This window comes from Massilia sp. TS11, assembly GCF_022012445.1.
In the GTDB taxonomy this organism is placed as follows: Bacteria; Pseudomonadota; Gammaproteobacteria; order Burkholderiales; family Burkholderiaceae_D; genus Telluria.
Map to the genome: position 1 here is coordinate 57,672 of NZ_JAKLTS010000003.1, position 56,357 is coordinate 114,028.

The 56,357-nt window shown below is 61.4% G+C and carries 55 protein-coding genes (1 of these 55 only partly in view); 21 read left to right on the forward strand and 34 right to left on the reverse strand.

Annotation, left to right across the window (positions count from 1 at the left end; genetic code table 11):
- Positions 1 to 4,747, forward strand: partial view of an RHS repeat-associated core domain-containing protein gene (locus tag LZ005_RS05760; protein ID WP_237805613.1) — the final stretch only. Its footprint begins 5,951 nt before the window's first position; the window shows 4,747 of its 10,698 coding nt (coding positions 5,952-10,698); its start codon lies beyond the left edge, outside the window; it ends in the stop codon at positions 4,745 to 4,747.
- A gap of 8 nt (positions 4,748 to 4,755) precedes the next feature.
- Complete coding sequence (locus LZ005_RS05765; RefSeq protein ID WP_237805615.1) at positions 4,756 to 5,148, forward strand: hypothetical protein; 393 nt, start codon at positions 4,756 to 4,758, stop codon at positions 5,146 to 5,148.
- Positions 5,149 to 6,559: 1,411 nt separating this feature from the next.
- Here the strand turns inward: LZ005_RS05765 and istB are convergent.
- Positions 6,560 to 7,372 (reverse strand): IS21-like element helper ATPase IstB, encoded by an 813-nt coding sequence (gene istB / locus LZ005_RS05770; protein WP_237805617.1) that lies wholly within the window; start codon positions 7,370 to 7,372, stop codon positions 6,560 to 6,562.
- Entirely contained in the window at positions 7,362 to 8,864 is a 1,503-nt protein-coding gene (gene istA / locus LZ005_RS05775; RefSeq protein WP_237806120.1) for an IS21 family transposase, read from the reverse strand. Before istA ends, istB begins: the two co-directional genes overlap by 11 nt.
- A 12-nt stretch (positions 8,865 to 8,876) precedes the next feature.
- Between istA and LZ005_RS05780 the strand changes: the two genes are divergently transcribed.
- The 14 genes from LZ005_RS05780 (at position 8,877) to LZ005_RS05845 (ending at position 23,261) form a co-directional block, all read left to right on the forward strand.
- Entirely contained in the window at positions 8,877 to 12,734 is a 3,858-nt protein-coding gene (locus LZ005_RS05780; RefSeq protein WP_237805619.1) for an RHS repeat domain-containing protein, read from the forward strand.
- Positions 12,731 to 13,039, forward strand: a complete 309-nt coding sequence (locus tag LZ005_RS05785; protein WP_237805621.1) for a hypothetical protein — start codon at positions 12,731 to 12,733, stop codon at positions 13,037 to 13,039. Before LZ005_RS05780 ends, LZ005_RS05785 begins: the two co-directional genes overlap by 4 nt.
- Positions 13,040 to 13,798: 759 nt before the next feature.
- Positions 13,799 to 14,335: a hypothetical protein gene (locus LZ005_RS05790; RefSeq protein WP_237805623.1), complete on the forward strand. Its 537-nt coding sequence runs from the start codon at positions 13,799 to 13,801 to the stop codon at positions 14,333 to 14,335.
- On the forward strand, positions 14,328 to 14,840 hold the full coding sequence (locus LZ005_RS05795) for a hypothetical protein (RefSeq protein ID WP_237805625.1): 513 nt from the start codon (positions 14,328 to 14,330) through the stop codon (positions 14,838 to 14,840). The genes LZ005_RS05790 and LZ005_RS05795 overlap by 8 nt, the downstream gene beginning before the upstream one ends.
- Entirely contained in the window at positions 14,837 to 17,149 is a 2,313-nt protein-coding gene (locus LZ005_RS05800; RefSeq protein WP_237805627.1) for a cohesin domain-containing protein, read from the forward strand. The genes LZ005_RS05795 and LZ005_RS05800 overlap by 4 nt, the downstream gene beginning before the upstream one ends.
- 3 nt (positions 17,150 to 17,152) lie before the next feature.
- The gene (locus tag LZ005_RS05805; protein ID WP_237805629.1) at positions 17,153 to 17,626 is read left to right on the forward strand and encodes a type II secretion system protein; all 474 of its coding nucleotides are present in this window, start codon (positions 17,153 to 17,155) and stop codon (positions 17,624 to 17,626) included.
- Positions 17,626 to 17,997, forward strand: coding sequence for a type II secretion system protein (locus LZ005_RS05810; protein ID WP_237805631.1), 372 nt, complete (start codon positions 17,626 to 17,628; stop codon positions 17,995 to 17,997). The genes LZ005_RS05805 and LZ005_RS05810 overlap by 1 nt, the downstream gene beginning before the upstream one ends.
- Positions 17,997 to 18,449 (forward strand): type II secretion system protein, encoded by a 453-nt coding sequence (locus LZ005_RS05815; protein ID WP_237805632.1) that lies wholly within the window; start codon positions 17,997 to 17,999, stop codon positions 18,447 to 18,449. Before LZ005_RS05810 ends, LZ005_RS05815 begins: the two co-directional genes overlap by 1 nt.
- A gap of 12 nt (positions 18,450 to 18,461) precedes the next feature.
- Positions 18,462 to 18,878, forward strand: a complete 417-nt coding sequence (gene gspG / locus LZ005_RS05820) for a type II secretion system major pseudopilin GspG (RefSeq protein ID WP_237805634.1) — start codon at positions 18,462 to 18,464, stop codon at positions 18,876 to 18,878.
- Positions 18,879 to 18,882: 4 nt separating this feature from the next.
- Positions 18,883 to 20,073 (forward strand): type II secretion system F family protein, encoded by a 1,191-nt coding sequence (locus LZ005_RS05825; protein ID WP_237805636.1) that lies wholly within the window; start codon positions 18,883 to 18,885, stop codon positions 20,071 to 20,073.
- Positions 20,070 to 21,734, forward strand: coding sequence for a GspE/PulE family protein (locus tag LZ005_RS05830; RefSeq protein ID WP_237805638.1), 1,665 nt, complete (start codon positions 20,070 to 20,072; stop codon positions 21,732 to 21,734). The genes LZ005_RS05825 and LZ005_RS05830 overlap by 4 nt, the downstream gene beginning before the upstream one ends.
- Complete coding sequence (locus tag LZ005_RS05835; RefSeq protein ID WP_237805640.1) at positions 21,715 to 22,455, forward strand: hypothetical protein; 741 nt, start codon at positions 21,715 to 21,717, stop codon at positions 22,453 to 22,455. Before LZ005_RS05830 ends, LZ005_RS05835 begins: the two co-directional genes overlap by 20 nt.
- Positions 22,456 to 22,457: 2 nt before the next feature.
- Positions 22,458 to 22,973 (forward strand): hypothetical protein, encoded by a 516-nt coding sequence (locus LZ005_RS05840; RefSeq protein ID WP_237805642.1) that lies wholly within the window; start codon positions 22,458 to 22,460, stop codon positions 22,971 to 22,973.
- 27 nt (positions 22,974 to 23,000) lie between these two features.
- Positions 23,001 to 23,261 carry a hypothetical protein gene (locus tag LZ005_RS05845; RefSeq protein ID WP_237805644.1) on the forward strand — a complete coding sequence of 87 codons (261 nt, stop codon included), beginning with the start codon at positions 23,001 to 23,003 and terminating at the stop codon, positions 23,259 to 23,261.
- A 641-nt stretch (positions 23,262 to 23,902) separates the two neighbouring features.
- Here LZ005_RS05845 and LZ005_RS05850 read toward each other — a convergent pair.
- The 3 genes from LZ005_RS05850 to LZ005_RS05860 all read right to left on the reverse strand — a co-directional run bounded on the left by LZ005_RS05850 (position 23,903) and on the right by LZ005_RS05860 (position 24,849).
- Entirely contained in the window at positions 23,903 to 24,175 is a 273-nt protein-coding gene (locus LZ005_RS05850) for a hypothetical protein (RefSeq protein ID WP_237805646.1), read from the reverse strand.
- Positions 24,176 to 24,326: 151 nt separating this feature from the next.
- Positions 24,327 to 24,593, reverse strand: a complete 267-nt coding sequence (locus LZ005_RS05855) for a hypothetical protein (RefSeq protein ID WP_237805647.1) — start codon at positions 24,591 to 24,593, stop codon at positions 24,327 to 24,329.
- 1 nt (position 24,594) lies between these two features.
- Positions 24,595 to 24,849: a hypothetical protein gene (locus tag LZ005_RS05860; protein ID WP_237805650.1), complete on the reverse strand. Its 255-nt coding sequence runs from the start codon at positions 24,847 to 24,849 to the stop codon at positions 24,595 to 24,597.
- Positions 24,850 to 24,937: 88 nt separating this feature from the next.
- Between LZ005_RS05860 and LZ005_RS05865 the strand changes: the two genes are divergently transcribed.
- Positions 24,938 to 25,150 carry a hypothetical protein gene (locus tag LZ005_RS05865; RefSeq protein WP_237805652.1) on the forward strand — a complete coding sequence of 71 codons (213 nt, stop codon included), beginning with the start codon at positions 24,938 to 24,940 and terminating at the stop codon, positions 25,148 to 25,150.
- Between the two features lie 7 nt (positions 25,151 to 25,157).
- Here the strand turns inward: LZ005_RS05865 and LZ005_RS05870 are convergent, their stop codons facing one another.
- From LZ005_RS05870 to LZ005_RS05880, 3 genes are all read right to left on the reverse strand, one after another.
- Positions 25,158 to 25,625: a hypothetical protein gene (locus LZ005_RS05870; RefSeq protein ID WP_237805655.1), complete on the reverse strand. Its 468-nt coding sequence runs from the start codon at positions 25,623 to 25,625 to the stop codon at positions 25,158 to 25,160.
- 587 nt (positions 25,626 to 26,212) lie between these two features.
- Positions 26,213 to 26,956 carry a hypothetical protein gene (locus LZ005_RS05875; RefSeq protein ID WP_237805657.1) on the reverse strand — a complete coding sequence of 248 codons (744 nt, stop codon included), beginning with the start codon at positions 26,954 to 26,956 and terminating at the stop codon, positions 26,213 to 26,215.
- 17 nt (positions 26,957 to 26,973) lie between these two features.
- The gene (locus LZ005_RS05880) at positions 26,974 to 28,044 is read right to left on the reverse strand and encodes an integrase domain-containing protein (RefSeq protein WP_237805658.1); all 1,071 of its coding nucleotides are present in this window, start codon (positions 28,042 to 28,044) and stop codon (positions 26,974 to 26,976) included.
- 1,088 nt (positions 28,045 to 29,132) lie between these two features.
- Between LZ005_RS05880 and LZ005_RS05885 the strand changes: the two genes are divergently transcribed.
- From LZ005_RS05885 to LZ005_RS05895, 4 genes are all read left to right on the forward strand, one after another.
- A complete protein-coding gene (locus LZ005_RS05885) occupies positions 29,133 to 30,173 on the forward strand; it encodes a PRTRC system protein D (RefSeq protein WP_269106544.1) in 1,041 nt (346 codons plus the stop codon).
- Positions 30,166 to 30,402 (forward strand): hypothetical protein, encoded by a 237-nt coding sequence (locus LZ005_RS05890; RefSeq protein ID WP_237805662.1) that lies wholly within the window; start codon positions 30,166 to 30,168, stop codon positions 30,400 to 30,402. The genes LZ005_RS05885 and LZ005_RS05890 overlap by 8 nt, the downstream gene beginning before the upstream one ends.
- 62 nt (positions 30,403 to 30,464) lie before the next feature.
- Complete coding sequence (locus LZ005_RS21750) at positions 30,465 to 30,875, forward strand: CFI-box-CTERM domain-containing protein (RefSeq protein WP_307727776.1); 411 nt, start codon at positions 30,465 to 30,467, stop codon at positions 30,873 to 30,875.
- Positions 30,872 to 31,399 carry a PD-(D/E)XK nuclease family protein gene (locus LZ005_RS05895; RefSeq protein ID WP_237805664.1) on the forward strand — a complete coding sequence of 176 codons (528 nt, stop codon included), beginning with the start codon at positions 30,872 to 30,874 and terminating at the stop codon, positions 31,397 to 31,399. Before LZ005_RS21750 ends, LZ005_RS05895 begins: the two co-directional genes overlap by 4 nt.
- Before the next feature lie 223 nt (positions 31,400 to 31,622).
- Here LZ005_RS05895 and LZ005_RS05900 read toward each other — a convergent pair whose 3' ends face one another.
- From LZ005_RS05900 to LZ005_RS06025, 26 genes are all read right to left on the reverse strand, one after another.
- On the reverse strand, positions 31,623 to 32,234 hold the full coding sequence (locus LZ005_RS05900; protein ID WP_237805666.1) for a hypothetical protein: 612 nt from the start codon (positions 32,232 to 32,234) through the stop codon (positions 31,623 to 31,625).
- A gap of 78 nt (positions 32,235 to 32,312) precedes the next feature.
- Positions 32,313 to 32,981, reverse strand: a complete 669-nt coding sequence (locus tag LZ005_RS05905; RefSeq protein ID WP_237805668.1) for a hypothetical protein — start codon at positions 32,979 to 32,981, stop codon at positions 32,313 to 32,315.
- A gap of 23 nt (positions 32,982 to 33,004) precedes the next feature.
- On the reverse strand, positions 33,005 to 35,800 hold the full coding sequence (locus LZ005_RS05910) for a conjugal transfer protein TraG N-terminal domain-containing protein (protein WP_237805670.1): 2,796 nt from the start codon (positions 35,798 to 35,800) through the stop codon (positions 33,005 to 33,007).
- An 11-nt stretch (positions 35,801 to 35,811) separates the two neighbouring features.
- Positions 35,812 to 37,221 carry a conjugal transfer protein TraH gene (locus tag LZ005_RS05915; RefSeq protein WP_237805671.1) on the reverse strand — a complete coding sequence of 470 codons (1,410 nt, stop codon included), beginning with the start codon at positions 37,219 to 37,221 and terminating at the stop codon, positions 35,812 to 35,814.
- Complete coding sequence (gene traF / locus LZ005_RS05920) at positions 37,218 to 38,042, reverse strand: conjugal transfer protein TraF (RefSeq protein WP_237805673.1); 825 nt, start codon at positions 38,040 to 38,042, stop codon at positions 37,218 to 37,220. Before traF (LZ005_RS05920) ends, LZ005_RS05915 begins: the two co-directional genes overlap by 4 nt.
- Positions 38,039 to 38,401, reverse strand: a complete 363-nt coding sequence (locus LZ005_RS05925; RefSeq protein WP_237805675.1) for a hypothetical protein — start codon at positions 38,399 to 38,401, stop codon at positions 38,039 to 38,041. The genes traF (LZ005_RS05920) and LZ005_RS05925 overlap by 4 nt, the downstream gene beginning before the upstream one ends.
- The gene (gene traN / locus LZ005_RS05930; RefSeq protein ID WP_237805677.1) at positions 38,398 to 39,699 is read right to left on the reverse strand and encodes a conjugal transfer protein TraN; all 1,302 of its coding nucleotides are present in this window, start codon (positions 39,697 to 39,699) and stop codon (positions 38,398 to 38,400) included. The genes LZ005_RS05925 and traN overlap by 4 nt, the downstream gene beginning before the upstream one ends.
- A complete protein-coding gene (gene trbC / locus LZ005_RS21755) occupies positions 39,696 to 40,418 on the reverse strand; it encodes a type-F conjugative transfer system pilin assembly protein TrbC (RefSeq protein ID WP_237805680.1) in 723 nt (240 codons plus the stop codon). The genes traN and trbC overlap by 4 nt, the downstream gene beginning before the upstream one ends.
- Positions 40,405 to 41,424, reverse strand: a complete 1,020-nt coding sequence (locus LZ005_RS05940; protein WP_237805682.1) for a TraU family protein — start codon at positions 41,422 to 41,424, stop codon at positions 40,405 to 40,407. The genes trbC and LZ005_RS05940 overlap by 14 nt, the downstream gene beginning before the upstream one ends.
- Entirely contained in the window at positions 41,421 to 42,041 is a 621-nt protein-coding gene (gene traW / locus LZ005_RS05945) for a type-F conjugative transfer system protein TraW (protein WP_237805684.1), read from the reverse strand. The genes LZ005_RS05940 and traW overlap by 4 nt, the downstream gene beginning before the upstream one ends.
- Before the next feature lie 11 nt (positions 42,042 to 42,052).
- Complete coding sequence (gene traF, locus LZ005_RS05950) at positions 42,053 to 42,571, reverse strand: conjugative transfer signal peptidase TraF (protein ID WP_237805686.1); 519 nt, start codon at positions 42,569 to 42,571, stop codon at positions 42,053 to 42,055.
- 2 nt (positions 42,572 to 42,573) lie between these two features.
- Positions 42,574 to 42,936 carry a hypothetical protein gene (locus LZ005_RS05955; protein ID WP_237805688.1) on the reverse strand — a complete coding sequence of 121 codons (363 nt, stop codon included), beginning with the start codon at positions 42,934 to 42,936 and terminating at the stop codon, positions 42,574 to 42,576.
- Positions 42,933 to 45,452, reverse strand: a complete 2,520-nt coding sequence (gene traC, locus LZ005_RS05960) for a type IV secretion system protein TraC (RefSeq protein ID WP_237805689.1) — start codon at positions 45,450 to 45,452, stop codon at positions 42,933 to 42,935. The genes LZ005_RS05955 and traC overlap by 4 nt, the downstream gene beginning before the upstream one ends.
- Before the next feature lie 15 nt (positions 45,453 to 45,467).
- Positions 45,468 to 46,019, reverse strand: coding sequence for a TraV family lipoprotein (locus LZ005_RS05965; protein WP_237805691.1), 552 nt, complete (start codon positions 46,017 to 46,019; stop codon positions 45,468 to 45,470).
- A complete protein-coding gene (locus LZ005_RS05970; RefSeq protein ID WP_237805693.1) occupies positions 46,016 to 46,777 on the reverse strand; it encodes a DsbC family protein in 762 nt (253 codons plus the stop codon). Before LZ005_RS05970 ends, LZ005_RS05965 begins: the two co-directional genes overlap by 4 nt.
- On the reverse strand, positions 46,764 to 48,077 hold the full coding sequence (locus tag LZ005_RS05975; protein WP_237805695.1) for a TraB/VirB10 family protein: 1,314 nt from the start codon (positions 48,075 to 48,077) through the stop codon (positions 46,764 to 46,766). The genes LZ005_RS05970 and LZ005_RS05975 overlap by 14 nt, the downstream gene beginning before the upstream one ends.
- A gap of 1 nt (position 48,078) precedes the next feature.
- Positions 48,079 to 48,873 (reverse strand): type-F conjugative transfer system secretin TraK, encoded by a 795-nt coding sequence (locus LZ005_RS05980; RefSeq protein WP_237805697.1) that lies wholly within the window; start codon positions 48,871 to 48,873, stop codon positions 48,079 to 48,081.
- Positions 48,827 to 49,426 carry a type IV conjugative transfer system protein TraE gene (traE, locus tag LZ005_RS05985; protein ID WP_237805699.1) on the reverse strand — a complete coding sequence of 200 codons (600 nt, stop codon included), beginning with the start codon at positions 49,424 to 49,426 and terminating at the stop codon, positions 48,827 to 48,829. The genes LZ005_RS05980 and traE overlap by 47 nt, the downstream gene beginning before the upstream one ends.
- 13 nt (positions 49,427 to 49,439) lie before the next feature.
- On the reverse strand, positions 49,440 to 49,739 hold the full coding sequence (gene traL, locus LZ005_RS05990) for a type IV conjugative transfer system protein TraL (RefSeq protein ID WP_237805701.1): 300 nt from the start codon (positions 49,737 to 49,739) through the stop codon (positions 49,440 to 49,442).
- Positions 49,740 to 49,761: 22 nt separating this feature from the next.
- Entirely contained in the window at positions 49,762 to 50,103 is a 342-nt protein-coding gene (locus LZ005_RS05995; protein WP_237805703.1) for a hypothetical protein, read from the reverse strand.
- A 160-nt stretch (positions 50,104 to 50,263) separates the two neighbouring features.
- The gene (locus tag LZ005_RS06000; protein WP_237805705.1) at positions 50,264 to 50,860 is read right to left on the reverse strand and encodes a lytic transglycosylase domain-containing protein; all 597 of its coding nucleotides are present in this window, start codon (positions 50,858 to 50,860) and stop codon (positions 50,264 to 50,266) included.
- Between the two features lie 2 nt (positions 50,861 to 50,862).
- Positions 50,863 to 51,501, reverse strand: coding sequence for a DUF4400 domain-containing protein (locus LZ005_RS06005; RefSeq protein ID WP_237805706.1), 639 nt, complete (start codon positions 51,499 to 51,501; stop codon positions 50,863 to 50,865).
- Complete coding sequence (gene traD, locus LZ005_RS06010) at positions 51,498 to 53,369, reverse strand: conjugative transfer system coupling protein TraD (RefSeq protein WP_237805708.1); 1,872 nt, start codon at positions 53,367 to 53,369, stop codon at positions 51,498 to 51,500. The genes LZ005_RS06005 and traD overlap by 4 nt, the downstream gene beginning before the upstream one ends.
- A 10-nt stretch (positions 53,370 to 53,379) precedes the next feature.
- Positions 53,380 to 55,092 (reverse strand): MobH family relaxase, encoded by a 1,713-nt coding sequence (mobH, locus tag LZ005_RS06015; protein WP_237805710.1) that lies wholly within the window; start codon positions 55,090 to 55,092, stop codon positions 53,380 to 53,382.
- A 98-nt stretch (positions 55,093 to 55,190) separates the two neighbouring features.
- A complete protein-coding gene (locus LZ005_RS06020; protein ID WP_237805712.1) occupies positions 55,191 to 55,790 on the reverse strand; it encodes a FlhC family transcriptional regulator in 600 nt (199 codons plus the stop codon).
- A gap of 3 nt (positions 55,791 to 55,793) precedes the next feature.
- Complete coding sequence (locus tag LZ005_RS06025) at positions 55,794 to 56,141, reverse strand: hypothetical protein (RefSeq protein ID WP_237805714.1); 348 nt, start codon at positions 56,139 to 56,141, stop codon at positions 55,794 to 55,796.
- Positions 56,142 to 56,357: the final 216 nt, after the last annotated feature.

The following is a 56,357-nucleotide window of genomic DNA, read 5'->3' on the forward strand; positions in this document are numbered from 1 at the left end:
GTCGATGATTCCTTATCGGTACAAGATGTACGCACCGGTGGGGCCGGTGACGCCGACCAGCGTCGACCGCCGTACGCCATATTCGTTTGATTACTACTTTGGCGGCCTGGCGTCTTCGGCCGACTTCAACGGCACCGGCTACAGTGGCCTGGCATTCGGCTTCCTGGAACACCAGTGGACAAGCACCACGCACATGGATTACAGCCGTGCCGACATGACCCTGTGCCTGTCTACCGGCCGCGCGCTCGATTGCCATGTCCGCAAGAAGTACAGCGGATCGAACTACATGGCTGTCCGCGGTGTCGGCAACTTCATTGGCGATGGACAGTCCACAATTTTGGTCGAGAAGATCGACAAGAACGCCTCGTGGATTACGCCGCAAGGCAACGGCAAGCTCGCGATGTGTCGCGTGCTGGGCGACGACGTATCCACGGCAGCCGATGGCAGCGATGACAGCAATCTGGTGTGCGACGACTGGGCCGGCCCGCCTGGCTTCAGCTACAGCGCCAATGCAGGCAATGACCGCATCCTCTTCATGGACCTGCTGGGCACGGGCCGCACGCAGATGGTGCGCTACCACGAAGACAACCAGGACACGAGCACGACGCCAAGCTATCGTTGGGAAGTGTATGTGCCGAACGATGTGGCCGTCACCGGCCAGGCACTGGATCGCATCTACAGCGTGAGCAATGGCGTGGGCGCCACCCAGCGTGTCGAATATGCCGATGGCATCGCAACCGGCCTCGTGACGCAAACTGCCTCGGCCCTGAAATCCTACCCGGGCCACTTGAGTGGCGGCCTCGGCAAATACGTGAGCAAGCTCTTCACCAGCAATGGTGTCGCTGCCGATCAAGAGTTCGACTACCAGTACGCCGATCCGGCGGTCGACGTGCAGGGCCGCGGCGCGCTGGGCTTCCGCCTGGTGCAAATCACGGACAAGCAGACCGGCTTCGTGACGACGACGGAATATTCGCAGACCTGGCCGAAGACCGGCTCGGTGCTGTCCAGTGTCGTCAAGATGGCGAATGGCTCCGTCTTGTCGAATACGACCAACACTTACCAGCAGGTGTCGACCTCTGCCGTTCTCGGCGCGCCGACGACCTGGTTCGTTGCCCCGGCCACCAGCGCGGTGCAGAAGTACGATACGAATGGCGCCGACCTGGGCCTGCTGAAAAGCTCGGGCGATGGCGCCTCGGGCGCAATCGTCTACGATGCCTATGGCAATTTGACGGATAAAGTTGACGTACTGAGCGCCACGGGCACGACCGATACGTTCAAGACGGTGGTGAGCAACAAGTACTATCCTGCGGACACTGGCAATTGGCTGGTCGGCCAGCTCAAGACGGCCAGCGTCACGAAATCGCAATCGACCCTTTCCGGGCCTTTGTCGACCACGCGCACGGTGGACTACAAATATGCCGCTGACGCGACTGGCGCCTTGACACAGGAAACGGTGCAAGACGGCGATACGAGCAAATTGATGCGCCTGGTGACGGACTATGGGCGCGATTTGCGTGGCTTGGTCACGTCCCGCACCCAAACCTGGTGGGACCCGGTGGCCGGCGCTTCCGTCAGCCGCGTTTTCAGTACTACCTACGATAACTCGGGGCGCTATCAAACATCGAGCAGTGCACCGGTGGCCGCTGGTAAATCCTTGAGCGAGACTTACGATGCCGACCCGGCGACCGGTGTACGCACGCGCCTGACAGGCCCGAATGGCTTGACCACGATCTGGCAGATCGACGGCTTCGGCCGCGTCACGCTCGAGCGCCGCGCGGACGGCAACGAGACGCGCTCCTATGTCAAAGCCGTCAGCGGCGGCGATGCCAACGGCAGCCCTGCCGGCGCGGTGCTGGCCGCGGTGACGACGCACTACCACGGCGACATCCAGATCGCCGTGCCCGCGGTGGCCTACACCGATTCGGTCGGCCACCAGCTGGGCAGTTTGAGCTACGGCTTCGACGGCACGGCGATCGTGACCGAGCAAAGCTATGACACGCGCGGCCGGCCGTCGGTGACGTATCAGCCGCGCTTCAAGGGCGCGACGGCCTTCATGGCCAAGTCGGTCGAGTATGACGACCTGAACCGGCCGGTCAAAGTGTCGGTTCCGCTCGAAAATACGAGCGCGCCGAACTCGCCCTCGTCCAGCTATGCGGTCACGACCACCAGCTACGACGGCTTCATCACGACGACCACCAATCCCTTGCTGCAGGTGAGGGTGGACCGGCGCTACCTCAATGGCCAGACCATGCAGGTCGAGGCCAAGATCAATGCGGCCGACCAGTCGCCCAAAGTGACCAAGTTCGGTTACGACCCCTTCGGTAACCTGCTGTGGACCAAGGACCCGAATGACAACCTGATCACGGTGATGTTCGATGACCTGGGCCGCAAGATCAAGCTGACGGACCCGGACCTGGGCGCGATCAGCTACGGCGTGGACGCCCTGGGCCAGCTGCGCACGCAGACCAATGCCAAGAGCCAGGTCGCGACCATGTATTACGACCTGATGGGCCGGATGACGCAGCGCCAGGAGGCGGACCTGAGCAGCCAATGGGTGTACGACGCCCAGGCCGGCGGCGATTGCAAACTGAGCTTGAGCTGCGGCCAGCTGGTGGAAGCCTACACGGGCCCCAGCAACAACAAGGACTACGACCGCCTGCAGACTTACGACATCTACGGCCGCCCGAGCACGGTCCAGCAGACCCTGTACAAGGACGTCTACACCAGCAAGACCAGCTACGACGACTGGGGCCGCGTGGTGACGCAGGAGCACCAGCGCAGCGGCGGCAGCAACAAGCGCTACGACCAGCGCTACAACGGCTTCGGCTATTTGGAGCGGGTGGAGCGCGGCAGCCTGGTGCTGTGGAAGGCGACTAAGCAGGACGCCCTGCAGCGCGTGCGCGAAGCGCAGATGGGCAATGGCTTGATCGAAAAGCTGGAATACGACGCCAACACCCAGCGCCTGTCGACATCGGATGCGCTGGCTGGCGCGGTGGACCGCGTCGCCCAGGTCTACCAGTACGACGCGATCGGCAGCGTGAAGCTGCGTTCCCTGTATTGGGACACGAGCGGCTTCAGCGAAACCTTCGACTACGACGAGGTGAACCGCATCAAATCGTCGACCGTGACGGGCGCTGCGGCCATCACCTACAAGTATGACAATGCGGGCAATCTGACCTACAAGTCGGACGTGGGCAATTACACCTACCCGACCCAGGGCGTGGGAGCGACGCGTCCGCACGCGGTGCTAAGCATCGACGGCACGACGCGCGCGGCCGGCAACTACGGCTATGACGCCAATGGCAACCAGACCAGCACGCCGACGGGGACCTACCAGTGGACCTCGTTCGACATGCCGCAATCGCTGACGAAGGGCACAGTGTCGAGCAGCTTCGCCTATGGCCCTGAGCACCAGCGCACGAAGCAAGTGCGCAGCGACGGGGTGACGGTGGTGTACGCGGGCGCATTCGAAGTTGAATGGACGGGCAACACGCCGAAGGTGAAGACCTACTGGCCTCAGGGCCTGGGCGTGGAGATCGACGATGCCACGGGCGCCAACACCAGTTTGTACTGGATGCACAAGGACAATCTGGGCAGCGTGGTGGCAATGACGAAGGCGGACGGCACGATCGGCGAGCGCATGGACTTCGATGCCTGGGGCAAGCGCCGCACGCTAAATGGTCTGCCTGATGCAAGCGGCAAGACCACGCCGGACAGCATTGACGGCCAGATCGACAACAAGGGCTATACGGGCCATGAAATGCTCGATCAGCTCGACTTGGTGCACATGAATGGGCGGGTCTATGATCCGATGGTGGCGCGCTTCCTAAGTGCCGATCCATATATTCAAGATCCAGAGAACGGACAGAGCTATAACCGGTACAGCTATGTTCTGAACAATCCTACGAACCTTGTTGACCCCACAGGTTTCTTCGCGGAGTGTGGTGACAAGGGCAGCCCAAGTTGCGGTGAGGAGAAAAAGAAACCTGAAGCAGAAGTTCCGAAAGTTGAAGTGCAGGGCGAAAAGACGAAGAATGGTCGGGACATGTCAAAGTTCCGGATCGATGTTTCGACAAGCGGCTCGCCATTCGCCGGGAATTATGTCGTCAAGGTGACTGGTCACTTTGGGGCTTCGGCCAAGAACCCATCGACTCCAAAGTTTGCACTTGGCAGTGGCGTCGCGGCATGCGGTCAGTGCCGCCGGTATAAAGGAAACCCGACTGCCGGAGAAATCGAAGGCGGTGCGTCTACCTTGCTCGATCTCATGCCTGGTATTGGTAGTGGCAAGTCAATTGCTCAGATCTATACTGGAACGGACATTATTACCGGTGAGCCCGTCAATCGAGGAGCGGAGACTGCCGGTGTCATTTTGGGCATGATACCCGGAGCAAAGATTGCCGGGAAGTTGGCTCTTAGTAAGTTCGCGGGTCGTGTGGTCGCGCCGGCGAAGCGTGCGACCGGCAAAACTGTCCTGGGTCACTATCCGAGTTATGTTGACTTGTCTGAGAGGTTGAACGCACGCCGCTTCGAGCTACCTGATTCAGTATGGAAAGGGATGAGTGAAGATGAGATATGGATTGCAAATCAAAAATTCTTAGACCGTACAATCATGCGCGGTGACGAAATAATTCTTTCGAATCCGGTGGCTAGACCTGGCACATATTATGAAAAGGAGTTGAACTACCTAATGGACAAGGGATTTACGATTAGCACTGATGCAAGTCGAATGCTGCCTCCACTCAAATGAAAAAGCTTATGACTTTAGATGATGTTAAAGAGGAGCTTTCAAATCAAGGAATTGCGCCGTTGCGTGGTTTGAAAGGTGGGGGATTCTGCAACGAGTCGGAGGAGTATGAGTTTAATAAGCTACGCATCCGATTGGGCGCAGATCGAGGGCAGGTATTCGTTGATGTCTTCTTGGCCTCGGCAGGGCAGTGGTTTGATTTGCCGTTGCTAATGCACGTAATGAACCAAGGTCAGGGAGACGACATCCCAATTAGTGATCAGGTTGAATTTCTTTTAACGCAGTGTAACGAATTAGTTGCCTTTGTCTCAGAACCATCATCACTACTGACGGTTAGTAGCGCGGGAAGGGAACGATTCATGCGTCGACGCGAAAGCCGTAGACAAGAAAAACCAGAAAGGTGATCGGGGTCGGTGATCGCGGAACGCCGAACGCCGGGGTCAGGTCTGACGGAACGTTGGGGTCAGGTCTGACTTTCGGACATTGGGCAGAAAGCTAGTAAACGCTGGGGTCAGGTCTGACATTCGGACATTCTGTTCGTTACCGAGGGCCGTTCGTTACTGCGTTACTGAAGTCAGGTCTGACTTTCGGACAGTTGGACTGGGGCGGCTGGCTTATGGTTGTTTAGCAGTTCGCATGGTTTTGAATTGATATAGGCTTTTTCGACTTCCTTTTTGAAGAAATGCTGGGGTCAGGTCTGACTTTCGGACATTGAAGGAATTTAGGGCCAGGTCTGAATTTCCAATGCCGAGGTCAGGTCTGATTTTCGGACATGGTTTTGATCACGGATGCCATGTGCAAGATTCATCGACCGGCTCAAGGTCCGGAACGACGAGGGTGAGCACTGATCCGCCCGGATTTGTCGGAGGCTTCAACTCTTGAGAGAATTCTCCTAACGGGGCGCCGGTTCGGCATGCGGTGCAAGCCACCAAGTCGGCTTGCACCGCACTTGCCAGCGTATTGTATCGGTGGCCCGTCAAGGCCAAGCCCTGCGGGCGCTACGCGGCCTGGACGGCGGAAGCGCAGGTGGCGATGCATGGAAGGCACGGCACATTTGTACCACGCCAACGCCTCGGTTTGCATTGCATGCCGTAGTTGAGTTATCTTTACCGCGCAAAGTCGATTAGCTGATATCAGCTACCGCTGGCTTGCCAGCGACTCATATACCGAAATTGCATGCGTCTTGCCCCGGCGATGTGCGCATGCCAAACGACTGCCGCTTTGCGGCACTATTGATCAAGCCCGTTCGCGGGCCGACGCAGACACTAGGTTGTTACTTGTGTTCTGAAAATAAAAAGGTGGGCCAAGGCACCGGCACGCCTCTACTTCACGACTCCACTCCTGCCTCGCAGAGTGTGCAACGACGAGCGGCCCTGAGTCGCTTTCACGAAACGCGCTTCGCGCGCGGTAATGTCTTTCGGCTGATTGGCTGATGCGCCGGTTGTTTTTCACCGGACATCGCCACTGTTCTGTCGATGTCCATTATTCCGATACGTAGTGCCAATGGCACCGCCGGCGCTTTGCGCGCCTGCTGACGACGCACGCCCGTGGCTTCCTGCCGCTGGCCTCAATTCCATTTGAAAAGACGCTACCGGGTATCGCGCCCGGCACTGGTGCAGTCGGGCGGCCGGCCAGTGGAAAGAATCCCATCGACTTTGCAATCGTGGTTTGGGCCGCCCCTTGTTGTTGCTGTTTGCAGTCTTCCATCAACTCACCAGGAGGCCCCATGCCCCGTTTTATCGCGCTTTGTTGAATTTCACCGAAAACTGACCCAGGGTTTTCATCGAATTTTGACCCACCCTGTTGCCGCATAGATTACACGGCTGTTGTGGATAAGTCTGCTGTTTTGGCCGGCTCGTCTCCTTTCCTAGTGGTTCTTCTGTTGCTGGTTTTTCTGGTCGATTCGCTGTGGCGGAAGCGCCAGGAGTCATTTCCAGTCTCGACGATATGGCAGTGGTGGGTGAGCCGATCCAGCAGCGCCGTTGTCATCTTGGCGTCGCCGAATACGGCCGGCCATTCTGCAAAGCTCAGGTTAGTCGTGATGGCGACACTGGTCCGCTCGTACAGTTTTGAAATCAGGTGGAACAACAGCGCCCCACCAGTCTGGCTAAACGGCAAATAGCCGAGCTCGTCCAAGATGACCAGATCGGTGTGCATCAGCCGATTGGCCAACTGCCCCTGCTTTCCAGCCGCCTTTTCCAGTTCCAATGCGTTGACCAGATCGACGGTTGAAAAGAAGCGCACACGCTTTCCATGCTTGCCAATGGCTTCGATGCCCAATGCTGTGGCCAGGTGCGTCTTGCCAGTTCCGGGGCCGCCAATGAAGACCAGATTGTGGGCGGCGTTTAAGAAGTTCATCGTGTAGAGCTGCCGGATCAGGGCTTCATCGACTTTTGCCTCGCTGAAGTCAAAGCCGTGCAGATCGCGATGGGCCGGGAATTTGGCAACGCCCATTTGATATGCAATTGAGCGCACTTCCCGTTCAGCGCTTTCCGAGCGCAAGAGCTGGCTCAGAAACTGCTCGGGATCGAACTCGCTCAAGCGCGCTTGACCAAGCAATTCCAGCCAGCTTTGCGCCATCCCATGCAGCTTTAAGGCTTTGAGCCGGCGCACAATGTCATGCGACATGATTCACCTCCGTCCGCAGGCGTTCATAGCGATCGACATCGGCACGCGGTTCTTCGCGTAGCTGCAAAGGCGTGATGACGGTCTCGGTCGGTGCCGCCCCATCTTTGAGACGGTTGAGGACGTTAAGGACATGCTCGGCGCTGGGACGGCCCGCCTCGATGGCGCATTCGGCCGCCACCAGAACAGCCTCCAGTCCGTGCAAGCCGATAGCAGCCAACACCTGGGCCATGACGCGATCACCGCCTTCATGACGCAACAAATGGCGCTGCAGGGTCTGCAAGACATCGGGCATTGTATGGAACGGTGCCCCGTTGCGCAGCGCGCCTGGTTTTCTGATGACTAAGGGCACATAGTGTAGCCAGTCATAATAGGTTCGGTAACGCTCGAAGCTGCGCGGGTGGCGCGCAATTTCAGTGTCGTCGGCCACGACAGCGAGCGTATCTGGATAAACGCGCAGACTGACGACGCGATGCGCATAGGCTGTGGGAACGCTGTAGCGATTGCGCTGGAAATGCACCAGGCTTGTCGCCGATACGCGCGCCGGTTGTTCGACGTAACCGTCAAACGCCTTCGGCATCGGCAGTAAGTGCAGGCGTTCGTCCTGCAAGACCTCGCCAATGGCCATGGCTGGCCATTCGGGATGGGCCATGTTCTCCCAAGCTTGACGACACTGTTCGCTGAGCCATTCATTCAGCGCCGCCAGTGAGGGCCAGCGGCGATCAGCACATTCATTCCAGATCTGCCGGCGCCGGTCCTGGACATTCTTTTCTACGACGCCTTTTTCCCAGCCAGAGGCCACGTTGCAGAATTCAGGATCGAAAAGATAGTGCCCACACATGGCCTGGAAGCGGGCATTGACGGATCGTTGTTTACCGCGCCCGACCTTGTCAATGGCCGTTTTCATGTTGTCGTAGATGCCGCGCCTTGGCACGCCGCCGAAAGCAGTGAAGGAGCGCGTGTGCGCGTCAAACAGCATCTCATGGCTCTGCGTGAAATAGGCCACTAGCCAGAATGCCCGACTGCTGGCGAGCTTGCAGTGCGCCACTTCGAGCCGACGGCATAGGCCGCCAATCCAAGCGTATTCGCAGCTCCAATCGAACTGGAATGCTTCGCCATGCGCGAAACTGAGCGGAATAAAGGCCGCGCGCTGCGGATTCTCGTTCAGTTCCTGCCGCAGCTTGCGCACGCGCTCGCTCACGCGCGTGTAACTGCCCGAATATCCCTGGCCTCTGAGCTCGGTGCACATGGCCTTGGCCGTGCGCCGATCCCGCTTGGGGCGATGACTATCGGTCTTGAGCCAGGTTCGTAAATGCTCGTCAAAAGGATCAACGACACTACTTGTCCGCCGATCCGGGTACTTCGGCTCGCTCATCTCTGGCTTGCGCAGCCAGTCCCGCACCGTATTGCGCGATAACCCTGTGCGCTTGGCAATCTCGCGAATCGACAGCTTGTCGCGGAGATGCATCCGTCTAATCTTGGCTAACATGCCCACTGTGATCACCCCTTGTCTCCCTGCTCAATCTTTGAGCAGGCAATTCAATCACGTGGGTCAGTTTTCGATGAAAATCAGGCTTCCAAGTGGGTCAATTTTCGGCAATCGTCAACAAGCTACCGTTATGAAGACGACGCCATCGACCTGAGCGGACGCCCGGCGCCTGGTTTCGCCAAAGTGACGGTGACCGACGAAAGCACGAATATTAAGACTGCCACCAGCTACGCGCAGATCTGGCCATTTGCGGGGCGTGCCGTGCGTGTCGTCAAAACCGCCAGCGACGGTACAGTCCTGTCGGATGTTGCCAATAGCTGGAAGGCGAAGGTGCTTGCAAATGAGAGCGGCAAGAGCAGCCAGTTCGTCTATCTCGCTGCTAGCAACGAGACGCGCCGCGATCTGGATAAGAGCAATTTCGGCAGTTTTGCGGTCAAGGGGGCCGCAGGTGGCGATGTGCAGTACGACGACTGGGGCAATCTGCTGAAGATGACAAAGTCGTCGACCGGCTCTCTCGTCAACGCAAACGATTCGTCCAGCGAAGACATCACCAATGAGTACGAGCCAGTCGACCTCACCAACTGGTTGCTGGCAAAGCTGAAACGCAGCACCATCGTTCGTACCGGTGGCGATGCCCTTGCCATTACACAGGCAACTAGCTTCACCTATACGGCAGATAATCGCGGCCGCATTAAGACCAAGACGATCGAGCCGGATGACGCGAGCGCCAAGTTCAAAGTGCTCACAACTTTCACCTATAACGACTTCGGCCTGATGTCGTCGGCGGAAGAGGCGTGGCGTGACACTTATTCGAGCACGGACCTTAAACGGACCACGACCTACGAATACGATACCAATGGCCGTTTCCGAACCAGGACAACGGATCCCTTGGGCCAAGTCGTCAGCGCAGGCTTTGACGGTGCCACCGGCGCGCGCACATCGCAGACCGATCCGAACGGCTTGACGGTGTCGTGGTCCGTGGATGGCCTCGGGCGTCCGACCAAGGAACTGCGCCCAGATGGTAATGAGACGCGCAGCGACTTCAAGCAATGCGCGGGCGACTGTCCAAGCGACGCGACACAATTGGAGGTGCGCCAGCAGTACCATGGTACGAAGCAGATTGCGGTGCCGGCGGTCGTCTATAAAGACAGTCTCGGCCGCGTGCTGCGCAGCACCGGCTGGACCTTTGACGGCACGAAGGTCAACGTCGACACCAAGTACAAAGCCGCGACGCGCGTCATCGAACAATATCAGCCCTACAAGGCTGCGGATGGTAGCGCGCCGGCCAGTAAGCTTGAGTGGCGCAAGACCTTCGACGTGCTGGATCGCCTGACGAGCCATGAGTGGCAGACCAGCGCGACCGGCATGGCAAGCGATACGACTGCCTACAGCGGTCTGACGACGGTGGTCAAGCGGGCAGGGGACCGCAGCTATACCTACTACCGCAATGCGGCGGGCCAGCTTGAGAAGTCGACCGACCCGAACGGCAACAGCACGCTGTTAGTGTATGGCGGCTTGGGCAATCTGGTGAAGACCACGGACCCGGACGGCAATGTGACAGCGGTGACCTACGACATCCGCGGCCGGCGCATCAAGCTCAGCGACCCAGACCTGGGAGACATCAATTACCGGCTCGATGCCCTGGGGCGCGTGCGCCAGCAAGACAACCCGGTGCTGCGTGGTATCCAGAAGCAGACGACCATGGATTACGACTTGGTCGACCGCATGCTGGCGCGCGTCGAGGACAAGCTCGAAAGCCATTGGGAATTCGGCACCGTGGCACCCGCGATCGGCAAGCTGGTCAAGGCCTACACGGTCACGGGCACCCAGCACGACTACGAGCGCAACCTGAGCTATGACGATCAGGGCCGCCTGACGGATACCACGCAAACCCTGTATGGCGCAGTCTTCAAAAGCCATACCGACTATGACGGCTGGAGCCGCGAGCTGCGCCAGACCCTGACGCGCGGCAGCGACGCGGCCAAGGTGTTCGATCTGCGCTACAACGACAAGGGCTATCTGGTGCGCCTGGAGCGCAGCGGCCTGGTGTTGTGGGAGGCGAAGAAGCAGGATGAAGCAAATCGCCTGCTGGAAGTGGCGCTCGGCAATGGCCTGAGCGTGACGCAAAGCTTCAATGCCTATTCTACGTGGCTGGAGCGAATCGCCGTGAAGCTGGGGACGGACGATCTGCGCGTGCAGGACGACTATGTGCTGAAGAGCGATGGCACGTTGACCCAGCTGACGCGCGCCTGGGACAACAAGCTGGAAATCGAGGACTACGTCTACGACAGCCTCAATCGCCTGAGTTCGTCGAAGGCAGCGGGACAGGCCGAGCAGGACTACACCTATTCGAAGTCGGGCAACCTGAAGAGCAAAACGGGTGTCGGCACTGGCGATTATGTGTATCCGAGCGCGACGGCTGGCGGCGTGACGGTGGTCCGGCATGCTGTGAGTTCGATACCGGGCTATGGCGCGTTCAGTTACGACGACAACGGCAATATGCTGACGGCGCCGGGCCGTACCTATAGCTGGACCAGTTTCGATATGCCGAGCGTGATCACCAAAGGCACGAAATCGGCGAGCTTCAATTATGGTCCGGAACACCAGCGCACGCGCCAGACACGCGAAGACGGCAGCATGACCGTCTATGCCGGCGCGCAGGAAGTGGAGATTGCGGCTGGCGGTGTAGCCACGGTGAAGACCTATTGGCCGCTGGGCGTGGGCATGGAGACCGATGTCCAAGGGCAGGTGAGCCTGAACTGGTTCCACAAGGACCGCCAGGGCAGCGTGATTGCGATCACCGATGCTGGTGGCGCATTGACGGCACGCTTGAACTACGATCCCTGGGGTAACCGGCGCCAGCCCGATGCCAGCGCGACGCCCGTGTCACTCTTGGGTGTGGTGGACAACAAGGGCTATACCGGTCACGAAATGCTCGATCCGCTGGAACTGGTGCACATGAATGGCCGCGTGTTTGATCCTCTGGTCGCGCGCTTCGTGTCGGCCGATCCCTTCGTGCAGGCGCCAGAGGATGGGCAGAGCTATAACCGCTATAGCTACGTGCTTAACAATCCGATGAATCTGACGGATCCGACTGGCTATACCAGTGAGCCGGCAGACAAGAATGATGCCACGCCTCGCATCTATGTAACTCGTTCAGCAAGTCTTGAGTCTGCAATGGCTTCGCTTCTGATTCAAGTTCGCGCCGGATGGCAGTCAGTGCGACAGACCGTGGCCAAGTTAGGGGGGCAATCGACGGTTTCGGCAAACAGTTGGGCCGCTAACCACTTACCGAGATTTTCCGACATCACTGATGGCGGATATACCGGTCTTATGATTAACGGTGTGCGATCTGTAAGCACAACATTGTCCAACCTTGGAGATATGGCATTTGGTGACCTGATTCTTGGTGACTACGAATACTCGAGCGCGGCAATCCACCGTATGACTCATGAGGATAAAGACGCGACAATTAATTCGATAATGATTGCAGCTGGTAGTGTTGCTGGCCTGCGCGTTAAAGGCGCGTTAGGAAACCCGGTTGCAGAAACTTTGTCTGCTTCTGATTTTCCTGCGGTTGGCAGTAAGATTAGTCAAAAGCAGTTGCGGCACATTGGGGGGCGAAATGAATACCGTGGTGGCGGCTATCTTGATAGTGTTGAAAGTGCCCAAAAGGTCTTGAATGCATATCACTCTGGTTCGGCGACTATTCTTGGTAAATCGCAAGCGGGCTTCCCAATTGTTCGATATGAGGGTGTGACTGGAACCAATGTGAATCTACCAAATTTCCCAAATCAACCTACCAATGTATTCATGATCAAAGGTACTTCAGCCCCAAGTGTAGTGCCAATGAACCCAAACTGGACTCCAAGATGAGCGCAGAAATTGAAAACGATATTTGGATAGTTCAAACGCTACGCCTTGCACAGGCACTGCTTGGGGCGGTGTCGCCGAATTTTAGAATGGTGGCAATCGCAAACCAAGATCAGACATGGCGGCTTATTTTTGTTCTTGCCGTTGACAGTGCTGAAGATCGTGAAGAAATTGATGATGTAGCAAGCGAATTCGAAGCATTGCAGGAATCCAGCATCTGCTACCGAGTCGAAATTCTAGTTACCGACGAGCCCATTACTTGGCCAGCCCCTTCTATACGCGTCGTGTATAGAAGGCGCGAACCTTAGTACTGTTGGATAACATTACGAAACAACGCCGACAAGCATGTGTGTCTTCTATGCTACTGCTCTGGCACATTAGATGGTAGCGCGCGGGCCAGCAAGCTTGAGTGGCTGGTAGTTAAGCGAGCAGGGGATCGCTGCCATAACTATTAATGTAGTGCGACGGGCCAGTTCGAGAAGTCGATCGATTCGAACGACGACAGCATGCTGCTGGTGTATGGTGGCTTGGGCAAACCTGTGAAAGCTAAATTTGGATTTGGTCGTGAAAAGCCGGCCGGATCACAACCGAGGCTATTCCAAATTAACCCAGTCCGAAGAAGTCCGGCAGGCCAGAGTAGTGAGACGCCATTCGATGATGAAAATACGCATTTCGACGCCTGAGACGGTACTTTTGTACGTTCACCATAGTCAAGTCGGAGGGCAGTGGATCTACGGCCGGTCTGACAGTTTGCCTATTTCTTGAGTGTTGTTGGCGAAATACTTTTCGACGACGTGCGTAAATGTTTGGAAATTATTCTGACTAATCCATGGTTTTTTGGGTAAGTTTCTCGCTGCAATCAACGGTAATTTCGCTTCTAAAAGAATCTGTTGGTGGTTGATTCAAAAGGCTCTGTTCTTCAATTTTGCGTACGCTAAAAACAGATGCGAAACCACCATGCTTGCGTTATTATCCTTAATTTTCAGGCAATTGAAGTCGGCGCTTTTTGGGCGATTCGCGCGATTGCAAATTGAATCCCTCGTATTGCTGACTTTCATATTTCTTGGATGTTTGCCCAGCTGCCTTCGCTTGTTCGATTCCGGTTTTCGCTCGCATGGTCGCGCTCGCGCTTGCCGCTGCTTGTGCTCATTGCCGCAATGTTTGCCGGCCTTGGCACGCTACTCTGGGCGTTGGACCGATCGGTCAAGCTGGACCAACTGAATGCAGAGCTTGCAAGCAATCGTGGACAGGTGAATCCGGCGACTACAGCCGTTCTTGTATCGGCCAAGCCGGTATTGCCGCAATTTGTGAATACGCAGGTCGCGCAGATCTTGCATCAGACCGCCGATGAGGTGCATCTCGGCTTGGACGAAGTGTCCTTCAGCCTGGAAGAGGGCGCTACCACGCCCTATTTGCGCTATCGGGTCACGATGTCGGTCTCGGCCAGTTATCCCCTGATTCGCCGCTTCGTCGACAAGCTGAAACTCTCGCCGGCCGAACTGTCTCTCGATTCCATCACTTGCGCCCGCGAAAACATCGCCAGCCCGGGCCTGGGATGCGAGCTGGCGTTCTCGGCTTTCTACCGGAAAGGCACAAATGGATAAGGCGGCGCGCGTCCGCTGGACTGTGCTCGGTGGTGCGCTGGTGGCGACCGTCGCGGCCATCTTCTATCCGACGGACGATGATAGCGACGGACCAGTCCGCCAGACGCGAAGCCCGGCATCGGCACCGCCCGTGCCCGTGAAATCCGCCATGGGCGGGGACGTGTCGATGGAAGTGGAAGAGGATCCGTTTGCGCCGCGCGGCTGGCAAGCACCGGCGCCGACGCCTGCTCCCACGCCGGCGCCTTCGCCCGTCGCCTTGCAGGCTGCCGCAACGCCGCCGCCACCGCCGCCGCCACCAGCTTTGCCTTTCCGTTTCCTCGGAAGGATGTCGGACGGTGGCGAGGAACAGGTGTACCTCGGCATTGGCGAACAGGTGTTCGTGGCCCGGCTGGGGGCTTTGCTCGAAGGCGGTTACAAGGTGGTGGCAATGAAGCCGCAGCAGATTGAATTTGAAAGCAGCCAGGGTGGACGCCAGAGCCTGCCCTTGCCGGAACCGGAAAGATGAGTATGGGATTTGTCTTGCGAGCGCGCCAGCGCCGTGTGTGGTGCTGTGCCCTTGTCCTTGCATTGGCCGGCTGCTCGGCCAGTGTCCATCACCGCGCGGCCGAGGATGCGCTGGAACGCGGCGCCTTTGACGAAGCGGTCAAGGAGTATCAGAAGGCCGCCGAGTTGGCGCCGCGCGATGTCGAGTACAAGCGCGATTGGTTGCGCCAGCGCGAGCTCGTTACCGGCAAACTGCTGGCCCGCGCCGAGTTGTCAGTCGCGGAAGGTAAGGTGGCGGAGGCGGAAAAACAGTACCGCACCATCCTCAGCTATGACAAGGGCAATGCGCGCGCCCTCGCGGGCCTGGAGGCCTTGAACCAGTCGGCCCTGGCCCTGGCCGATGTCGAACGCGGGCGCGATGCGCTCAAGCGGGGCGATGTGGCCGCGGCGCGTGGCTGGGCCGACCGGGCGCTGGACCGCTCGCCGCAGCTGGCCGAGGCGCGTGACTTGCTCAAGGCCGCCGACGACGGGCGCGACAAGGAATTGCCGGCGCCGCCCAGCCTCGGTGGCCAGTACAAGAAGCCCATCAATCTGGAATTCCGCGATTCGAGCATCAAGATGGTGTTCGATGCCTTGTCGCGCACCACCGGCATCAACTTCATCTTCGACCGCGATGTAAAGCCCGAGCAGCGCACCACGGTCTTCCTCAAGCAGACCACGCTGGAGGATGCCATCGACGTCATCCTTGCCACCAATCAGCTCGAGAAAAAGGTGCTCAATGCGAGCAGTGTGCTGATTTATCCGAATACGCCGGCCAAGGTCAAGGAACATCAGGATTTGCTGGTCAAGGCCTTTTACCTGACCAATATCGATGCCAAGACGGCCGGCAATCTGCTGAAGTCTGTGCTCAAACTGAAAGACGTCTACGTGGACGAGAAGTACCACCTGATCGTCTTGCGCGAGAATGCCGAGACCATCGCCCTGGCCGAAAAACTGATCGCGCTGCAGGACCTGGAAGAGCCGGAAGTGATGCTCGAAGTGGAAGTGTTGGAAGTCAACCGCAACCGCCTTCTCAACCTGGGTGTGCAGCTGACCAATCAGCTGACGGTGGCGCCGCTGTCGTCGACCACCTCGACGGGGACCAGTAGCGGATCGGCCAGCACCCAGACTTCCAAGCTCAGTGATATCCTCAACCTCAACGCGGACAAGCTCGGCATCACGACGCCGCAGGCCACGCTCAGCCTGCAGAAAACCGATGGCGACGCCAATCTGCTGGCCAATCCGCGCATGCGGGTGCGCGACCGTGAAAAGGCGCGCATCCTCATCGGCGACAAGGTGCCGGTGGTGACCACGACGACCACGCCCAACAGCTTTCTCAGCGAGAGCATCCAGTATCTGGACGTGGGCCTGAAGCTGGAAGTGGAGCCGGAAATCCACGTGCGCGACGATATTTCGATCAAGCTCAGCCTGGAAGTCAGTTCAGTTGTCGGCTCGGTCAAGACGGCGACCGGCTCGCAGGCTTACCAGATCGGCACGCGCAACTTGACCACGGCCCTGCGCTTGAAGGACGGCGAGACGCAAATCCTGGCCGGCTTGATCAGCGATGCCGACCGCTCGGACGCCAACCGCATTCCGCTGCTGGGCGATATTCCACTGTTGGGCCGCCTGTTCTCGAGCCAGAAGGATGACCGGCAGAAGACCGAGATCGTCATGTCGATCACGCCCCATCTGATCCGCAATATCCAGCGCAAGGGACCGGGCGCGGAGGCCTTCTGGTCCGGCACGGAAGCCAATCTGCGCCTGAAACCGATCCAGCTCGGCCAGGTGGCCGACCTGGTCAAGGACAAGGCCGCCGCGGCCGGCGTTGCGGCGCCGGCGTCATCGTCGATCCAGGTGCCGCCGGTGCAGACTGTCGATACCAGCGGTTTGCAGCTGCGCTGGAATGGGCCGAAGAAGGTCAAGCAAGGCCAGAGCTTTAGCGTCGAATTGATGCTCGATAGCCAGCAGGCACTGCGCGCGCTGCCGCTCCAGCTCAGCTACAACACTTCCGCGCTCGAAGTGGTGAGCGTCAGCGAGGGCGATTTCTTCAAGAAGGCCGGCGCTAGCGTATTCAATCATTCGGTGGACAAGGCGAGCGGACGGGTGTCGATCGCATCGGCCTTGAGCGATGGCGGCACAAAAGGGCAGGGGCGTTTGTTCACGGTGGAGCTGCGCGCCCTGAGCACGGTTGGCGAAGCGGAAATCGGCTTGATCGGCGTGACGCCGATCGGGCAGACGCAGGCGGTTTCCAAGCCCAATCTGCCCCTCCTGCACGCGGTGAGTGTGGAATAAGCCATGCGCAAGATGCTCGGATTTAGCCTGGTGGAGCTGCTGGTTTCTGCGGCCATTCTCGGCCTGCTGGCCAGCGTCGCCATGCCTTTGGCCGAGCTCAGCGTCAAGCGCCAGAAGGAGGCGCAGTTGCGCCAGGCCCTGCGTGAAATCCGGGCCGGGATCGACGCCTACAAGCAGGCGGCGAGCAGCCACCGCATCACCCTGGTCCAGGGCCAGAGCGGCTACCCGCCGACCCTGGTCGACCTGGTCGCCGGTGTCAAGGATGCTGGTAATCCGGACGGGCCCAAACTCTACTTCCTGCGCCGCATTCCGCGCGACCCCTTCAACGACGACGATAGCAAGCCGGCCAGCGACACTTGGGGCAAGCGCAGCTTTGCCTCGGGGCCGGACAATCCGGTCGATGGCGACGACGTGTTTGACGTCTATTCGCTGTCGGCTGGTGTCGGCATCAACGGCGTCGCCTACAAGGAGTGGTGATGCGAGCACGCGGTTTTACGATGGTCGAACTGATGGTGGCGATGGCGATCCTGGCCACCATCCTGGCGCTGGCCGTGCCCCGCTATTTTGGGAATATCGACGCGGCCAAGGAAAGCGTGCTGCGCGAAGACCTTTACCTGCTGCGCGATGCGATCGACAAGTTCTATTCGGACAATGGCAAGTATCCCAATGCACTGGAAGACCTGGTGACGAAAAAATACTTGCGCAAGATTCCCGTCGATCCGTTCACGCAGAGTCCGAACAGCTGGGTTGTCAGCCCGCCCGCCGACCCCTCGCTGGGGGCCGTGTTCGAAGTTCACTCACCGGCGCCGAACAAGGCGCGCGATGGTACTTGGTACAAGGACTGGTGATGCGCGAACGCGGTTTCAGCTATGTGGTGATGATGTTCGTGGTGGCGATCGCAGGCCTGGTCGCCGCGCGCGCCGTCGAGAACAGCCTGACGAACGAGCGGCGCGAAAAAGAAGCCGATCTGCTGTACGTAGGGCAGGCTTACCGCAACGCGATCGCCAGCTACTACGAGAACTCGCCAGGTACCTTCAAGCAGTATCCGGCCGAGCTGTCGGACCTGCTGCTCGATTCGCGCACCTCGACCATGCGGCGCCATTTGCGCAAGCTGTTTCGCGATCCCATCACTGGCGACAGCAAGTGGGGGGTGCTGCGCGATGAAGATGGCCGGGTGGTCGGCGTGTTTTCCCTGTCGGAGCGGGAACCGGTGAAGCAGGGCGGCTTTGCTCCGGAATTGGCGTCCTTCACCGGCATGAAACGCTATATGGATTGGAAGTTTGTGTATCAACCTCAGTAAGAAGGAAAGACAATGAAAACGCAACGTGGCTTTACGCTGTTGGAACTGCTGGTGGTGGTCGTCATCATCGGCCTGCTCGCGGCCTTCGTCGCGCCTAAGTATTTTTCGCAGATCGGCAAGTCCCAGGTCCAGATGGCGAAGGCTCAGATCAATGCCATCGACAAGGCGCTGGACCAGTACCGCATCGATACCGGCCACTATCCGACTCAGGAGCAGGGCTTGGCGGCGCTGATCGCGGCACCGGCGGCGGAGGCGAACTGGCGCGGCCCCTACATGAAAAAGGCGGTGACGGCCGATCCCTGGGGTAACGCCTACGTCTACAAGTTTCCGAGCACGGTGCCCGGCCGCGACTATGACCTGATAAGCTATGGCCGCGACGGCCAGGCTGGCGGCAGCGGCGAAGACGCCGACATCACCAACGGCGACTGAGCGGATGCATTTTCGCGCCAAGGTCTTGACGGCCGCGCAGGCTGTCGAACTGATCGATATCGAGGCGACCAGCCCCGAGGAAGTGCGCCGCCTGGTTAGCGCTTCCGGCGGGCGCGTTCTCGCGGTCCATGGCGCGGGTGGCATGCTGGCGCAGGGCAAGCGCGAGGCCGGCAAGGGATTCAATCTGGCTGTGTTCAACCAACAGCTGCATTCCTTGCTCGAAGCGGGGCAGACCGTGGTCGACGCGATCGATATCCTCGGCCATAACGATGCGCGAGGGCGCCATCGCCATGTCTACGATGCCTTGCTGCAGAGCCTGCGCGAGGGCAAGCAGCTCTCGGAAGCCATGTTGGGCCTGCCCTCGGTCTTTCCGCCGTTGTATGTCGCCATGGTGCGTTCAAGTGAAACCACGGGGACGGTGCGCACCTCGGTGCAGCGCTACATGCGCTATCAGCAGCAGGTGGATGAAATCCGCGGCAAGCTCAAGACGGCGGCGATCTACCCGGCCGTGTTGCTGAGTGTCGGCTTCGTCGTGGTGGCCTTTTTGATGCTGTATGTGGTGCCCAAGTTCGCGGCCGTGTTTGACGACGTGTCGGCAACCAAGACCGTGTCGGCCGGCTTCATCCAGTGGTGGGGCGGCATCGTGCGCCACCACACCCTATTGGCCTGGCTCGGCTTCTTCGTGCTGACTGCGGGCCTGGCGGCCTTGTTCGTGCATCCCGGCTTGCGCGCACGCCTACTGAAGCGGGTGCTGGCCTTGCCAATCGTGGGCGAAAAACTGTGGTTGCTGCAGCTGGCGCGCCTGTACCGGACCCTGGGCATGCTGCTGCGCAGCGGCGTCAGCGTGCTGGCCGCCATGCGCATGACGGGAGCGGCGCTGCCGGAGGCCATGCGCGCCGATATGACGCGCGCCCAGGAACTGGTGGCGGAAGGCGTGGCCATCTCCACCGTAATGCGGGAATGCCATTTGAGCACGGAAGTCTCGCAACGCTTGCTGGTGGCGGGCGAATCTTCCGGCAATCTGGATGAAATGATGGAACGCATCGCGGATTTCTACGATCAAGAGCTGGCGACCCTGGTCGATACCGTGGGGCGTCTGGTCGAGCCGGCGCTGATGATCATCATCGGCCTGGTGATCGGCGTCGTGGTGCTGATGTTGTACATGCCGATTTTTGATTTGACGAGTGCCGTATGAGAGACGAGCTACCTGATTTCGGCCTGGAGGGCTTGCACCGCCTGTGTGCACAAGGCGGGCGCGATTGGCTGTCGCTGCTGGCCGCGGAACGGGGCCTCGCACGCGAGGACGCGCTGGCCGTGGCGGCGGCACTCTGCGCCTATCCGCCGATGCCGCCTGGCCTGGACCAGGGCCTGCTGCCGGATTTTTCCGAGATCGCTTTCGCCGACATGATCGAGCGCGGCCTGGTGGTGGGGCGTTTGCAGGACGGGGCGGCGGTCGCTCTGCTCAGCCAGCCGCTGGCCAAGGACCTCGGCCCCTGGCTGGCGCGGCGCCGCCTGGGCTTGAGCGCCATCTATCTGGCCGACCCGCTGCTGGTGCATTCCTTCCTCGAACACCACGAAGCGAGCTTCAGCGCCGTTGCCCAGGCCGTGGGCGACGAGAGCGCGGTCGACATTGAAGTGCAAGCCGGCGAAGAACTGAGCCTGAGCAGCATTCAGAACGAGGCCAGTCCGGCAGTCCGCCTGATCAATTCCACGGTATTCGATGCGCTGCGCTTCGAGGCCAGCGATATCCACATCGAATCCCAGCCCCAAGGCCTGGTCGTCAAGTTTCGCATCGATGGCGTGCTCAACAAAATTGCGACCGTCAACAGCGTCACGATCGCCGAGCAGGCGATTGCCCGCATCAAGGTGCTGGCGGAACTCGATATCGCGGAAAAGCGCATTCCGCAGGATGGCCGCTTCCGTGTCACCTCCAAGGGCCGCGACATCGATATCCGGGTGTCGATCATGCCCAGCATTCACGGCGAAGATGCCGTGCTGCGTATCCTCGACAAGCAGGCGCTGATCGACTCCGTGCAGCAGCTGACCTTGAATTCCTTGGGCTTCGACGCCGAGACCATCCGCCTGATGCGGCGCCTGGCGTCCGAACCCTATGGCATGCTGCTGATTACCGGGCCGACCGGTAGCGGCAAGACCACGACCTTGTATGCCGCGCTTTCGGAAATCAACCGCGGCGAGGACAAGCTGATCACGATTGAGGATCCGGTCGAATACCAGCTGCCTGGCGTGCTGCAAATTCCGGTCAACGAAAAGAAGGGCCTGAGCTTTGCGGTGGGCTTGCGTTCCATCTTGCGCCACGACCCCGACAAGATCCTGGTCGGCGAGATCCGCGACCCGGAGACGGCCCAGATTGCGGTGCAATCGGCGCTGACGGGCCACATGGTGTTCACTTCGGTCCACGCGAACAACACCTTCGACGTGATCGGCCGCTTCATGCACATGGGCGTCGATCCGTATAACTTCGTTTCGTCCTTGACTGGCGTGGTCGCCCAGCGCCTGCTGCGCCAGAATTGCCCGCACTGCAGCGAGGCGGTCGACGTGGCGCCGGAATTGCTGGAAGAGGCGGGCATCGCGGACCCGCGGAATTATCGCTTCCGCGCTGGCAAAGGCTGCCCGCAATGCAGGCATACGGGCTACAAGGGGCGGCGCGCCATCGCGGAAGTGTTACGCCTGACCGATGAAATCCGCGAGATGATCATCGGCCGCGCCAGTATCCGCGCCATGAAGGACCAGGCACGGCGCGAAGGCACGCGCTTCCTGCGCGATATCGCGATGGAGTTGGTGAGGGAAGGACAGACGACTTTGCAGGAGGCCAATCGTGTCACCTTTGTGGCTTGATTCCGTGCAGCTTTGCCTGTTCCCGGGCGCCTGCTGGCTGCAGAAGAGCGGGCATGTCCAGCTGCGCACCGAGTCCGGCGCGGATTTGCTGGCTGGCCTGGACGCGTGGCTGGCCGTGGCCGAGGGCGCGCCCTTGCGCCGGAAGCGGGTGCAGGTGATGCTGGCGGCGTCGGCGGCAGCCCTTTGCGTGCTGCCCTGGCAGGCTGACTTGCGTGAAGAAGACGAGCTGAGCGAATACGCCTCCGCCTGCTTCGCGCGCGCCGGCATTCCGATGGACGATGACATGCTGATCCACGGCGAATATCCGCGTTTTGGCAAGAACGGCTACGGTTTTGCCTTGCCGCGCGCCTTGCTGGACGGCCTGGAACAGCGCATCACCGCGGCTGGCGGCAGCCTGCGGCGCGTGCAGCCGGTGAATGCCTTGGCCGCGCAAGCCGTGATCGCGCGACGGGGGGATACTTGCCTGCTGCTGAGCGAACCGGGACTCGATACGGCACTGGCCAGCATCGATGGCCAGCTTGCGCTGATCGACGAAGAGCTCGGACTGGGTGATGGCCTGGGCTTGCGCCGCCTGGTGGCGCGCATCGGCGAGGGCGTGGCGCCACAAGCGGCCTGGCAGGCCTGGTCTGCCGAGCAAGCCGGTGCGGAAGCCGACATGGCGCCATTCCCCCTCGGCGCGAGAGACGTCGCGCGCCTTCCGGCCGCGGTGTGGAAGGTATGAGCATGGATCCGCGCTATCGGAAAAAGTTGCGCCCGCGCTCGCTCACGGGGGCAGTGTTGTGGGGGGCGGCCGCCATCCTGCTGTGCGGCGCGCTGTTTGCCGGCGCGCGTGCCTGGCAGTCGCAGCAAGCGCTGCAGATTCAGGAAGCGCAATTGGACCTGTTGAAGCAGGCGCGCAAGAAGCAGGCGCAGCAGCGGCCCAAACCGGCCGAACTGGAAGAGCAGCGTAAATGGACGGCGATGCAGGCAGAGCGCGATTTTCCCTGGCCGGCCGTGTTCCAGGCGGTCGAACGCTCGAATCGCAAGGATATCGAGCTGCTCGAGTTCGTCCCTGAAAAAAGCACGCGCCACCTCATTTTGCGGGGAGAGGCCCAATCACGGGAAGCAATCGTCAGCTATCTTGAGGTACTGGCCGCCCAGCCCATTGTCGAGACTGCGGTGCTGACGCATGAACAGAGCAGCAAGCACGACAAACTCATGACCTATAGCTTTGAAATCAAGATCAAGCTGAAGGCTTGACGTTCCAATTTCTTAAAGGAGATACAAATGAAGAAAGGACTTTCCATCACTGTGTTGGCGATGGCTATTGCCTCCAGCGCTATTGCAGGTGCCGTGGAGCCGCCGCAGACAAAGGACGATGCAAAAGCACGCGCAGAAGCCAAGGACAAGGCAGCCAAAGACAAAGCGGCAAAAGAGGCGCACGAAGCAGCTGAAGCCATGCTGCGCTCCGTCAAAGAAAAGCGCGAGGGCAAAGGACCGAAGGCGAGCGGCGAGGTTGAAAAGAAAGAACAGCCTAAAGTGCAATAATGGCAGAGCCGGAAAATTTCCGGCTTTGCGCAAGTTCTTGCGATTTCGCCGTGACATAAATGCGCATGGTGTTGGGCCGCATTAATTTGACCTTACGCAATAAGGAATTGGGTGCGTTCCGTTGAATTTGCTTCGAAATTGGCGCGCATCATGTTATGCGCATGATGGGTGGTCTCGCATGACAATTGCAACCCAGTTGCAAGCCTAAGGACGAGACGCGGCGAGCACGAAAGCACCGTGCAAGCTATTTGCAACCCAGCTGCAACCCAAGCGACTACTGCGAACGGGAGTGGCGGAGTTGGAGAGGCACGACAGATATGTTTTGCAGTGGAGTGGGTCGGGCAAATCGGCCACACGAACTCCGTGCCGAGCCTGGAAGTGACTGTCCGCCGGAGTGAACCGATGGACAGTCAGCAGATTTGCTTCGTTACGTCTCGGCGGTCGACCGTTCCGCCTTCACTCCGCGGACGCAACCGATCACGAGCGCGGCGACCGTGACCAGCGCCGCCAGATCGAACACTAGAATTGCTGCCGTGAGAATCATGGTTCGCCTCCCATTTCCTAGTTTGCAGTCTACAGTCTTCCTCGCACGACGCAAGCCGATTCGGCGGCCGGCTTCTTCGTCCGGTATCCGCCGCTAGTTACGCATCGCTGTCATGCGCATCATCGTCGGCCGATGTGCGCGTTGGCTTAAGTTCACCATCGCGGGCGCTGGACTGATGGTCTTCGATGCCGGCGATCAGCGTCTCAGCGATCCGGCATACGAGGAACACGGCGAGCGCAGCAATTGCCGTGATTTGGGGACTTGCGCCGAACGCCCCCAGGACGGCCCCAATAAAGGACCCGGTTTCCAGCTTCTTGATGGCTGCTGCAGCGGCGGCACGGGCCTTTTTGTTGAAAGTGAACTTAACCATGATGGTCTCCATATGTCATCAAACGCAAATGGCATCCCCCTAACGGGATGCGGTGATCCCGTTGGTGGGGTGGATAAACCCAGGTCAGGCTAGAGAAACTCTTCTGGTGATGCGTATCTCCTTGAAGTGATGAAGCGGTTGTCAAAAAGAACTAGGCGGCCGGCTGGTATATCTCGTCCAACTGGGCGAGCGACGTGCTGGCGTGGCCGCGCTGCCATTCGACCAATAATTCGGCATACTCTGCGAACTCACTCGGCGGTTCCGTGAGCCCACAGCGGGCGTCGAAATTCCCTTGTGTGTAAGCGTCGATGCGAGCGCCTGCGACCAGGTTTTCCGCGCCTGGAGCTGAGGTGTACAGGCCGCGCTGATAGCGCGCCACGGTGTCGCGGATATCCGCTGTTTCGGCATCGTTGCGCATGTCATTCCCCCGTCGTAGCCAGCACTGGCGTGGCACTTTCGAACGCCGCGACACCACCGTGATCGAACAAGACGTCTTTCGCAGTGCACAGACGACCGGAATCCAAGTCGCAGAAACTTTCGCAGTACCGGTCGGTCCTAATGAACTGACGGCCGTCGCCGGCGTGGATGCGCGTGCCCGCGCACAAATGTTCAAGCTGTTCCAGCTCGGACAGGTGATCGGGCACAGTATGCGCCCGGGGATTGTCGCGTTTCATGTGAACCTCCGTGGTCGATTTGGTTTACCGGACTGGCGCACGGCGCCGGCCGGGGCACCCGCGATCGCGCCGATGAAAGGAAAGACCGATGCTCCGACTGAACCACGCGATACGCCTGACTTTTCAGGACGTCGAGCAGATCAACCGAATGACCGGATTCCAGCCGATCGACATCCACGATCTGGATGCGCTGAGACGTTTCTGCGAGCGGGCCAAGTCGCATTACGCGGGCGACTCGTACTACGCGCGGAATCGTCGGCGTGCGATCGAATCGGCGATCGCACGCTACTGCGCCGACTAAGGACGCATCAGCCGACCTTGGCTTGAACCGGGGCGGCCGCTTCGGCGGGGGCGGACGATGAAGCAGTCGTTGTCGTCGCCACGGGGGCGGCGACATTTGGTACGCGGCTGCGCTCGTGCGCGGGTGGCAGGGTATCGAGCACCACCCTGCCGATGAAGTGCAACGCTTGCCTCGCGATGTACCAAGGCCGCAGCATGACGAAGGCGGCGGCCTGGATGGCGTGTGCGACGCGTTTTGCGTTTGCGCGCCGTTCCCAGCTGCTGCGCATCGACTGCTTGGCCTTGATGTACAGGCCGGGGCGGCGATGGCGCATTTCCGGGTTGGCGTCGAAATACTGGACCAAGTCCGAAGCGATTGCTGCGTCCTCGATACTGCGATAAAACCCTACCCAGACTTTGTCCTCTTCCGCGTCGACTAGAGTGCGACGCGAGCGTGGACGGGAGTTACCGTGATCGTCCCTGCGTTGATCCGACATGATGTCCTCCTTTCTAGAAATAAAAAAAGGGGGAGCATCGGCGCACCCGCGGCGGGAACGAACGAAGTTCCCCCAAGGGCGGCGAGAGAATGCGGCCCGCAGTCCGAAGACTGGGGCCTGGCAATGCGGTTGGTATGCGGGGCATACTTACGCACAATCGTCAGCACGAACTGCAATGCGGACGAAGTCGGTTCACTTTGAAAGCTGAACCAGTGGCGGTCGCATGAGCGACAAGGCATGAAACTGCCTGTGGAAAGGGCGCGTATCGAGCGCAACGCCTGAACCATTCGGATCAGGACATCGTGGCAGGCACGATGGCGGTGAGAGCGATTCTCACGGTAAGCGAGATCATTTTGGCACCATGAGCCGCAACCATCAAGGCAGCGTGGGCAATTCGAAGCCAGAAAAGGCGGCTAACTGGAGCTTGCTTGATGAATGTCAGTTAGAGGTGCGGCCCTCAAACGATGCGAACACAGACGGACCAAGGCCAGAAGGTTCGCGGGCGCGTGCGGTACGTCAGGGAGGGGCCGGCGTTCACCGTGCGCGAAGCGTCAAACAGCGTGGAGCGAAACATAGCAACTGCTGTGCTACGCACTTTGCGTCAACAATTCCCGGGCCGCTGCGATTTGTGCCAGCTCTCCATTTGTGTCGCACATGGATGCCGAAGCCGTCGGAGGAAGGCGCAGTCTGGCTTCACGCAGGTCGAGCGCCAGTTCGCGCAAGCGGCGTGCAAGCGTGGGATCGCAGACCTTCAGGTCGGACACGCCGACCTTGAAGGTTTCCGCCAATAGGCCGCTCAGGTAAGCCACTGGCGAGACCGTCTCAGCTTGGTGAGCTTTGGCTGTGCGGCGGGCCCGCGCGGCGAGGGAGGTCAGTTTGCGGCGCAGGGTCTGGCCGCTGAGGCGTTCGGCCAGCCACTCGCGCGCTGCGTACTCACGTTCAGGAGCGGCGAGGATGCGCACCAGGTAGAGACCATCTCCTTCAGAAACGAGCATGCCAGGCACCGGATGCTTGTGCAGCAATTCGGCGACTTCGCGCATGATCGTGGTCGCTGGGTTGTAGCCCTCCTGGATCAAGGTCCACAGGCAGGGCAGGTAGAGGCGCCACCCAGGCGGAAGTGCGCTGTAAGTCGCTGCATGCTCTTCGACGAGTAACAAGTCGGGACACTGATAGCCGGCCGCGTTGGCCAAGGAAGCTGACAATTCCTGGCGCACCTGCAGGGGCACGTCGCACGCGTCCAGCTCGAGCAGGGCGGCGGGCAGCACGGTCAATGGCGCGTGGGCCGCGCGCAATATGCGCTCGGCGAGTCGGGCATCGTAGGGGATGAACATGATGGTCTCCTTTGGGTTCAAGATGGATCGTTTTGAGAAGGCTTGGCGCGAGGCGGTGCCCCGAGGTAGGCATTGCTGATCTGTGGACGGCCGTGGCCCAGCTGGCGGGCCACTTCGAGATAGGCGTGCCGAAGCGTTTCGGAATCGGTGGCTGGGTCGCCGCCGCGTACAGGCGGCTGCACAGCGGCCAGGTCGAAATACAGATCCGCCGCGAATTGATGGCGCAAGCCGTGCGGGGTCACGCCGAGCGAGCGGCGCGAGATGCCGACGCTACGTAACACGTTGCTGAAGCGGTCAAGAGATTGTTTCAACGAGAGGCCCGGGCGGCCGATATGCCCGTCTTCGTGCAGTACAAAGCGGCCGGCGAGTTCCAGGGCGTCGCGCTGAAATGACGTGCGCACGGCAACATAGCGCAGGCGGCCTCCTTTCGTTCCTCGCCGAACGCGCAAAAAGGCCAGGTAAGGGCCCGTATGCTGGTGACCGCAGGGGAGGGCGTGCGCGGGGACCTCGGCGCGGCGCGGGTTGAACATGACGGCCTCCTTGCGGCGCAGCCCGAACGCCAGCATCACATGGAGCTGCACGGCCACATGATCGTCGAGTGCAGCGACGCGGCGCACGATCGAATGGGCGTCAACGGCCTGCCCGCACCAACTGTGGTCTGACCGGGCGCTATAGCTGCGTACAACCAGGCCGGCATCAGCCACGTAGTGTCCGGCTGGCAGGACCAGCCCCGGCTTGCCGATCCATGCGCCGAAAACGCGCACGTGACTCAACTGTTGTTGAATGTAAGCGGCGCTGTAGGGTGCTGCACGTGCCGCGACTTTGGCGCCAGTCGCGGCAAGTTTCTCGGGCACCGCCGCGTCGGCTGTCCAATAGCGCATCAGCCATTCCACATGGCGCCCTCCGAGACCGGCAGGCCGAACGTGGAATCCCATCGCGTGCAATAACCGGAAACAGCGAAACAGCGCCTGGGCGCGCGCTGTGCGCGTGCGGTGCGATACGACCTTGGAGCGATGCGCATGCTGCTCGTTGTGTCGGATCAGTATGTCTTGCAATTCACGTTGCCAACCTGCTTGCTGAGTTGCCATGCCTTAGTCTCCATTGCGATTCGAAAGCCGGACTTCTACGGGTAGGCCGATTGACATGCGCGTCGGCCACGCGCGGATACGGGGTTTGCCGCTTTGGGCGGCGTGGTGTCGTAAAAATGTGCATGCGACGCGGTACCGGATTTCGCCGGAAACCGCCTCCCCGCAATCCAATGCGGGTACCCGACGGCGAACGTCATGGCAGCGGCCTGATCGCTCAGGGCCAGCATCCGCTGGCAGGCCCGAATTGCAGCTCCGCGCGGTATCCACCGCCCTACCACCAGGCGGCAAGCGCGACGGCGTGCGTAACGGATTGGCCGACACGTCGAAGGTGTCGCGGCAATCCGTCGCCACAGACAAACTGGGCGAGGGGCACGCCTGGCTGCAATGCTGTTTCGGAATAGAAGAACGCCGGACGAAGCGGCGGGTGGCGCAGGTCGAAGCTGGCCACACAGAGATGCTGCGCACTCAAATTCACGTGCGCAAACGGGCGGTACGGCAAGAGAAAACCGGACCGCTCATGCGCGCACCGGGCGCGCAATGGAGGTGAGGGGCCGCATGACAACTGGCGGCGCAATCACAAGCAGAGCTATGGAAAGGGCGGGTATCGACCGCAACGGGCACTGTGTGCCAATTCCGCATTCAGGACGCGATGTCCTCGGCAAGCGGGTCCGAACGACGAGTTGAGACTAGGTCAGCGCGATTGAAATGTCAAGGCGCCTTGCGCGCGCCAGAAATTGTGATTGAGCGTGATTTGATTTGGTTCGTCCACTGTTCGCGTGCCTGTGCCCTTGACACCACATGGCGGCGTGTTACCTCTGATTGTAAGGGTTGCGATATTCGGGGGCGCGTATGGCGATCGAACATGTCCAAGCAGATGCGCACTCGTGGCCCAGAACTGATGGAGCCGTACCGTTCAAACGTTTAGTAAGCGTGGCGCGCTTCAGTGCGGATCGAGAGCGTGCCAGCGACGTCCAGAGTTGGAGCTGGGCGTGAATGGTGGGGTGTTCGGTGGGTGGTTTCGGTTGGAACGCCCGGTCCGAGCGGTCTATCGTCGGAGACTTCTATTTGATCGGGAGCCAATTGTGGAAATGATCGTGAGGGCGGTCGACGTCGGCCGCGGGAATACCAAATTCGTCACTGGCGTGGATGGCGGGGAGATCCGCTGTGCGTCGTTTCCGTCCGAGGCGCATCCGACCGATGCGCCCTTGGACACCGACAACCTGGGCGGGCGCCGGAAGACGGTTGGCGTCCCAGTCGGGAATCTGGTCTACGAGGTTGGGCCGGACGTGCACCTAGCCGCCGATGTCTTCAACTCGAAAGTGTTGCAGCATGACCGCTACTGCGAGCTGCCCGAGTACACGGCCTTGCTGCTAGGCGCTCTCCACTATATGCGCGTCGATACCGTCGATTTGCTTGTGGTCGGTCTGCCCGTATCGACGTTCAAAGTGCGCAAGTCGGTTGCGGCGCTCGAGAAGCGGCTGACCGGAACGCACGAACTGGGACGCAGCCGCAAAGTGGAAGTGCGTCGGGTGAAGGCCGTCGCACAGCCGGCCGGGGCGCTGATGCATTTTGGCTTCCTGAACGACAAGGTCGCGACCATGCGCAAAGAGCGTCATCTGATCATCGACCCGGGGCAACGCACGTTCGACTGGCTGGTCACCCAAGGCATGCAGTTGATCGAGAAGCGCAGCCATTCCGTCAATCGGGGCATGTTCGATGTTCTGCATTCGATCACCGAGGGCATTAGCCGGGCCCTGGGCACGCAATTCCGCGATTACGAGCTGGTCGATCAGGCTCTGCGGGATGGCAAAAAGCCGGTGATCTTCCAGCGCGAGTACGACATCGCGAAGCATTTTCCGCTGGCGCGGAAGATCACGGAGCAGGCGGTGGCCGAGATGCTCCACTACGTCGGTGATGCCGGCGACATCCAGAACATCATTCTTGTCGGCGGCGGCGCGTTCTTCTTCCGAAAGGCAATCAAGGACGCTTTTCCCCGCCATCAGATCCAGGAAATGAAGGACCCGTTGTTCGCGAACGTGCGCGGCTTCCAAATTGCGGGCACCGAATTTGCCAAGGCACAGACGGTGCCGAAAGCCGAGGAGACAGCCGAAGGAGGTCGAGATGCTTGACCGTATTCGCCTGAACTTCGAATTGGATCGTCAAGACAATCCGCGTTTGTTCGATGAATTGATGCGATTCACAAAGGGACCGAAACGGGTGAATCGCCTCCGCACCCTGGCCCACGATGGCTTGCTTGCCCAGGCGTCGGCGCCCCCCGTAACGATGGCCCAGCCGCAGGCGCCTAGCGTAAGCGAACTGGGTTCGGCGGCGGTTGAAATGTTCGGGCCCTCGATATGAGCGCTCGCGACACAACGACGCCCAACGGCGGAAGACGCGTCAGCGCTTCCGAATTGGCGCAGATGGGCTACTGCGAGCGGTTGGTCCGCTTCGAATCGCTCCACGGAAAGCGGTCCACGCCGGAACAGGATGCCGCGCGCAGGCGTGGCCTCAAGGAGCACGAGCGTTTCTATAGCGAGGGCGTCGCATCTGACAATACGGGGCGTAAGCCCTGGTGCTTCGTCGCCAGCGCCGTCTTTGGCGGGGATGCGCCGGAGACTCGATTGCTTCGCGAATTTCGCGACCGTTCGCTACGTCGGAGCCGCCTCGGCCGCGCTTTTATCGTCTGGTACTACGCGCATTCGCCAGGTGTGTGCCTTTGGCTAGAACGCTTCCCAACCGTACTGCCATTAATTCGTGTGGCGCTTAGGGGCGTCGTGAAGCTTGTGCGTCATTTGGGGAGCCATGGCCGGATCGGAGGAGGGGAGTCATGAACTGGATAGTATGGGTAATTGGACTTTGGTTTGGTCTGGTGTGCGTCTCGGCACTGATCGCCAGGCTGCGCGAGCAAGTCGCCCCCGACGGCAAACCTCGTGAACTGGTCGACGCCGAATTGCTCTTCGCCGAACAGACCTTCAGGATCGACGCACCGCTGGCGCTGTCGGCGCGTGTGGACCGTGCCTACCTGCTGCGTGACCTGGTGATCCTGGTGGAACTCAAGACGAGGGCCGCACCGATTGCCTATCGGTCGGACGTAATCGAGTTGTCAGCGCAGCGCATTGCAGTCATGTATGCCACAGGACAGCCCGTTGCCGATTTCGCCTACGTTGTTATCCGAAGCCCGCAAAGCGGTACGCAGGTCATGCGGCGTGTGATGCTCTTGAGTGAGGCAGACATCGTTGCACTGGCGCGGAGGCGCGAGCGAATCTTGGTTGGGGCTGCCGCGCCTTGTGTCACAGCCTCCACGGGCATCTGTCGTAAGTGTCCCTTTCGCGCCGATTGTCGCCCTGATTTATGACAGCTCACATACGGTGTGAATTCGTTGCATGGCGATCATATTGGGTTGCGTAACCAGCGGACCACTGCAAGTATTTGGGGGCAGGCGCCTTGGCCGAAGCGTCAGTCCGAACATTTCCACGGCCATTCCTTCCAAATTGAGAGAAGCCGTGAATGCTGCTGTTGAGCTTAACTTTGATTCATGGTCGACGCGGCAAGTCCTAGATCGTCGAGCGAGCCGTCATTTATTGTTTTGGACAATCGCCGCCTCCGAACAAGATTGTGGATATAGACGGTTTTGAGGCGCACTTGTTCATAGTCTTGTCAAACGATTTGTCCACCGGCGAGTCTTTGCTTTTTTCAGGAGGCCCGCCCCCGCGCTTCAAGATCTCAGAACGTTCAAGGATCATCGCGTCGAGCGACTGTCTCGCATCTTCCGCTGCCGCCCACGACTTTGCCTCAGCAAGCTTGGAAATCGTGCAACGCAATTCAAAAGCCTGCGGGTGGTCTGTTGTTCCTTTCGGCGTTTGTTTGATGTCCGCGACTTTGCACAAGCGTCGCGATGCTAGTCCTGCATACCGGTCTTCTGTCTGTTTTCCGTAGGTGGCATCGATGATCAGTAATTGCCCGTCACGACAGTGAGACGCAGTCCAGGAAACAATCATTCGGGCATAGACTTCGTGCAGGTCTTTGGTGTCCCATGGAACGAATCCTATGATTCCTAGTGCTGCGGACGTGTTGTGCCCGAAGTCACATACGGAGTCATCTGTCGGCCGATCATTCCGCAGCGCCGTCGCCCCGGCCGCCATTTGGATTTGGACTAAACTGAAGCAGGCAATCGCGTGTTTGAGATTCATATTGCGCCCGATCGATGTTAGGTGCTTGTAATACCTTCGATATTTCAGCACAGGGCTTCGGGAGCGGGCTGACCACACTCAAGAGTAGCGATTGTTGTCGTGGTCGCGTCGTGAATTTTCGCGGCGTTGGCCGGGGCGGCTCAGATTCTGCTGTGGCTCTTTGACAGCAGGGCGCCTTTCGTGACGTGATGTCGGGCCAGGAGTCGATTCTCGGCACGCTTCAAGCGCATACTGATATTCGTTGCGTGCTCGCCGTCGCTTGGCTATAAGCCAGAGGGACACAAAAGTAGCAAGAGATGCTGCGGCTAATGGCGTCAACAAGGCCACGGTGTCGGAACGGGAACTTGCCGCGTGCGCGAAAAGCCATAATGGAAAAGGTAAGAGAAAACATTTGGCAAAACTGATACCAAGATCAACGACGAGAGAGTATTGAATCGGGTAGCAGTGCGCTCCCGAAGTATGGTTCCAGTAGACGTAGGAGTCGATGACACCGCTCTGGCGCGCACCGCCGACGCTTATCATGTCTCCATTATGGACAGGAATGGATTGCACAGAGTATATGCGCACCGAATCTGAACCGATTCGCATCGTGGCGATATAGTAGCCTCCGTTTCTAGCATAGGTGACATGTGAAACGCGCCCGTTGGCAAACTCAAATTTTCCCAGCGCATTCCACTCGCCATTATTGATGTGTATGCCGTACTTTCCTTCCTTGTGCTTCGGATGATTATGAACTCTGTAGTCCATGATAGATGTTGGGCAAAGATGCTTTAGTGCCCGTCCTTTCCATGGTTAGTGATTACGTCAAGAGCACGAAGTGCTTTGGACTTGAGGTCAGAGAGTGCTCGTCCAGTGACGTCAAAAAAGGGAGAGCGTCCTGTGGTTACGCTTCCATCAGAGTGCTCTTCAATTTCGGTGTTCGTTTGGTAGCTGTTCTTTGCGTCCTGACTCAATCGATTGACTTTTTGCTTCTGCTGCTTGATAGCGGCTTCGACTTGTGTTTGCAAAGGTGAAGTGGGGGGCACGGGCGCCTCTGATGTCGATTCGTGTTTGGGCAGGGTTTGACGTGACGTCTGATTCGATGTGAACTGAGCTCCCGGGTCATGGAAATCAACTCGACTGGCCTCAGTTGCTTTCTGTTCGTGGTACTTCTGAATGGCATCGAACGAGTTTGGCACCGGTGCCCCATTCTTGAAGACTGGCGTGGGGGTTAATTGGATATTTGCCAAATGAGCACCTTCGCGCGCGAGCTCCATCGCGCTGCCAGGCGCGTCTTGCCCATGCATCTTAAGGAACATCCGGACTTGATCTGGGTTTGCAGCCAAGTCGAAAACCGCCGCCGACGATGTTTCGAAAGCTGTGTTAACCTGTTCGTAGTATTCCAGGCTCTTACCAAAGGAAGCGCCAGCCTGGCTCAGCTTCCGCCAAGTATCGACAGTCCCATCCCGCCCCTCTGTACCTGTCGCGTGGTCGCGTCCCTCGGTCATTCCATGACTGTGCTCTGTCGAGTGTCGTTGGGCATACTTGCTGAATTCGGAGATTTGTTCATCTGACAGGGCTGACAAGACCTTTTGGTCTTTGGTGGAAAGCGTGGCCGAGAACGCATTGCGCAATTCAGTTCCTGACTTAACCCACTTTCCAAGGCTCATGAACGCGCCCATAGTCATCGCAAGATTCGTGACATCGTCTTGTGAGTAGCCCGTCGACCTAGAGATGTCTTCGACCACGCGTTTCAGATTTTGAGTTTGCGAGTCTTTTTCCCAAGACTGTCCGTCGGCTGTCGTGTCCTGACCAAAGGTGCCCTCACGATTCAAGTTTCGAGATACAAAGGCGTTGGCGATGGAGTGGCCGTGATCCTTAGATTTTTGAATGACGTCGGATAGCGCTGAGGCGGCCGATTGCCGCGCAGATTCAACTTCTGTGCGCGAAACCTTACCCATGACCTGCATATGGCTGAAGCCTTTATTTTGAAGGATGCTTACCGCAGTTCGCCCCGTCGAAGTATTGCTCGTATAGGTGTCGCCTGTATCGGCATTCTGAGCGGTTCGCCACATGGGTGACGTTCTGTTTGGCGCGAGCGCGGCCTGGTCCATGGTGACATTGCCGGCGCTTAAGTTGCCTTTGGCTGCATCTGAGGTGCTGCCCGAAACAGATGACTGCAACGCGCCGATTGAACTGGCCAAGGTTGAGCCAAAATTCTCCATTCTCTTAAGGGCTGTCCAGGCAATTAATGGAATCGTGAGAGTTAGGTAGCCAACCACTGCGGTCGAAGCAATTGTGCTGGACAGGACAGGGTCCAAAGTGGCAAGGCTCATGCCATGTACACCCGTCGAGATCGTCGCGGCCGCAGCGTTATCTTTCGCGCTGTATAGTGTGGCCATATAGTTGAGGACGGCATAGAGCGGCGGCCATAGCTGTATCCAAATAATAATGGCCGCGTAGTTTTTGAACGCCCTCATCGTTTCCTCGCCGCTGGTCATCAGAAGCATCAGGATGACCAAAGGGAAAAGTGCGATGACCAAGGCTTCCAAGACGTTTCGGATGACCGGAAGGGCCTGCTCAGCTATGGCGCCGTTGTTTATCCAGGCGGCGTTTGTCTGTTGAATTGCCTGGCTGCGGCCGATTGCGAGCATGAGTTTCGCTTGATCGTTGGTCTGCATCCCTGATACAAGCGAAGTGTCATTGACCGCGTTGATCATCGCATTTTGGCGCAGGATGTCTGCGGCAGTGGCCGCCGAATCGGCCAGCGCGTTTTTCACATAGGCTTGTTGCAACTCGGGCGCGAATGCTGCCAAGGCATCTGTAGGTTTGAGCGTAGGATTTGCCCTTACCGCGAGTTGGGACAGCAATGGTGGGAGTTGCATTGGCAAAGCTTGATCAAGGTGTGTGAACGCCTGATCACAGGGCACGATCGTTGAGATGCCCGCGCTGTCTGTTTCCGGCGTGAAGCGAGCCGGATTTGGAGGATGAGACTGGATAACGCTCCAAATGTCGTTCGAACTCGCGAACTCGACGGCACTGATGTAGCCGCTCGAGAGGTCGTAGGCGACGCAATTGCCAAGGAATTCGATCAGATTTGTTCTGAAGTACGGATCAGTGAAGACAGCGCCACTGACCTGTTTGATCAGTCTGTTTCCGAAGACTAGTCCGTTTTTCGAATACGCTAGTTCTGTTGGCAGATTCGAATCTCCGGGTATGGTTTGAAAGGCGGTTTCGAACAATTCGGTGATTGAATTGCCGATGACACTGCTGATGCTTTCCATCGCCGCGACGCCGAACGGGACATTTGCGATAACCCTAACAGGTCCGCCGCCAGTCTTGTCGACGATGCCGACGGTCACTTTGGGTACCAAAAGGACGGAGTAAACCAGTACGACCGATGCCAGCCACTGCCACCCTTGCAGCTTTTGAGGGGCGAGCGCATATGCGATGCCGGCGGCGCAAAAGCCAATGAATGCGACAGCAGCCAACGCACCCACGTAACTCCCCGAACCGCAGATCGCAGCGACCGCGTTGAGCAGGCCGAACAGGCTTTCACTGTTCTGATATGCGTAAATCTCCCACATGGCGGTACTCTTTAGCGCATATAGGAGGACCTACGACCAAGTACATCGAGGATTTGTTGTGGGAGGCCAGCGCGTAGTTGCCGGTCCAATTGCTCCAACGCCAAGGCCATAGTGTTCATGGAGTTGGCCTTTGCGTACATGATTTGCTTTTCTTCTGCAATGCGCGTCAGAAGCCCTGCAGCGCGTGCGCGTACTTTTGCGGCCGTGTCGCGTTGAAATTCGTCCAATTGATAGTCTTTTTCCAAAGCCTGCATCCCGATGCGAATATTTCTGTCAAGGAAAACGTACGCGTAGTCGGTAGCAATGACGTCTTTGTACTGATTGATGAGCCCATCATGGATCTTTGCGCCTGGACGAGTGGATGCAATTGACAGCAGCTTGTAAACCGGCTCCGTTGTTTGGTTCACGAAGCCGATTTCTTTCGAGTTGTTTTGTATTGGTTGTCGATCAATGATTTTCTGGGTTATCGATGTCATTAGATCGACAACCTTTTTGGTGATGGGTGTGTGCGAGTAGCTCTTAACGGTGACGTTCATGCAATTGACATGCTCGTCGCAACGAAGTAGCGGAAGTTCGATGTTCCCCCCCGTCAGCTCGGATTGCCCGTATAGCAGTTGCTTTACTGAGTCCAAGGTTGGCGGAATGTTTATGCCATCCGTATGAGGAGTTGTGTAGACTACTGTTCCCAGCATACTCATGACGAGTTCGCGCTCTTCGTCGTCGAGCGAGTTGCCAGCGAGCTTTAGCGCTGCCCAGGTGAGATTTCCTGTAAATCCGGCGCGAGCTTTGGCTTCTGGGTTGTTCGAGTTGAGTGCTGCATTCATCACGCCATCGCGATCCGAACCGCAACGCCTCCTCGCTGCATCGCGATCGGTCTCTAGGCCGAGCGTTATTGCGACGTCAGCGCAAGCTTCTTGCGAATTGAATCCGACTCTTTCCGCTGCACTCGCTACTAAGCCCTTTGCTGTTTCACACGAGTTGATACGCGCGTTGTTCACTAGGGTGGACAGGTAGTTGAAGTCTTTGGTGACTCCGCCCAGCAGTGGTGAGACCGTGTCAAGAGCAAGCTGGAAGGCCACTCCAGGCAAGGCGGATGTGATATTGCGCAGCATGTTCTTCAATTCGTTCGACGAAATGTGGGAGAACGAGCCGCCGTATACATCGATACCACCGCAACCTGCTTTCGCCGTCGGATAGTCGATGGCCATGAGCTGATAGGTCTTGTTCTGCGAGCGCAGCATCAAGCTGCCGCCGGTGTAGGTGTTGAAGGCCTGGCCGCGAAATGCGCCTGGGGCAGTGTAATTGCCGATCGCGCCCAGGTTGTTGAACATGCTGTTGACCTCTGAATTGAGGTCGCCGGCCCGGATCGAGATCGGCATGAAGATGGCGGCCACGAGGGCGGCGAGCAGCTTCGTTTTCATGGAATGTCCTTGGGAACTGGGATGGCGGCGAATTGCGTCTTGGAGCCCACCGGCGTTGCGAGCGTAGCGATACGCTCCAACAGTTGGGATTCGGACAGGACTCCGTAGCCGATGGGCGCGATCGTGCCGCTGTACGGTTGGGCTAGAAACAGCGCTGGTACTTGGCTGACGTTGAGCGTGCGTGAAATGCCGTTGTCCATGCGGGCATTGCGGTATTCTGGCAATACGCCGCCGTCGAGCGTGACCGCCACTACGCGCAGGCCGTAGCGGCGTTCGAACGCCGCCAAAGTCGGTGCGAATGCGTGGCAATAGGGGCAATCGCCCCGGAAAAAGAAGAACAGGGCGTGGTCCTTGCCCAGAGTGGCGATGGTGCCCGCGCGTGCGCGCTGCTCCTCTTCCTGGAAGACTTCGAGCGCCTTGGCGTTGGCTGGCCGACCGTGGAGCGTGGGATCGAGGTCGGGTGTCGTCCATGCGACGCGGCGTGTGACTTCGGCGAAGGCGGACGCGAGTTCGGCGATGCGCTTCTCCGTCTCCATGTAGCGGCGGACGTTGTTGCTGGTCGGGTTCATGACCGCGATCGAGCGCAAGGTCTTGACTTCTTCCTGCAGGCGTTCGAGCGCCGCCAGTTCGGGCGGCTTAACCGGCGCGACTGGCGTCGCCGGTGCCGGCTTTTTCGGCGGCGGCGCCGGGTCTTCATAGAAGTGCCAGCCGCGGCGGCTGTCGGCCCAATAAGGGGGCGCCTCTTGTGTCGGCTCGATGGACTGCTGGGCCGCGGCTTGGCTGGCCCAGGCAAGCAGGAGCAAGGTGGCGGTGCGTTTCATGGCGTGCGGCGCTTGAGCGACTTCGGCGGGCTGCCGTCGCGGCAGTAATTGAGACCGATTTCAACGCGTTTTTTTTCGGGTGCGACGGCTCCTGGGACGAGCACACCCGCCTGTCGGAAAACGACTTTGAGACGGCTGCAATCGGGCTGGGCGTAGCGCCATTCGGTACTGACGTCGATCGTCAATGGGGCTTGCGTCGAGAAGCGTTCAGCAAACGCGGCGCCCATCTGGCCGACGAGGACGCCATGGGCCTTGCCGTCCGGGGCATCGATCGCCGCGACAAGGACAGGACGCGGATCGGTGACTTCCATGGGGGCGGACGTCACGGCCGCCGCGAGTTGAAACAGGATATAGATCATTGGCATTTCCCGTTCCCTCCGTAGCATTTGATTGCGCGGCCCTGGTTGACGGCTTGAAGGTCACCCACGTTCGGCAGCGTCGGGATGATCGACGCATAGAATTCGCTCAGGTCCATCCGGGCGAAGTCCAGACGCTGAAGTTCGGCGATGGTGAAGCCACCGCATTTCGGATGCTCGGGATCGCCCCAGTCCTTACCCAGTTGCCCGCGCCCCTGCTCGTTGACGAGGCGCGCCAGGCGCGAATTGAAGCAGCACTTGCCGATCGACTTTTCGATGCAACTGACGCACTTGCCGAGCACACGCACGCACGAAGAGCACCATTCGCCGATCGAATGGCACAGGTGGGCGCCTTCCTTCATGGCGGCCATTGCTTCAGTCTTGTTGCAGGAAGACAGGTCCGAGATCACATAGATCACGACCATGATGGCCATCGTGTAGGGATCGACGGCGACGGCGTAGCTGTCGCCCGTGGTCAGTGTCACCGAGCCGGCGGGGAGGGCAGTGCCGTTCACCGCCACCGTGACGCCGAAACTGGAGAAACTGCCGGTGAAGCCGTTGCCCTTCAGGAGGGCCATCATGCCGGCCTTGAGGAAGTCGCGGTTACCGCCATCCATCAAAATGTCGTAGACGAGGCGCGAGCCGACCGTGAAGACACGTTGGTTGCTCATGTTGGCGCCGGCCGCGTTGGTGTAGCAGCAATTCTTCAGCAGGCGGTTGCGGCAGCTGCTGCCTTCGCCGCCGAAGACTTGCTGGGTCGCCGGGTCGAGGTAAACACCGGCTTCGCGCACGGCTTCCATGTAGGTCATGGTGCGTGCGAAATCGGCGTCGTTCGTGTACTGCGTGCTGTAGCACTGGGAACCGAGGCAGAACGCGTCCGTGGGGCAGGCCCCGGCCGTGGTGCAGCCGCTGTAGTATTGCCCGAGGCCGCCGAGTGCCGTGTCGGGTGCGCGCGCCACTTGGCGTGCGGCGGCCAGCGCCGGTTCGCCGCTCAATTGCGGGCGCGGCCGCACTGCGTCGGAGGCTGCATGCACCTGGCCCTCGCAGCTCGGATCGCTTCCTGTGGCGGCACATGTGGCCAGGCGCGCCTTGGCGCCGCCTTTCAAATCCGTGTCGCGCAAGGCCGTCTCCGGGGGCGTCGCTGTATAGCCGGGCACGACCGCCCTCGCGGCCAGCTCTGTCGTCTGGCCGGCGGCGAAGGCGTTGGCGGCGTGGGCGGCCGCGAGTTCGTCCTTGGTTTGGGCTTGCCCGAACGTGCAGACGGCGAGCAAACAGATGCCGGCGATGATGGGACGCGTCATGGCCGGCCCCGCAGCGTCTGGAGGCGGCGCCTCGCCTCGGCCGCGTAGGCTGGCAGCTGGGCGAAGCGGTCGAGCGCGTAGTCGAGGCTCACGTCTCCGGCGGCCTTCGCGAAGCCCGTCGCCGGACAGGCGGCGCCGGCGCAACTGGGAACCGCAGCGGCGAGCACGAAAGCGGGCACGGCTTGTACCGCGTAGCGTTCGAACGCTTGCGGATCGATTTGCACGGCAACCTGGCGCTTGCCGACCAGGCGCTGGACATGGAGCAGGGTGGCCCGCATCGAGCCTCCTTCGAGACCGCGCAACACGAGCGTCGCTTGGGCGCGGGCCGCTTGCTCGAACAGGCGGTCGAGCGTCGGTTCGGGCAGGGTCAACGTGATGAAGACGCTCAAAGTCCCGGCCTGGGCCGCTTGCGCCTCGGCGAGTTGGGCGCGCGCAGCGCTGCCATAACCAGCGGCGACCTGGCCGAGGTCGAGCGGCTTACCGGGCGCGAGCGGGAGCGCGTCGACATTCGGGGTGGTCGGCGTGCCCGGCACCGCCGCTTGCTGGTACTTGCGCGCGACGGCCGCTACTTCGGCGTCCGTCGGCGTGCGCTGCTGGGCACGCGCGCGGGCGATATCGGCCTCACTCACGGTCTGTTGGGCCACGGCAGCGGGGACGCACGCCAGGCACAAGAGGCCGAACAGGCGACCCCGGCGCGCGATGGGATCAGTATCCGACACAGCAATTCCTTTTTCTGAACAATAGAAACGCGAAGTCTTCGCCTTTGACGGGGAATTCCTTTCCCGCGCCCCACAGGATCGTGGTGCGGCCGAAGGGCTGGCAGCAGCGCCCGCCGAGCTTGTCAGTTGCGGGCACGGGGAACAGCAATTGCGCCTTGTACGCCGTCTTGTCCATGACAGGCAGGAAGTAGGGGCCACACTGTCCCGCCTTGCCGTGCCAGCCCCACGCAAGCAGTTCGCGGTGCATCTTGGCCGTGAGGCGTTCGGTGATCAGTTCGGCCGTGCGCACGCCGCCCATATGGACCGGCACGTGTCCGTCGAACGGGTAGAGCCCGCCTTGGCAACCGGCGCACCAAAACAGCGGGGCCAGGCCGAAGCCGAGCGAGGCCGCGGCGCAGTCGGCGGCGCAGGCGGCAATGGCGACCGGATTCGCGAACAAGACCACTTCGGGATTGAGGATCAGGGACAGTTCGTTGTCGTTCCAGGTGGGATCGAGCTCGGTCAGATAAGCCAGGTCGAAGGCGCCTTTCTCCATGCAGGGAAAGTCCGTCACGGCCTGGAGCAGGGCCATCATCGTGTCGATGTAAAAGTGGGCCTGATAGAACGCGCCCGCGCCGCCGCTCGGATGCTGGAAGCGGGCCGCTTCGGCTGCCGGCAGGCCGGGATTGAGGTCGATGCCGCCAAGGGAGACGAGGCAGTAGGGCCGGCGGACGACTTCGACCTGGCGTGCCGGCTCCCAGAAGCCGACCGAGAGGCCGAAGGTGGGGTTGGTCCCGCAAGTGCACACTGGCGACGGCGGATTCGCGATGTCTTCCTGGCCGTTGGCGCCGCCCAGGCTGACCGATCCGATGCTGATGGGAAGGATGCAACTCCAGCAAATGTCCGTGATCGGATTGGGAAACTTGCCCACGCAGGCCGGCTCTGCCGTAGCCGGCCGCGCCAGACATAGGGCGAGTGCGAGGGACAGCAGTTGGACGGCTCTGCGCGCGGTCGCTTGGACGTTCATGGCGTCTCTCCCAACTCATCCACGCGCAGGCGCCGTCCCTCTTGATAGACCAGGGCGGGCACTTGGGCGATCCCGAAGCGTTTGACGAGCAGGCCGTGCTGGTCGAAATACACGGGCATCTTCCATGACTTCATCAATTGCAGGTAGGAGCCGCCGAGCAGCACCAGCTTGGTTTTGCCGGGCTGTTCCGCGACGAGTGTGGCGGCGCGGCGCAATTGGGCCGGATCGCGGGCGTCGAGGAAGAGCAAGCGGCGCGAGAAACCGACCACATCGAGCGGGTTCTTGCGCGTGCCGGCCGCGAACAGCAGATGCCCTTCCGCGTCGACGACGTTGCGGTCGAGCGTGAAACTGGGGTCGTAGTAGTGCGTGCGCCCGGTGCGCCCCGTGGTCAGTCCGGGTACGGGGCGGGGCGCAGTCACGGCGGCCGTGTTGGCTTCCGTGATGCGCTGTTGTAGTGCGCGCAGCTCGCCGCTGCGTTCCTGTGCCTGCAGGCGCGTGCGGATCTGGTCGAGAAAACTCTGTTCCGTGATCGGATACACCGGGCCGAGCGCACCCACGTCTTGAGCGGCGACAGTGCGCACCACGAGGCAGCAGAACAGGAAGATCAGGCGGTACATGGCGGCGCTCCTCACCACAGGGGCGTGACGCGCCCGATCACCTGATCGACGCGGATGAAGCCGCTCAGGGCGTAGCGCGAGTCGAAGCTGTCGTCGCTCGTGCCCTGGGCGTAGAAATAGCCGGGCGGGATGCGGGCCGGCGTGATCGGGTCGAGCGCGCGCCCATCGAAAGTGTGGGTCTTGGCCTGGCCCACATCGATGCCATTGACGTACACGCGGCGTCCGACCACGGCCACTTCGTCGCCCGCGACACCGGCCACGCGCTTGAAGAAGGGTTGTCCCGCGAGGCCAGGGTAAGCGCGCACGCCCGGGCCAGAAAACGCGAACACCACATAATCGCCGCGCGCTGGACTGTAGTTTCCGTGCCTGAGCCAGGCGACGTGGTAGGGCAGGCTGCCGCTGACGTTGAAAACGAGCGGCAGGAGCGGAGTCGGGGCGAGCAGCAGGCGCGCGCACATCAGTGCGAGGGCGCCCGACACCAAAACGTACAGGAACCAATGGCGGCGCAAGTCTTCGCGGAGCGTCGTCATGGTCACAGCCCCAATTTGGCCCGCAATTGGGCCGTAAGATCCGCCACCTCGGCCCGCTCGGCCAGCACGGCGCTGCGGTCGAGGATCGTGCAGGCGCAATCGCGCTGCAGGTCGGCCAGCGCGCCGGGCAGCTTGCGGGCGAAGTCGTTGCCGGCGGCGCTCGCAGCCTGCACGAGCGCTTGGCGGTCCTGATCGGATTGGACCCGGGTGGCGGCCTCGTTAAATTTCGCTTCCTGCGCGCGCACCAGGGCGGCCAGGTCGATGACGGCGATGCGCTGGGCGTGTCGTGCCTGGTGGACGGCCAGCAGTGCCATCGGCAAGGCTACCGCGATGGCCGTCAGGGCTTGCGAGAAGTAAGGCTTCATGCCTGCCCCCGCGCTTGCAGCACCATGTCGATGGCCTCGTCGATCGACAGACCGCGCGCGCGCAGTTCGTCGAGCACGCGGTTGTCTTCCAGCCGGTTCGAGAACAGCAGGTGCGTGGCCGGGTCCAACGCCAGGCGCGCCAGGCCTTCACCGATCGGCGACGAGATGTACATTTCGGAGAACACGCCCGGTTCCGTGCGCAGTGAATTGAGCAGGCGCTTCTTCGGTTCGTCCATCACGAGGCGCTTCTTGGCTTGCAGGGCTTCGATCGATTCCGGCTTTTGGCGCAAGAGGAAGACCCAGTCTGCGCAGTTCAGGGCCGACTCCAGCTGCGTCGAGGAGTAGTAGTCTTCCGCGTTCTGCGTTGCCGTGCCCAGGGCGCCGCCGTACTTGCGCGTGCGGCGCGCGGCCGCGTCGATCACGGCCGAGAGATAAGGGTCGTCGGTGCCACCGGTGTCGAGCTGCTGTTTGACCTCGTCGATGATGAAGACCTTCTTGCGGTTGCGAGAGAGGTACATCTCACCCGTGATCTGGTAAAGCAGGAGGCTGTTGAGGACCGGACGCAGGGCCGGCTTGCGCGACAATTCCTCGTTTTCGATCACGACCAGTTCATTGTCGAAGTTGACCGTGTTCGCGCCTTCGAAGAAGCGTTCATATTGCCCGCCCTTGGAGAAGGGCGCCAGCATGATGGCTAGGTCCTTGATGCGCTGGTCTTGTTTCAAGCCCAATTCCGGCAGCGAGCCTTCGACGAAGGCGTCGCGCATGGCCGTGATGGTCATGTCCTTGCCGTGGGCGCGCCACAGGTTCAGGATCATGACGGCGATGGCCTTGCGCTGCACGTCGCTGAGTTCGGCCTTCGGCGAACACATCAGGGCGATGGTAGGCTCCAGAATCTCGATATCGTCCTCGATCAAACCGACGCGCGGGAACGGGTTGAAGCAGATCGGCACGTCGCTGCGCACCTCGATGAACGTGCCGCGCGCATTTCGGCACAGCTTTTCCATGGAGCGACCGAAGTCGAGGATGCGCAACAGCGCGCCGGTGGACAGGTAAGACCAGGCGATCTCGTTGAGCATCACGGATTTGCCCGACCCGGAAGTGCCGATGACGGCGAAGTTGTAGTTGCCGCCGACGGCGTTGTCGTACAAATCGCATGCGACCAACTGGCCGCGCCGGCCCTGCAGCGTCAGCACGGGCGTTCCGGTGCCCTGCCATTCGGCGATCAGGGGGGCCAGGTGAATCGCGTTGGCCGTCGTCTTGCGCGTGGTGCGGCGCATCTTGCGCAAGTCGCCGAACAGCTTGGGCGTCAACGTCATCGGCAGGCTCGCCAGCAGGGCCTGGCGTTGTTGGTAGACGTCGACGCTGAGCTCGAAGCCGCGCGCGCGCCAGACCGACTTCGCCGTCTCGACCGCCGCCGTCGCCTTGTCGGGCGGCGCGAACACGGCCAGCTGGTGGTAGAGATAGACCAGACCGCCCCCGGCGTCGATGGTCTGCGCTGCCGCGCTCCAATCCTTGAGCTTCTCGGCCACGTCCGGCATGATTTGGGCCATCTTGCTCTGCGCGTTCTGGTTGGCCCGCACATGGTTGGCGACGACGGCGTTGCGAGCCGTGTTCGGGTCGAGCACATGCACGCCCATCGTGATCATGAAGGGGGCCTGGTATTGGAGGGCGGGCTGCATCAGGTCGCCCACGAGACCGCCCGCCTGCCAGAGGTGGAATTGGCGCGGGTAGGACTTGACCGACAGGAAGCGGGCCTGCATGCCGTCCCCCTGCTCTTGCTTCCATATGTGCAAATGGGTCGGATGCGGGTCCTGGATCGTGTCGAAGTCGACGATCTGGTCGCAGATTTCGCGGCCTTCGTCGTAATGCAGGGGAGCGGCAGCCCCGAACATACGGTCCGGGTTGACGAATTGGGCGCACCAGTTGATCAAGTCGGAGGCGGAGCATACGCGGTTTGGGAACGCGGCCGTCGTGAGCGTCGCCGCCATGGCGTCGCGCAGGGCCAGGACGGCGTCACTGTCCCAACCCGCCTTGGGGTCGAGCGTGACGCTCAGCAGCAGCCGATAGTGACGCACGTGGCAGGGGAAGCCCTCGGACAGCGATTCGCGCGCGCCGCGCAGCAAGTGGCCGACGCGCTGGCGCGCCAGCTTCCTGTATAGATTGTCGTTGCGTGCCGGCCGCCCGTATGGCTGGGACTTTTCGTATTGGTCCGTGTCTTCACGGCGCAAATTGGCATAGGCGCGCAAGTGGGTTTGGACGTCCGGTGAGCCGAACAAATGGAACTGCAGGCCCGTCCCGGGCGGACAGGTCGCATACAGGCTCACCAGCACTTCGACCATTTGCTCGTCGGCGCCCGATTGCGGCAGCAGCTCAAGCACATAGCCAGGACCGTCGCGGTTGATGAAGAGCTGGGTGGCCGCGTCGTAGGCCCGGTAAGGGAGCCAACTGGCGAACCGGTCCGGCGCAGGCGCGTCGTGCGCCTCCGGGCTGAACGACTTGAGGAATCCGAACACCATGGTTGGCCTCCGCGCTCACGGCTGATTTTGGGCGCTGGCAGTGGCGGCCCCGGTGGGCTGTCCCGCTGCAGTGGCGGCATCCGGAGAGGCGGGCGCAGCCGGTGACGGACCCGGCGGTGGCCTCAACAAATGCGCTACGCGCGAACGCAAGAAGGCGTCGCGGTTGCGCGTTTCGGCCGCCTCAAGGCGCCAGCGGGCGCCTTCCGTCTGCACGTAGACATAGGTCTCGTCGTTCAGGTCGTGATCGGCGTCTTCCCATGGTTTGATCCACATGCGCAGGACCCGGCCCGGTGAGCGCAGTTCCCCAGGGCCCTCGATGGCCGTCGCGACCTGCATGGCGGCCGGCGCCCTGGTGCTGAAGCCGCTACTCGGGGCCGGGGCGGGCGCGGACTGACCCGGAAGCTTGTTGTGCACGGCGTTCGCATACACGCCTGAGATGGACGTGCATGCCACGCCAGGCGGGGCCTTGCAGGCGAATTCGCTGCTGGCGCCCAAGCCGCTCATATCGACACAGGCCGACAGGCTGGCGGCGGCCAATACGGCCACCAAGGGACGAATCGTGGTCATGGGGTACTCCGGGTAGGGGGAGGCGCAGCTGCGGCGCGCTGCAGGTGGGTTTCGATGTCGGACGCCGTCATCAGGCCGTCCACACGGCTGCCGTCGGTAAATACGATGGTCGGTGTGGCGCGCACGTTGAGGCGCGCAGCCAAGGTCCGGTTGCGTTCGAGGGGCGTTGGACAGGCGACGCGTGTGTCAGCTGCGAGCCGGTCCTCGAGGGCGGCGTGCCAGGCGGCCAGCCGGTCCGGGGCGCACCACACGGCGTTGGGCAAGGCCTCGCCCTGGAAAGGCACCATGAAGTTCAAGACAGTGACATCGTCGATCCGGTCCAGCTCATGTTCCAACTGGCGGCAGTAGGTGCATTGGGGATCGGAGAAAACGACCAGGCGGCGCGTGCCAGCGCCATGCACGCTACGCAGGGCGTCATCCTGCGGCAGGGCTTCCACCTCGATGGGGCCCGATACCGAGGCGGCCAAGGGCGGCTGCCGTGCGGCCTCCGCTTGCGTAAGGTCGCGCAGCGTTTGCGTGTCGAACAGGTGACCGAAGATCAAATAGCGCGTGTTCCCGCCCGAGACATAGGCCACGTTTTCGCCCATCCACACCGCGTACAGCCCCGGCACGGGCGTGGCCGCGACGCGCGTGAACGTGGTGTGCGGATGCGCCTTGCGCAGGGCCGCCAGGAGGCGTGTTTCGGGCGTGGCGCTGATCGCAGGCGCAGCGACCACCGTCAAACCAAGCGCGTACGCGGCCAGCTTAGTCCTGTCCATTGGCGCCTCCCTGCGGCAAGGGTGCGGCGGCCGGCCCTTTGGCGTCGGTCTGCGCGAACCCCTGGCCGCCGCCGTCGATGCGCACGCCGCGTGTGATCACGACCTCCAGGTGGCGACCGGCGCCAACCTCGATCACGGGGAACGTCTGTTCCGCCAGTTTGATGTAGTAGTTGGCCAGCATGTCGAGCGCACGGCCGGTGCCCGTGCCGATCCCCCGGCGCATCTGCTCGCGCATGTCGCCGCCCATGGTGGCGACCGTGCCCAGGGCCGACGTGGTGTACGTGGTGCCCGAGTTGGCGAAGCCCTGGCCGATGCCGCCTGCAGCCCCGGCCAACAACGCGTTGGCCAGCAGCTGGCCCTGTTTCTGGACAAGGCGCCCGCGCACGCCGGCTTTGCCGTCTTCGCCGAACACGCTGCCTTGTATTTTGACTTCGATGACGGCGCCATCCTTGCGGACGCAGGACAGGGTCTCGGTGCGGATGAAGGCGCGCTCGGAACTGATGTCGCCGTAGCCGGCACCGATGACGAAGCACTCCTTGATGTCGCCCCGGAACTGGTTCGGCAGCACTGCCGTGTCGGCCAAGCGCAGCAATACAGGGTGGGGATTCGATTGGGCTTGTCCGCCCGTGGGCGCATCCAGGCCGCCCAGGAGGTCGGCCTTGACGAATCCGATCGGCAGGAAGCTGTCGATGTGCGGCAAGGACGGTTCGCGCGGCGCGCTTGGCGCACCGTTGGTGGGCGCGCCTTGGGACCGTTCCGGCAGGGCCAGAGCGACGCGCGTCATGCTGGCCGCTTCATCGACGGCTGCGTCCACGAAAGCGGGCGCGCCGGTCGGTACTTGGGCGGGAGCCGCGGCGTCGCGCCTGCCGGCGGCGGACGGCGCGGGGGGCGCGGCCGGCGACGCGGGCGGGGCATTGGGCGGCATGCCTGGAGCGGCGAGCCGCGATTCGAGTTCGCCCATGCGCTTTAGCATAGTTTCCTCGAAAGCTTGGCGATCGGCGTTCATACGGTGTTGGTTTTCCTTGTCCTGCTCGTATTGGGCAAGCTTGCGCCCCGCCGTCCCGACCCACAGGTCTTGTGCCGTCACTTGCGTGCCTGGGGTGATGACGCCGAGGTTGGTGACGGCGCTCGGCGTCGGCGGCGGCGTAGTGGGACGCGGTTTCGCGCCGCTGTCGGAAAACGAGAAAAGAACCCAGAGGGCGCCGAAGCCGGCGGCCGCCAACAAGGCCAAGTTCAAGTATTGGCGCTGCTTCGGACTCAGACGCTCGGTCATGCGGCGGTATTGGTCGGCGAATTTCATGTCAATCTCCGCGCCGAATCACATACACGTGCGAGCTGGCCCCGGGCGCCAGCTCGTGGCTGTCGAGCGCAACGGCCGCCACTTGTTCTCCTTCGCGGTCGAATTCCTGTTCCGCCAAGGGCATCGGGAGCGTGCCTGTGTTGGTGAGGAGGTAGCGCTCGCCGGTCCAGCCATTCCAGCTGATGACGCGTTCCAGGGTGAGGGCCGTCGCCGCCCACAGCCGGTGTTCGCGGTTCACTTCCTCCAGGCGCGCGTCGGCCGGCAGGCGCTCCGTCGACAAGGCGAGCAGCATGGTCTTGAGGGCCTTGATCCGCTCCGAGCTGGGCGTCAAACGTTCCTCTGCAGCGGGCCGGGCCGCTTGGCTGCGGTCCACCAGCACGATGGTGTCGGCCGGGACGTCAGAGCGGCGCAGGATCAGTGTGTAAGTCGCCTTAGGCGAGGAGACGAAGAGATTGATCGGCTTGGACGACTTGCCGACCGGTTTAATGTAGATCTCGCCCTTCGTCGCGTCGCAGTTGAGGATGAATTCGCCGTTGGGCGCGACAACGGGCGACGGCGGCGGCGCGCCAGGGACGCCCGGCGCCGCCTGCGCGGCGGCCGACTGGCAGGTGTTGGCGTAAATGTTGCCGACTACGTCGACGATGCGCGCGCCTTCGATGCGGATGCGGGTCGCTTCGCGCGTGGCGACGACCGCCTGGACGGCCACGCCGTCGCGTGCGTCGCGCCGCTGCTCAGCGTGGACAGCGCCGCTAGCGCATGCCAACAGCAGCAGGGGGAGGATTTGCTTGCTTTTCATCGGACACTTCCTCGAAGCGCTTGAGATGGATGCGTCCTCCGATCACCACGAAGGCCGCGCTATAGCTTTTTTGCGGTGCGGATGTTTCCACTCCGTTCACGCGCACATGTTCCGTGCCGACCAGCGTCACAGTCTGCGCCTTCTCGTCGGTTCGTAGCTGCCGCAGTGCAAAGGTCGAGCTGCCGTTGATCTTGCGCAGTCGGTCCGCTTCCAAATCCATCCGGGTACGGAAGGCGGCGGCCTCCTCGGGCAGCGTGTACTTGAGCAGCGTTTCCTTCTTCCAGTCGATCGACTCGGCCGATACGTCGAGGATCAGCCAAGCGAAGTAGCCTGCCATTTCTTCGAGGTAGGCTTGATCCGCATGGTCGTCCGTGACCCAGAAGGTCTTTTGGGGCGCGGCCGGCATCAGGATCGTGCGGACCGCCCCGACCATCCGTGCGCCCCAGAGCGCGACGCACACGAGCGCGATTGCCTGCAACAACACGGCGTGCGTCAGGCGGTCGGTGCGTTTGGTGAGCGCCTTGATATCTTGCTTGTATTGGTCCGCGTCCATGGACTGCTCCTGGCTATCCCACCATGCGCTGCAAATCGGACGGCGGCGTGGCGCGCATCGAGGTGAGGGGCGATGTGGGGAAGTGCCAATAGGCCCAGTGCAAGGCGAAGGCCTCATGCTTGTCGGCTTTGAGCCGGGCCAATTTGCGCGACACGGCGATGCCTACCGCGAGCCACCCAATGAATCCGAGTTTCGTGTTGGAGGCATAGCCCAACAAGAAGGCGATCAGCACCGGACTGGCCACATCCACATCCCACAGGCCGATCTTCCAGATGTCGTCCAAGCGGGTCGGAATATAGGGACTGGTTTTCATCGCGATCGCCTCGACGCCGGATTCAGATTGTCATGCCCATGATGGCGCCGCCCACCACGAGGCCGGTGGCGCCGAAGATGGCGACGCCGATATAGCGCAGGACCGGCCCGAAGTCGCGCAGGGCGGCCAAAGTGATCAGGGCCACCACAAAGGCGAGCACGCCGATCAGGGCCTTGATGCCGGGACTGAGCGCCGAGATTTGGGTCAGGGCCGAGGTCAGCGGACCCGTGATGCCGGCGAAGGTAACGAGGTCGACGGCGAAACTGGGCGCGGCGGCGGCGAGGCAGGCGAGGAACAAGAGGGCCAGTCCGACGAGGGTGGACTTCTTCGGCGGGCCGGCGAGGACGAGATGTGGTGCGTTCATGGTCATTCCTTTGCAAATTGACGGATCGGGGAAGGCCGGCATCGAAGCGGTCCGGGGCGGGGAAACCCGTCCCGCTTCGCGCGGCGCTGGGACAAATCTTGAACTCAGCAGTCGATCCGCTCCAGCAGAAACCCCATAGGGAAATGGGGGGCGTTCTTGCCTAGCGTCCGACGACACTCACTTGGAGCGCAATCGCTGCGCCGCTGGGCACCGTAATCGCCCGGCCTCGGCGAGCGCGGCTCGTGCAGACACTGCCGTCAGGGTGCATCGCATCGGGGTAGAGGAAGCAGTAGACCCGCCAGGCATAGCGTGCCCGGGCGGCCCGGCAATCGGCCCCGCGCAAAGTGGTGCAGGCGGCGTTGTAGGCGCCCACGGCTTCCCAAGTCACGCCGTAGGTTCGGAACAAATCGCTCAGCAGGCTGGCGCCGACGTCGATGTTGGTGCAGGGAAGCATGAGGTCGGCTTCGCTGATCCCGCGTTTGGACAGGCCGGGCAAATTCGAGCTATTGATGCCCATGCAGCCGATGTCGTAGGTGTGCGTGCGCGCGTAATGGCTGCGGTTGATCGCGGCGCAATTGAGATCGGATTCAGCGCGTGCGACCGCGTAGAGCAGGGCGGGCGCGACGCCGTGGCGCGCGCCGGCCGCCTCCCAGCAAGCGTGCGCGTGGCCGGCGTATGCCAGCAGCAGAAGGCCGAGGCAGCGCCACAGCTGGCGCACCAGGGCGCAGGCAACTTGCGCGTCGTGAGCGTGCGTCATGCTTAGCCTCGATGGTGGTAGTTCGCGAGCGCACCGCGCAGCAGCCAGGCGGCGAGGCAGGGGAAGGCTGGCATGAGCAGCGGTGGCAAGGGCATGGGCCAGATGCAGGCGATGATCAGGGCGCACACGGTCAGCGCCAGCGCGGCCAGCGCCGCGATGAACAGTTCGGGATGGTGCTGGCGGAATTCCTTGCTCTTGACGATGCGGCGCATGGCGCCGTCGATCAAGGTGGGCACGGCGAACACGGCGCCCAAGGGCAGCCATTGGACGAGTGCGGCCAGGCGGAACAGGGCAAGCACGCGCAGACAGTCCAGACCGCGCACATAGGCGTTGCGCGTGAGCCCCGCGACGGCTTTGTCCAGGCTTGCCACGACTGGCGTGAGGGCCGGTGCGCGCGCGGGACCCGGCGCGGCGGCGCCGCCCGGGGGCGTGGCGCTCACCGCTGGCGCTGCCGGACCGTCCTGCCAGGCGAGGGCGCGTGTGAGCACGTCCAGTGCGGGGCCGCGCCCCCACGAGGCCGCGTTGGCACCGTATTCGGCACGCATGACCGCGATCAGGTCGGCGGGCGGATAGTGGGCCGGTATCCAAAGGGCGTATGCGAGGGCGGCGACCAGGCCCGCGACGAAGATCGCTCGGATCATGGTGCGCGATCCTGTGGCAGCGACGCTTGCCCGGCGCCGGCGTCGATGAGGGTGAAACGGCCCTTGACGAGGCGCCCGCCGGAGAACGAGCCGAAATACTGGAGGTTGGGCAGTTTGCCGAGCATGGCTGGCGGGATCATTTCCTCCATCGCTTCCGTGATCTGGGTCGATTCGCTGGCGCTGAAGTCGCCCAGATGGGCGTCCACTCCCGTATTGATCCCAGCGCGGATGGAATGGATGCCGGTCTTACCGAAGGTTTCGACGATGAATTTCTGGGTCGGCTCGTCCTTCGTGCGGAAGGCGATCAGGTTGTTCAAGTTGCCGAGGGCCATGCGCGCGGCGTTCTCGCTGCCGAGGCGGTCGGCCAGGTCGGCCAAGGTCTGCATGGCGACCGTGGCGTAGATGCCGCTCTCGGCCCCTTTGTTGAGGATCTCGATCAACGGACGGTTGATCGTGTTCGAGACTTCGTCGACGAACAAGGAAATGCGCCGGTATTCGCCCAGGTTGTAGCGCATGCCCGCCCGTGCGGCCATGTCGCTCTGGGCCAGGGCCGCGATGGCCGACGCCACCGCGGCGTCGGGCAGGGCGTCGAGACACATGTACAGCACAAGGCCGGCGCGTTCGATCTTCTCGAAATTGAGGATGGGGCGGCGGTCCGCCACGTCGAAAGGATCGGGGGACAAGGTCCGGCCGAGATCGCCAGACGTCAGCATCGACAGCACCGGCAGCAGACTCGCCGTGATTTTTTGGTAGTGTTCGCGCGGATGGCGGAAGGTGCGCACTTGCGCGTCGATGACCTGGCGCCGTTGCTGGTGCGGGATGTGGTGCTCGTAGAAGTCCACATAGGCGAGCAGCTCCGGTCCCGCGGCAGGCGTTGGCGAGCGGATGCCACCGCGCGCGGCCTTGGCTAGCAGGCGCGTCAGTTCGGCATGGCCGCGCCAGCCTGGGCCGAGCAGTTCGGCGAACAGGCGGCTCAGGGAGATCTCGAGAATCGGTTCGATGCCGGCTTCGATATAGCGGGTCAGTTTGACCAGATTCGGGCGCTGCTCCTGGTCGACCAGGCCTTGGACCACGACATTGACGGCGTCCCAGCCGAAGGCGCTGAATGCGCCCGCCGTGTCCGGCGGCAGGATGGCCTGGATACGCGAGGCGATTTCGGTCGGCTTTTGCCAATTGAACGTGAAGTCGAGGCGCACGCCGTCTTCCGGGAAGGCCGGGTGGAACCACTGGAACACATGCGGGGCGCGGTAGTCCGCACAAGCCCGCTTCACAACGTCGCGCAAGCGTTTCGAGTTCTTCGGGTCGATCAGGATGACAACGTCGCCGCGTTTGACGGCTTGCGTCACGAGGTTGCCGAAACACACCCCCTTACCGGATTGCGTGGTTCCGACGATCAGGGTGCCGCCTTCGAAGTTATTCAACGGTCGGTATAGGGGCCGCTCGTCCGGCTCGACGCCGTGCAGGTAGGGTAGGCCCATCTCGCCGTCCGTCTGGACGGCCCCGCTGCGCAGCAAGGGCAGGGCCCAGCGCGGCACCGTGAATTGGCGGTAGTCGATTTTCGACAATTCATAGAGGCGCTGCGAATGGACCGGGGTCCATTCGAAGCCAAAGCCAAGGTACAGTTGGTTCGGGTCGGGCGTAAGGGCACCCAGCCGGCGCGCCGACATGATCTCCAAGGCGCGCCCGGACAGGGCGGCGCGCTGGCGCAGCAGGCGCAGTCCCTGCAGGCCGCGCACGACTGCCATCGCCGCGCAGACGCCGCCGACCATGGCGCTCAGGCGTGGCGGTGCCTGGGCCAGAGCGACGGCGGCGGCGCTGGCCGTCCAGCAAGCTGCCGCATAGGCCTCGTAGGCGCGGCGCCAGGGCATTTCGTATTTCCTAACTAGCATCGGAAGCCCCACGCGTGTCGCTCATCGTCGCCTGCAAGTGGGCGTTCAAGCCGTCGATGTGGCACGCAGCGATCACCATGCCTGTGCGGCCGTCGCCGACCGGTTCGCGCACCGGCGCGCCGGCCGCATCGAGCAGCAGCATGTCCGCTTCGCGCAGCGCGCGTAACGCGACGCCCGGATCGATGCGTGCACGCTTGAAGAGGTTTTCTGTGACCACTAGACCGCCTTCGACAAGCAGTGCGGCCCGGTGGCTGCCTTTGCGCCCGAGGGTCTCGACGACGGCGTGCAGGGCCAGCGCGACCTGGCGGTTCAGGCGCGCAGGCGCGCGCAAGGCGATCTGGAGTCGTAGCTTTTCTGGGTCGGGCGCTGGTGGGGCGGGCGGCGCCGGATTGTCCGGTCGGGACGGCATGCCCGGCAAAGCGAGTTGCACGGCAGTTGCCGGGGCGGGACTTGACGCTGCCGGGGCGCCCGGCGCTTGCGTAGACCCCGCAGTTGGCACGGCGTGCAAGGCGTCACGCAGGGCTTCGGGACGCGGCGTGACACTGGCGAGGAGTATGTCGGGAAGATTCAATTTGACGGCGTCCATCGTCTCGGTCTGTCCCGGCAGGCGGATATGCCAAAGCGTGTGACCATCGGGGCGCGCGGACAGGACGCCAGCTTGCAGCAGCAAGTCGGCCAGCGTGTCGGTCGATTTCGGGACGGCCACGAACCCGCGACGGTCGAGCATGTGGATCAGGTCGGCGCCTGCTTCAGGCCAAAGCAGGTACAGTCCGTCGCACCCCAAGTGGACGCGGGACTTCGCGCCGTTCGCTTCCCATGCGGCACTGCTGCGTGCGAGCGCCTGGGCCGCCTCGACCAGGTGGCGCGCCCAATACGTCGGCGACGGCGCACGGCCGCTGCTGGTGGCGAGCAACTGCTGTTCGTGTGCGTGAACGGCAATTGAGGCGTCACGTACCAATTCGGCCACGATATTGTGTTCGCCCCAGAGTGGGACGCCGCTAATGGCGGCCAGGCAGTGAGGCAGGATCTGGTCACCGTCTTCGGCCAAGTAGGCCAATGTGCTTGCGGGAACGACTATCGGCACGGCAAAGACGGCGGTGGCGCGCGCCTCGGCCGCAGGGTTGGACCAGTTCAGGCGGATGGTGCCAGGCTCGCGTTCCGCGAGCCATGCGCTCAGCGGAACGAGGTAGGGCGACCATGTCTTTCCGCCAGCGTCCACGACGCGCAGGCGCCGCAGCGCCCGGTGTAGTTCGGCACACAGGCCCGCGAGGAAGGTGGCAAGTCGCCACTTCTCTTCCAGCTTCTTTCGGTCACTGATCGTGGCTTGGCCGGTGAAAATCTGGCCGTCCGCGCCCTGCAGGGCGAAGAAGGCGGTGGCAAGGCTGAGACGAAACAAACCGCCTGGCTCCGAGAACTCGGCGTCTGGTGTGGCTGGCAATTGATTGACGTAGCGGGCAAGGTTGTGGAGCAGCGGCATGACGCGCTCGTCGAACAGCGCAGGTTCGATACCGAACGCGAGTCGGACGCGTGTGATCCAATCGGCGTGGCCCCCGAGAATCGCGGCGGGCTTGGCGCCGACGAACGACGGCGCGCCCGCTGACGCAGCGGCACCGTGACCCAAGACCGGCTCGACGCGTACGCACGGGTCTGCGTGCTGCGTCGGCGTGGCTGACCCGGCAAACAATTCGCGAAGGAAGCGCATGGACGGACTCCGCAATGTCATGGGGCCATCTTCGGCTCGGTGGCCGGGGTGCGTCCAGCAAGAACGGTGGGGGCGGGGCCGGGGGATTCTTGTCCAGCTCAGGCGTATGCGCGTGGGGCCGCTTGTGGCGGTCGCGTCGAATCGACGCGCCGCGTGGAAGTCTGGAAGGCCGTGCGAAGACGGCGGTCCTTGTGGTAGCGAGCCAAAAGCTCGCAGAATGGACAGTCCGGTTGGCGCGTGCCGCAACCGGCGAACGGGACCAAGTGGCGGGACGCACAGGTTTCGCACTGGGTCAGTGCAAGCCGCACTTCGCGCGAGGACCAGATCCCGCGCAGGCAGCATACAATGTCGAAGGCGCGGTCGAAGGACACGCGCGGGGTTTCGCGGCAGCGCGCCTGATAAAGCCGGTAGGCGCCGATCAAAGCCGGCCCGACGCCAACGCCCGACTCCGTCAATTCGTGGAAGATCACAGCGAACATGGCGGCTTCGACGTTGCCCGGCACTTTGGCGCGTTCGAACAGCCAGTCTTCCGATGCCGGTTGACGCCCACAGGGGGGCGTCGCGCCGTTGGAAAAGAAAATCCGGCGCAGCTCAAGCTGGCCAATACCGGAAACGCATTCGATCGTGCGCAAACGCGCGCCGAGCTCGACGCAGGCGTGGGCCAATTGCAGCGCTTCGATATGACGATGCGGTTTCATGTTTCACTCCGCCATCTCCAGCGATTGGGACTTGCGCCGTTCTGTCCGAGCAGGTTCTGCCGTAGCTGGACCGTGCTGCTGAACGGTCAAGATGGCGGGCAACAGGTCGGGCGGCAGGTCGAGCGCGCGCGCGAAGCTGGCGCGCGGCGCGAACAGGAATTCGTGGCTATTGGACGCCACCAAACTCTGCAACTGTTCCTGCGGCATCTCCGCCAACTTGCGCGCCTCCTCTGGCGTGAGATGGAACAGGTAGCCAGCCGCGATCGGATCGCGCAAGATGCTGGCGCGGATCGCGTTGAGGATCAGGTGGTTGAGAAATTGCACTTCCGTGAAGTGGATGGCGGCGTCCATGGCTTTATCCTGATTCAAAAGCAAGTCGATGCGAATCAAACTCGGCGGCCAGCTCAGAAATGCGGCCCGAAATAGTGGGGGTTTGTGGTTGACCTGACCTGAGCTCAAGCCTATACCATGGCCCACGCGCCTTCAATTAGCACTTGCTAGCTGTTCGGTCGTTTTTGACGCTTAGGTGAGAATTCTCAAGCGGGATTCAAGCGTGCAGCCTTAGAC

Coding starts and splice junctions, on each gene's coding strand:
- LZ005_RS05765 (WP_237805615.1), top strand. CDS start 4,756: ATGACTTTAGATGATGTTAAAGAGGAGCTTTCAAATCAAGGAATTGCG.
- istB (WP_237805617.1), bottom strand. CDS start 7,372: ATGTCGCATGACATTGTGCGCCGGCTCAAAGCCTTAAAGCTGCATGGG.
- LZ005_RS05785 (WP_237805621.1), top strand. CDS start 12,731: ATGAGCGCAGAAATTGAAAACGATATTTGGATAGTTCAAACGCTACGC.
- LZ005_RS05790 (WP_237805623.1), top strand. CDS start 13,799: ATGTTTGCCCAGCTGCCTTCGCTTGTTCGATTCCGGTTTTCGCTCGCA.
- LZ005_RS05795 (WP_237805625.1), top strand. CDS start 14,328: ATGGATAAGGCGGCGCGCGTCCGCTGGACTGTGCTCGGTGGTGCGCTG.
- LZ005_RS05800 (WP_237805627.1), top strand. CDS start 14,837: ATGAGTATGGGATTTGTCTTGCGAGCGCGCCAGCGCCGTGTGTGGTGC.
- LZ005_RS05805 (WP_237805629.1), top strand. CDS start 17,153: ATGCGCAAGATGCTCGGATTTAGCCTGGTGGAGCTGCTGGTTTCTGCG.
- LZ005_RS05810 (WP_237805631.1), top strand. CDS start 17,626: ATGCGAGCACGCGGTTTTACGATGGTCGAACTGATGGTGGCGATGGCG.
- LZ005_RS05815 (WP_237805632.1), top strand. CDS start 17,997: ATGCGCGAACGCGGTTTCAGCTATGTGGTGATGATGTTCGTGGTGGCG.
- gspG (WP_237805634.1), top strand. CDS start 18,462: ATGAAAACGCAACGTGGCTTTACGCTGTTGGAACTGCTGGTGGTGGTC.
- LZ005_RS05825 (WP_237805636.1), top strand. CDS start 18,883: ATGCATTTTCGCGCCAAGGTCTTGACGGCCGCGCAGGCTGTCGAACTG.
- LZ005_RS05830 (WP_237805638.1), top strand. CDS start 20,070: ATGAGAGACGAGCTACCTGATTTCGGCCTGGAGGGCTTGCACCGCCTG.
- LZ005_RS05840 (WP_237805642.1), top strand. CDS start 22,458: ATGGATCCGCGCTATCGGAAAAAGTTGCGCCCGCGCTCGCTCACGGGG.
- LZ005_RS05845 (WP_237805644.1), top strand. CDS start 23,001: ATGAAGAAAGGACTTTCCATCACTGTGTTGGCGATGGCTATTGCCTCC.
- LZ005_RS05850 (WP_237805646.1), bottom strand. CDS start 24,175: ATGGTTAAGTTCACTTTCAACAAAAAGGCCCGTGCCGCCGCTGCAGCA.
- LZ005_RS05855 (WP_237805647.1), bottom strand. CDS start 24,593: ATGCGCAACGATGCCGAAACAGCGGATATCCGCGACACCGTGGCGCGC.
- LZ005_RS05860 (WP_237805650.1), bottom strand. CDS start 24,849: ATGAAACGCGACAATCCCCGGGCGCATACTGTGCCCGATCACCTGTCC.
- LZ005_RS05865 (WP_237805652.1), top strand. CDS start 24,938: ATGCTCCGACTGAACCACGCGATACGCCTGACTTTTCAGGACGTCGAG.
- LZ005_RS05870 (WP_237805655.1), bottom strand. CDS start 25,625: ATGTCGGATCAACGCAGGGACGATCACGGTAACTCCCGTCCACGCTCG.
- LZ005_RS05875 (WP_237805657.1), bottom strand. CDS start 26,956: ATGTTCATCCCCTACGATGCCCGACTCGCCGAGCGCATATTGCGCGCG.
- LZ005_RS05880 (WP_237805658.1), bottom strand. CDS start 28,044: ATGGCAACTCAGCAAGCAGGTTGGCAACGTGAATTGCAAGACATACTG.
- LZ005_RS05885 (WP_269106544.1), top strand. CDS start 29,133: ATGATCGTGAGGGCGGTCGACGTCGGCCGCGGGAATACCAAATTCGTC.
- LZ005_RS05890 (WP_237805662.1), top strand. CDS start 30,166: ATGCTTGACCGTATTCGCCTGAACTTCGAATTGGATCGTCAAGACAAT.
- LZ005_RS21750 (WP_307727776.1), top strand. CDS start 30,465: ATGGGCTACTGCGAGCGGTTGGTCCGCTTCGAATCGCTCCACGGAAAG.
- LZ005_RS05895 (WP_237805664.1), top strand. CDS start 30,872: ATGAACTGGATAGTATGGGTAATTGGACTTTGGTTTGGTCTGGTGTGC.
- LZ005_RS05900 (WP_237805666.1), bottom strand. CDS start 32,234: ATGAATCTCAAACACGCGATTGCCTGCTTCAGTTTAGTCCAAATCCAA.
- LZ005_RS05905 (WP_237805668.1), bottom strand. CDS start 32,981: ATGGACTACAGAGTTCATAATCATCCGAAGCACAAGGAAGGAAAGTAC.
- LZ005_RS05910 (WP_237805670.1), bottom strand. CDS start 35,800: ATGTGGGAGATTTACGCATATCAGAACAGTGAAAGCCTGTTCGGCCTG.
- LZ005_RS05915 (WP_237805671.1), bottom strand. CDS start 37,221: ATGAAAACGAAGCTGCTCGCCGCCCTCGTGGCCGCCATCTTCATGCCG.
- traF (WP_237805673.1), bottom strand. CDS start 38,042: ATGAAACGCACCGCCACCTTGCTCCTGCTTGCCTGGGCCAGCCAAGCC.
- LZ005_RS05925 (WP_237805675.1), bottom strand. CDS start 38,401: ATGATCTATATCCTGTTTCAACTCGCGGCGGCCGTGACGTCCGCCCCC.
- traN (WP_237805677.1), bottom strand. CDS start 39,699: ATGACGCGTCCCATCATCGCCGGCATCTGTTTGCTCGCCGTCTGCACG.
- LZ005_RS05940 (WP_237805682.1), bottom strand. CDS start 41,424: ATGAACGTCCAAGCGACCGCGCGCAGAGCCGTCCAACTGCTGTCCCTC.
- traW (WP_237805684.1), bottom strand. CDS start 42,041: ATGTACCGCCTGATCTTCCTGTTCTGCTGCCTCGTGGTGCGCACTGTC.
- traF (WP_237805686.1), bottom strand. CDS start 42,571: ATGACGACGCTCCGCGAAGACTTGCGCCGCCATTGGTTCCTGTACGTT.
- LZ005_RS05955 (WP_237805688.1), bottom strand. CDS start 42,936: ATGAAGCCTTACTTCTCGCAAGCCCTGACGGCCATCGCGGTAGCCTTG.
- traC (WP_237805689.1), bottom strand. CDS start 45,452: ATGGTGTTCGGATTCCTCAAGTCGTTCAGCCCGGAGGCGCACGACGCG.
- LZ005_RS05965 (WP_237805691.1), bottom strand. CDS start 46,019: ATGACCACGATTCGTCCCTTGGTGGCCGTATTGGCCGCCGCCAGCCTG.
- LZ005_RS05970 (WP_237805693.1), bottom strand. CDS start 46,777: ATGGACAGGACTAAGCTGGCCGCGTACGCGCTTGGTTTGACGGTGGTC.
- LZ005_RS05975 (WP_237805695.1), bottom strand. CDS start 48,077: ATGAAATTCGCCGACCAATACCGCCGCATGACCGAGCGTCTGAGTCCG.
- LZ005_RS05980 (WP_237805697.1), bottom strand. CDS start 48,873: ATGAAAAGCAAGCAAATCCTCCCCCTGCTGCTGTTGGCATGCGCTAGC.
- traE (WP_237805699.1), bottom strand. CDS start 49,426: ATGGACGCGGACCAATACAAGCAAGATATCAAGGCGCTCACCAAACGC.
- traL (WP_237805701.1), bottom strand. CDS start 49,739: ATGAAAACCAGTCCCTATATTCCGACCCGCTTGGACGACATCTGGAAG.
- LZ005_RS05995 (WP_237805703.1), bottom strand. CDS start 50,103: ATGAACGCACCACATCTCGTCCTCGCCGGCCCGCCGAAGAAGTCCACC.
- LZ005_RS06000 (WP_237805705.1), bottom strand. CDS start 50,860: ATGACGCACGCTCACGACGCGCAAGTTGCCTGCGCCCTGGTGCGCCAG.
- LZ005_RS06005 (WP_237805706.1), bottom strand. CDS start 51,501: ATGATCCGAGCGATCTTCGTCGCGGGCCTGGTCGCCGCCCTCGCATAC.
- traD (WP_237805708.1), bottom strand. CDS start 53,369: ATGCCCTGGCGCCGCGCCTACGAGGCCTATGCGGCAGCTTGCTGGACG.
- mobH (WP_237805710.1), bottom strand. CDS start 55,092: ATGCGCTTCCTTCGCGAATTGTTTGCCGGGTCAGCCACGCCGACGCAG.
- LZ005_RS06020 (WP_237805712.1), bottom strand. CDS start 55,790: ATGAAACCGCATCGTCATATCGAAGCGCTGCAATTGGCCCACGCCTGC.
- LZ005_RS06025 (WP_237805714.1), bottom strand. CDS start 56,141: ATGGACGCCGCCATCCACTTCACGGAAGTGCAATTTCTCAACCACCTG.